This window comes from Corynebacterium sp. HMSC072D12, assembly GCF_001813925.1.
GTDB classification, from domain to species: Bacteria; Actinomycetota; Actinomycetes; order Mycobacteriales; family Mycobacteriaceae; genus Corynebacterium; species Corynebacterium aurimucosum.
Map to the genome: position 1 here is coordinate 1 of NZ_KV814392.1, position 53,833 is coordinate 53,833.

A 53,833-nucleotide genomic window follows, 5' to 3' on the forward strand; every position below is an offset into this window, starting at 1 on the left:
AAACAGCACTAGCAACCCCGCAACCGGAAGCAGAAACCGCCTGCTTACCGGTGGGCAAAACGCCAATCGCGGAGGCAAGAGAATGCGAGGTTAGTCGGTGCCGCAAGGCGCACGTAGGCCGTGAGTAAGCCCGCTCGCCGCGCGCGGCGGCCTAGACGGTAGCGTTGCGGACCTTCGTGAAGTGAACCTTGTACCGCGTATCCACATCCACGTCCGGGAAGGCCGCGCGGAAGTCGCGGTCATTGACCTCAATGGCATCCTTGATGCGCAGCAGCGGGGTATCGGGATCCGCTAGCACCTCATACTGCAACGTCGGCCGCGAGCGGTCGTAGGCTACCAGCCGCGATACTTTCTCCACGCCCTCAATGTCAGCGAGAGTATCCGCCACCGCTCCCGCAATCGCGGGCATCTCCGTCTTAATCGCACCCTCCTCATTCGATTCCTCCGAGGGCATCGAATTAAAGCGATGATGGCGCAGGTTGCTTATCACCAGCCACAGGCCGGTGAGGGCACAGATGATCGTCGCCAAGCCCAGCGCAAAAGGCCACCAAGACTGCCCAGGCAGACCCGCCCACGTGTCGTGGTCCACCCACGAGGCCAAGTACGTAGCGAAAGGCACGTCGAAGTGGATGAGGATCGGCCACACCCCCAAGGCAATAAGCAGGATTCCCAGTATGGCCAAAAGCGCACGGTCCACACCGGCAAGCTTCTTAGACATTGGCGATGTCCTCCTGTTCATTCTCAATCACCACGGTAACCTCCGGGGTTGGCGTGATAGCCGCCAGCGCCGCCGTCACCGCTTCAGTCACGCGCTCCTTAAGCTGCGCATCATCGGCATCGCCCGTGGCCGTGACCGTGATACGGGAGCGCTCCTTGGTGATCTTGGCCCGACTCCGCGCCGCCGTCGTTCCCGGCACCCGACGCGCCGTTGCCGACGCCACCCGCGCAATATCCACCGCGCGCAGCCACATCGACGCATCCTCGGATCCAATCCGCACGTGCGTTGTCTTCCGCGGCGCACACGCCGCCCACAACAGAATCAACCCGACGAAGATCGCCACGCCCCCGGCCACAAGCATCCATGTATGGATCTCCGGCGAGGACATCACGTCGATGAAGGGCTGCAGCCACGAGGTTGCGCCCTCGTTGGCACCTGCCACCCAGGCCTCACGCCCCACGACGACGGCGGCCGCGAGCAGCAGGATGCCCACGATGATGGTCCACCCCCGCGCCGGTGGGGAGGCTTTCGGGCGTTGGCCAAAGCCAGCGGGCAGCGAGTTCTCACTCATGATGACCTCCTTCGCGGATGGTGATGGCGCGCAGCGGCACCGGACGTGGAACGTCTACCCGGCGTGTGAACTCGGCCGAGGGCCGAATCGCAATTGGGCGAAGCTGAAGCGGCTTGGCATGCGGGACGCGAAGCGGAGAAGTATGCGGAAGGTCCACGCCGCGCGGTTCAACCGGGCGGGGCACTTCGACGTGGCGCAGCGCGAACTCCCGTGGCGCAGGCACCGAGCGGACCTGTACCGGCGCAGGATCCGTGACTGCGCGCAGCGGCTGCGGTTCGGCCGTGTGGATGGGGCGCAGCTTGTCGTAGCGATTCTCGCCAGGGCCGAAACCTTCCGTGCGCACCGTAACGTCCGCAGGCTTGCCGACGCCCCTCACCCGCACCGCCTCCGGCACCCTCACCGTGCGTACAGGGACCGGCGCAGGGGCCGACACTTGGCGCACCGCGGCGCGCTGGCTTACGTCCACCGGCTTCAAAGCGCGCTCCGGAACAATCGCCGGAATCTGCGCCGACAGTGGCGCGCGTGTCTCGACCGCCAGCGCGGTTGTGCGCTCGCCTAGGACCGCACCGCCCACCGTTACGTTGACGCGAGTGGTGCGAAAACCTGTGAAATCGCGGACTGCCTCCCGGATTGCCGTGCGAACTGCCTTCGCCACCTCGGTGACGGGGGAGGGCCAGTACACAGCGATGTCGACATCCACCGCCACCATCTGCGTATCCGGGTCCATTTGCGCCATCACGCGCGGAAAGGCGCGGCCGGCGAGGCCGGCTAATTTGGCGTCGACAGCCGCGGTCCCCGGCACGCTCGCAATGGCGGCGTTAATGACCTTTTCCATCGCGCGCAGGGAAAAGCGGGTTCGCCCGAAGAGGGCGACCCCGGTAGTTTCGGTGCTCACTAGCCTCGGCCTCTATCCTGGCCGACCACGCCTTTCCACACCGCGGTGAGGTCAATGCGGCCGTCGAAATGCGCGCCGATGACGCCGCCGACCGCGGCAAGCAAGACCGCGAGCGCGACGTACCACACGCCGAGGTAGATGAAAAAGGCCAGAACCAAGCCGGCGATCACGCCGAGGGAGGTGTAGTTCTTCATGGTTTTCCTTTAGTTCTGTATGTCGGTTCCTTTTAGACCGCGTCGTCGAAGACCACGTCTACGCGGCGCACTGCGGGCCAGGTGGCGCGGACGGTGGTGCGGGTGACGTCGCCAAGCTCGGCGAGTGGTACGCCTGCGCTGACATCAACGACAATGTGCAGCTCCAGGTGCGTGTCATCCTGCGGGCTGGGGCGGCGAATGCCGTGCACGCGCTCACCGGGGAAGAGCAGCGCGACCTCCCCGAACCGGCCGGGCGAAAGCTTGGCGACGCCCCTCAGATCCGTCACCGCCTCCGCTATGGACGTGGCAAGGGGGAGGGTGAGCTCGGCAGAGGTCACGTTATGCCTGGCCCTGGGTAACTGCCGGAGTTGCCTCGGTGGACTCGTCTTCTTCGCGCGGCAGCTTGACGTCGTGGACGACGACGTCGACGCGATCGACGGACAGGCCGGTCATGCGCTCGACCGCATTCATGATGTTGCGGCGGATGGCTTCGGCGAGCTCGTGGATGGCCACGCCGTACTCGGCGATGATGGCGATATCGATGGAAGCGGTGCCGTTGTTCACCTCGACGCTCACGCCCTGGCGGACGTCCTCGGAAGCGCCGAAGGATTCGCGGATGGAGCCCATCATGCGGGCGCCACCGCCGCCGAGGGCGGCGACGCCGGAAACCTCGCGGGCGGCGATGCCGGCGATCTTGGACACAACGACATCATCGATGCGGGTGGTGCCGAAATCGGTCTCCAGGTTCTTGTTGCGCTCCGGGGCAGGGGCCGGGGTGGCGTCGTTCGCCGGGGCGGTCTGCTCGGCGACGTCCTTGGGGGTGGTGTTCTCAGCCATGGTGGATCCCTCTCATTGTGTAGTTGATGTAGGTATGTATCTACGTCACGAGCTTAACCGCGAACGCGGTCCGCGGGGCGGCGGAGAGTCAATCCTTGGCCAAAACGTGATGTTACCCACTGTTTCCGCAGGAGTTTGGAAAACGCGAGGTTACGTGCTTAAATACAGGGGTTGCTTTAACACAGCGACGTAACCACAGGCTTCAGCTTGTAGGGCGTTGTTGCTGGTAAGGCGAACATGACACCTTTGTTGTGGGGTTCTTTTAGAGCTACACGCGAAGGTCATCCGATCGGGCTAGGTCCGCGCTTGAGCAGAGACAATCCCGAGAAGATGGACCGGAGAAGGGGCATGGCAAATAAACAGCGGCAGTATATGAATAAGACTTTGGTTGCGGATCATTGAGATCTAACGCCCCAGTCTTCTTCCTATTTACTTTGACTACGGGTCTTGTACCCCGTCACGAGCACTGCACTCTGGGCTTTTGCCTTAAGTCACTCTCGTGGTCGTCATGACAGTCAGACAACTGGCGTTGAGCCATGGCTTCCAGCCCGGACAACGTTATAGAGAAATCGAGAAGCAATTTCCCACCGCTTCACGCCCCGGATACGCCGGGAATGTGAAAGTGGGGAAGCGAGGAAGAGGATAAGCGTGGCGGGACAAAAAATCCGCATTCGGCTGAAGGCCTACGACCACGAGGCCATCGACGCTTCTGCTAAGAAGATCGTCGAGACCGTTACCCGTACGGGTGCTCGTGTTGTCGGCCCGGTGCCGCTCCCAACCGAGAAGAACGTATACGCCGTTATTCGTTCTCCGCACAAGTACAAGGACTCTCGCGAGCACTTCGAGATGCGCACTCACAAGCGCCTCATCGACATTCTCGACCCGACCCCGAAGACCGTTGACGCCCTCATGCGCATCGACCTTCCGGCAAGCGTCGACGTGAATATCCAGTAAGCGATCGACACAACGTATTTGGTGGAGAACAAACAATGAGTGAAAACGAGATCAAGGGAATTCTGGGCACCAAGCTCGGCATGACCCAGGTCTTCGACGAGGAGAACCGCGTTGTGCCGGTGACCGTCGTCGAGGCTGGCCCGTGCGTGGTTACCCAGATCCGTACGAAAGAAACCGATGGCTACAACGCCATCCAGATTGCCTTCGGCGAGAAGGACCCGCGCAAGGTCAACAAGCCTGCAACCGGTCACTTCAAGAAGGCTGGCGTGACCCCGCGCCGTTACGTCGCTGAGATCCGCATGGACGACACCTCCGCATACGAGGTCGGCCAGGAGGTCAAGGTGGACATCTTCGAGGGCGTGTCCTTCGTTGACGTTACCGGCACCACCAAGGGTCACGGCTACGCTGGCGCCATGAAGCGCCACGGCTTCGCAGGCCAGGGCGCTGCCCACGGTAACCAGGCTGCTCACCGCCGCGTTGGTGGCATTGGTGGCGCTTCGTTCCCGGGCCGCGTCTTCAAGGGTAAGCGCATGGCTGGCCGCATGGGCCAGGACCGCGTGACCACCCAGAACCTGAAGATTCAGAAGATTGATGCCGAGTCCAACCTGCTGCTCATCAAGGGTGCTATCCCGGGTGCGCGCGGTGGCCTCGTCACCGTTAAGACCGCAGTGAAGGGCGGTGCACACGCATGAGCAACCTCAAGCTAGACGTCCAGACCGCTGACGGTAAGACCAACGGCACCGTTGAGTTGCCGGCCGAGCTCTTTGACACCGAGGCATCCATTGCTTTGATGCACCAGGTTGTCAACGCACAGCTCGCTGCTGCTCGTCAGGGTACCCACAAGACCAAGACTCGCGGCGAGGTCCGCGGCGGTGGTCGCAAGCCGTTCCGTCAGAAGGGCACCGGCCGCGCCCGCCAGGGCTCCATCCGTGCGCCTCACTACACCGGTGGTGGCACCGTGCACGGCCCGGTCCCGCGTGACTACTCCCAGCGCACCCCGAAGCGCATGATCAAGGCTGCTCTCTACGGCGCACTGTCTGACCGTGCACGTAACGAGCGCATCCACGTCATCGAGGAGCTCGTCCCGGGCCAGACCCCGTCCACCAAGCAGGCCAAGGCTTTCATCGAGCGCCTCACCGACCGCAAGAATGTTCTTCTGGTCATCGGCCGCGAGGACATCAATGCTCGCCGCAGCGCCAACAACCTGCCGAACGTCCAGATCCTGGACGCCGGCCAGCTGAACACCTACGACGTCCTCTACTCGGACGACGTTGTGTTCTCCGTTGAGGCTCTGCACACCTTCGTCGAGCGCGCTACCGGCGCCGCCGAGGAAGCTAAGGAGGAGAAGTAATGGCTAAGCTCGCTAACCCGCGCGACGTCATCATCGCACCGGTTGTGTCCGAGAAGTCCTACGGCCTGATGGAACAGAACGTCTACACGTTCTACGTCTCCACGGACTCCAACAAGACCCAGATTAAAGATGCCGTCGAGCAGATCTTCGGCGTGAAGGTTGCTTCCGTGAACACCGTGAACCGTGCAGGCAAGCGCAAGCGCACCCGCACCGGCTACGGTCAGCGTAAGTCCACCAAGCGCGCCTACGTGACGCTCCGTGAAGGCAGCGACTCCATCGACGTCTTCGGCGCAGGCGCTTAAGCCCCACCGAAGAGCCGAAAGGAAAAGGAAGAATTATGGCTATTCGTAAGTACAAGCCGACAACTCCGGGTCGCCGCGCATCCTCCGTGTCCGAGTTCGAGGAAATCACTCGCTCGACCCCGGAGAAGTCCCTGCTGCGCCCGCTGAGCAAGACTGGTGGTCGTAACAACTACGGCCGCATCACCACCCGCCACATCGGCGGTGGCCACAAGCGCCGTTACCGTCTGATCGACTTCCGTCGTACCGACAAGGACGGCATCCCTGCAAAGGTCGCACACATCGAGTACGACCCGAACCGTACCGCCAACATCGCCCTCCTGCACTACGCAGATGGCGAGAAGCGCTACATCATCGCCCCGAAGGGCCTGAAGCAGGGCACCATCGTCGAGGCTGGTCCGAACGCGGATATCAAGGTTGGCAACAACCTGCCGCTGCGCAACATCCCGACCGGTACCACCATCCACGCTGTGGAGCTCAAGCCGGGCGCTGGCGCTAAGCTGGCCCGCTCCGCTGGTGCCTCCATCCAGCTGCTGGGTAAGGAAGGCAAGTACGCCATCCTGCGTATGCCGTCCTCCGAGATCCGTCGCGTCGACATCCGTTGCCGCGCCACCGTCGGTGAGGTTGGCAACGCTGACCAGATGAACATCCGTTGGGGCAAGGCCGGCCGTATGCGCTGGAAGGGCGTCCGCCCGACCGTCCGCGGTGTCGTTATGAACCCGGTCGACCACCCGCACGGTGGTGGTGAGGGTAAGACCTCGGGTGGTCGCCACCCGGTGTCGCCGTGGGGCCACAAGGAAGGCCGCACCCGCAACCCGAACCGTTACTCGAACAACATGATCGTGCGCCGTCGTCGCCCGAACAAGAAGCGCTAAGAGGAGGTAAACAATGCCACGCAGCCTTAAGAAGGGCCCGTTCGTCGATGAGCACCTCCTCAACAAGGTTGATGCTCAGAACGAGGCCGGCACCAAGCAGGTCATCAAGACCTGGTCTCGCCGCTCCACCATCCTGCCCGACTTCATCGGTCACACCTTCGCCGTCCATGACGGCCGCAAGCATGTGCCGGTGTTCGTCGAGGACTCCATGGTTGGTCACAAGCTCGGTGAGTTCGCACCCACCAAGACCTTTAAGGGTCACGTCAAGGACGACAAGAAGGGACGTCGATAAGCGATGAGTGACACCATCACCTCCGCATCCGCAACGGCTCGCTACGTCCGCGTTACCCCGATGAAGGCACGCCGCGTCATCGACTTGGTCCGCGGTAAGTCCGTAGCCGAGGCACTTGCAATCCTGAAGTACGCTCCGCAGGGCGCCGCTGAGCCGGTTGCCAAGGTTGTTGCATCCGCAGCTGCCAACGCTGAGAACAACTTCGGCCTGGATCCGCGCACCCTGGTCATCTCCGAGGCATACGCCAACGAGGGTCCGACCATGCGTCGTTTCCAGCCGCGCGCACAGGGCCGCGCATTCATGATTCGTAAGCGCACCAGCCACATCACCGTGGTTGTCGAGAGCCAGAAGGAAGGGGCCAAGTAATGGGCCAGAAGATCCATCCTCACGGCCTACGTTTGGGCATCACTTCCGACTGGAAGACCCACTGGTACGCCGATAAGGACTACGCAAACTACGTAGCCGAAGACATCAAGATCCGCGAGTACCTGGAGAAGGGCCTCGACCGCGCCGGCATCGCCGACGTCGTCATCGAGCGCACCCGCGACCGCGTCCGCGTGGACATTCACACCGCCCGCCCGGGCATCGTGATTGGCCGCCGCGGCGCTGAGGCTGACCGCATCCGTCGTGAGCTGGAGAAGCTCACCGGCAAGATGGTTGCCCTCAACATCCTCGAGGTCAAGCAGGTCGACGCCAACGCAACCCTGGTTGCACAGTCCATCGCGGAGCAGCTGGTTAACCGCGTCGCATTCCGTCGTGCAATGCGCAAGGCTATCCAGTCCGCTATGCGCCAGCCGCAGGTCAAGGGCATCAAGATTCTGCTGTCCGGCCGCCTGGGCGGTGCAGAAATGTCTCGCGTTGAGCGCTACCACGAGGGTCGCGTTCCGCTGCACACCCTTCGCGCCGAAATCGACTACGGCACCGCAGAGGCCCACACCACCTTCGGCCGCATCGGCATCAAGGTGTGGATCTACAAGGGTGACGTTGTCGGTGGCGTCCGCGAGTCCGAACTGAACGCTCCGGCGCAGGGCCGCGGCCGCGGTGACCGTAACGGTCGCTCGCGCCGTGGTGGCCAGCGTCGCCAGCGCGCACAGCAGAAGCAGGAGGGCTAATCCATGCTGATTCCTAAGCGCGTCAAGTACCGTCGCCAGCACCGCCCGACCCGCTCGGGTGTGTCCAAGGGCGGTAACCGCATCAACTTCGGTGACTACGCCATCCAGGCTCTTGAGCCGGCGTACATCACCAACCGCCAGATTGAGGCCGCACGTATTGCCATCAACCGCCACGTCAAGCGTGGTGGCAAGGTGTGGATCAACATCTTCCCGGACCGTCCGCTGACCCAGAAGCCGCTCGGCGTGCGTATGGGTTCCGGTAAGGGTCCCGTCGAGAAGTGGGTTGCCAACGTTAAGCCGGGCCGCATCCTCTTCGAGATGACCTACCCGAACGAAGCTACCGCCATCGAGGCTCTGCGCCGCGCCGGCCAGAAGCTTCCGTGCAAGGTCCGCATCATCAAGAAGGAGGACCAGTTCTAATGGCTACCGGTACCCCCGCCCACGAGTTCCGTGAGCTCGACAACGCTGAGCTGGAGAACCGCCTGAAGGATGCGAAGGAAGAGCTTTTCAACCTTCGTTTCCAGAAGGCCACTGGCCAGCTGACCAACAACCGCCGCATCGGCACGGTTAAGCGCGACATCGCCCGCATCTACACCGTTCTGCGCGAGCGCGAGCTGGGCCTGTCCGTTGCTCCGGGAGCTGAGGCTTAATCATGAGTGAGGCAAACGTGAACACTAAGAAGGAAAAGGGCGCTCGCAAGACCCGCACCGGCATCGTTGTCTCCGACAAGATGAATAAGACCATCGTTGTCGAGCTCGAGGACCGCAAGCAGCACGCCCTCTACGGCAAGATTATGCGCACTAACAAGAAGGTTAAGGCGCACGACGAGAACGAGACCGCCGGCATCGGCGACCGCGTTCTCATCGCCGAGACTCGCCCGCTGTCCAAGGACAAGCACTTCCGTCTCGTCGAGATCGTGGAGAAGGCTAAGTAATATCTAGCCCTCTTCGAGATCAATGACCCCCACGTTCACCGTGGGGGTCATTTTTTCTGCCCCCTACCGGGCTGAATCGGCGCAACACAGCACAGGCTGGCTAGGGGAATGCTCTCCGATTTTATCCGGCTGCGCTGCAGGAACGTGCTAGGGTTAGGCCGTTCATCTCCTGAAAGGTTTAACGCCGTATGTCCGCGTTCTCTCGCTCTCTGCTTACCCTTGTCTGCGCTTCCTCCGTAGCGGCCCTCGTCGGTTGCGCCGCAGAGGAGCCGGCCCCCGTTGCTGCCGACGCCCCGGCTGTGGACTCCGCCGCGGACGTTTCACCTACGCAAGCTAAACCGGAGTCGGAGGCGCAGCCCCAGCCCAGCACCGAAGCTGCCGGACCCAAACCGACGCTTCCGGCGGGCTACTCGCCTGGTGCCGGTAATTCTGGCACCGCCGAGGTCACGAAGACACCTGCACCCAACGATGGAAACAATGCCGAGGCGGACACCTCCGTCACCAGTGGCATCGAAAAGTGCGAGTACCGGAAGGATCGCGTTGCCAGTGAGGGCAATCCTGCCGATGCTCCCACCACGGTCTCAGGCACTGTGCACAAGGTCAAAGCAGGCGACCTCGATGGTGGCGTGCCAGGCATTGTCGTGTCCGATTACGCCTCGACAGAGGTCTGGTTCTTGGCCTTGGATGCGCCCACCACCTTGAGCGGATACAAGAGTGGCAGCCCGTCACGGAAATCGTTGACCTTTTCCGGCAAGAGTTGCATTGGGCTCGTCGAGAAAAGCGCGTGGGCAGGCTACGAGGGCAAGCACGTCACCTTGCCCTTTGAACCCGACCGCGGCTGGTGGCAAAGCGATACGAGCGTTCCTATGGGTGCGCTGTACGTGGACTACACCCCAGACGAAGTCCTCTAGGGAACGCGTGCTCTGAATCGGGCGGCGAACCCGGGGCGGAAGCCTCCAAGAGTCTAGCGTGTGCCCCGGTGCGTGAGTGCAATGGCGAGACAGAACGCGCTCAACACCGCGCCTACCGCGAGAAGGAACGTGCCGACACGGTAGGGCGTGGCGCTCACCAGGTCAATGGTGTTATAAATCCGCAGCCACACCAACCAGCCAGCGATGAGCGCAGCGCTGCCTACCGCCGACAGGGCTCGTAAACCGCGGGTGGGGCGCTGGGAGGGGGAGAAGGCGTGGTAGGAGGCGTCGACAAGCGCGAGTGCGGCGAGCACCACCGACGCCCACGCCGCAAGCGGCACCGGTAGAAGCGCTGCGGCACCGAAGACCACCGGCAGGATAAAAGCCACGGCTACAAGCACAAAGAGCAGGCCGTGCACTACGCTGGCACGCACTGGGTAGTTCATAGGCGCTCCTCCACCTCAGAACACGTGGGCGGTTGCGCGCCCGTGCGGGACACCGTAATGGCTGCGGCCGTCGCCGCGAAGTGGAGGATCTCCTGCCACTCTTCGGCGCTTAATGCGCTGATATCCCGCGTTAGCAACTGGCTCAGCAGCGCGGCCATGACCGTGTCACCGGCGCCAATGGTGTCTGCCACCTCGACCTTAACCGGTGGGACCTGCGCCGATACCGAGTCCGTGCGTACGCTCAGCCCTTCTGCGCCGCGCGTGGTTACCACTACAGGTACGTGGGCCAGTGCGTCTTCGCCCAGGAATTTCACTTCTTCCTCGCTCAACTTCAACAACGTGACGTGTGGCAAAAGTGACAACAAGAAATCGCGGTGCTCCGGGGTGGCGAAGAAGGAGCGAATATTAGGGTCCAGCGCGACCTTCGTGCCCTTCGCGGCAAGGTCCTTCAGCAACGCGGCATAACGGGAGGCACCAGGTTCCAGGGCGAGGGAGACGGTGCCGAAACAGGCCCAGGGGACGTCGACAAGCACAGGCTCTATTAGGCGGTCCGCCGTGCCCTCCGTGTAGAAGGAATAGGTGGCCGATCCGTCCTCACCGATGGTGCAGACCGCTAGTGTCGTGGGTTCCTCACCCCGCTGCACGAGCGAGGTATCCACTCCTTCTTTATGCAGACGCTCCATGAGCGCTTGCCCGAAGGCATCGTGCGAGAGCCGCGACTGAAATCCCACGCTAGCGCCCAAACGGCTCGCCGCGACCGCCACGTTGAAGGGACCGCCGCCCAACGCCGGTGTTAAATCCGCCAGCTGCCCGCGTCCGCGCGGAACGAGGTCAACAAGGCCTTCGCCACACACCATAATGTCCATGGAACCCATACTATCGAGAGCATGAACTACCGTCCGCTTTTCCATCTCTCCCCGCCCTCCGGCCGCCTCAATGACCCGAATGGGGTCTTCATCGATGGCAACAACCTGCATGTTTATTATCAGCACGACCCCTACTTCCCGCACGCGGCGAAGCAGACAGGCTGGGGTCATGCCGTGGCCTCCTTAAGCGAGGCGAAGCCATGGCGGCACTACCCGGACGCGCTGTATCCCATCCGTGAGCACGACGCCCACGGCTGCTACTCGGGCGGCGCAGTGGTCGACGGTGAGGACGTCTGGCTGTTTTATACCGGCAATCTCAAGCGCGATGGCGTGCGGATTCCCTCGCAGAATCGCGTCCGTGCCGTCGATGCCGGCGGTCCAGAAGGCGGTTTCTATGAGCACGACCCCGCCAACCCGCTCATCGATGGCCCCGCGGAGGGCTTCACGGGGCACTACCGCGATCCCCAGATCACCCGCGATGACGCCGGCTGGCGCATGGTGCTCGGCGCCCAAGCAGAAGACGAAAGCGGGCACGCCGTGCTCTACCGTTCTACGGACTTGGCGCAGTGGTCCTTTGAAGGCACGATCACCTTTGATACCTCGAGTGCTCAGCCGGGCCTGAGCCCGGATCTCGTGCCGGGCGGCTACATGTGGGAGTGCCCCAACCTTCTCACGCTCCGGGACCGCGCGACGGGAGAGGACAAGGACGTCTTGGTCATCTGCCCGCAAGGACTCGAGCCGGTGGTTGCTGACGGCACCACGCACTACGCCTCCTCCGATCAGTGCGGTTACCTCGTGGGCCGGTTGGAGGGCACCGTCTTCCACGTGGAGCGGGGCTTTAGCGAGCTGGATTATGGCCACCAGTTTTATGCGCCGCAGCTGGTGGAAAAGGAGGGCGAGGCCATCATGCTGGGGTGGATGGGGCTGCCCGTGCAGGATGACACCTCGACGGTTGCCCAGGGCTGGGTCCACACGCTCACCTTGCCGCGGCGCGTGTGGCTGGAGGAAGGCTGGTTGCGCCAGGCGCCGTTGTGGTCGCTGCCGGCTGTGCCGGCGGAGGCAGCACGCGTTGGGTTCGGTTCGGTAGCCACGCTGATGGCCGGCGAGGGAACGTACGTGCTTGTCGACGACTCCGAGGCCGACGCCTTCCGCGTCACCTACGGCGGGGGAGAACTCCGTTTGGCAGTTGGGGACGATGAGCGCGTCGTTCCCTGCCCGGCTGGCTCCGTGGAGCTCATCGCGGATGGATGTGCCGTGGAGGTCTTCGCGGGTGATGGGCGGATTGCGGGCGCGTCGGCGATTTTTGGTGCCAGCGACGCTCGCTGGCACGGCTGGGAAGCCCGTTAGGGTGTGAATTTTCCTATATTTATGCCCGAATGCTTGGCTTTGTGTTGGGTAACGTGTCTAATAGGAGGTGACGCTATTTAATTCATCTCACTCTCCGAGGAGGCACGCCGGAATGGATCACTCACAGGTCGCGGCGCGAATACTCTCAGCCATCGGCGGCGAAGACAACATCGTGGCGCTGGCGCACTGCGCCACCCGCCTGCGGATGGTGCTCAAGGACAGCAAGAAGGTCGACAAGGCCGCGCTGGAAAATGATCCGGACCTCAAGGGCATCTTTGAGGCCGGGGGCATGTTCCAGGTCATCGTCGGACCGGGCGATGTCAACATCGTCTTCGACCAGCTCAACAAGATAACCACCAAGGACATCGCGGTGTCCACGGACAAGCTCAAGGACATTGCCGCCGACTCCGGCAACTGGTTCTCCCGCGCGGTAAAGGTCCTCGCGGATATCTTCGTACCGCTCATCCCGATTCTGGTCGGCGGCGGTCTGCTCATGGCGCTCAACAACGTGCTGACAGCCAATGGCCTGTTCGGCGAGCAGTCCGTCATTGAGATGTTCCCTGCCATGGCGGATGTCGCCGGGCTCATCAACCTCCTGGCGTCCGCGCCGTTTGCCTTCCTGCCCATCCTGGTGGGCTTCACCGCCACCAAGCGCTTCGGCGGCAATGAGTTCCTCGGCGCCGGCATGGCCATGGCGATGGTGATGCCGGACCTGGTCAATGGTTACCAGGTGGCCGCGACCATCGAGGCAGGGGAGATGGCCTACTGGAATATCTTCGGTCTCGACGTTGCCCAAGCGGGCTACCAAGGCTCCATCCTGCCCATCCTGGTCATCGCGTGGATTCTGGCCACGATTGAGAAATTCCTGCACAAGCACCTTAAGGGAACGGTGGACTTCCTGCTCACCCCGCTGCTCACGCTGCTGGTAACGGGCTTTATTACCTTCATCGCAGTGGGGCCGGTGCTGCGCACTGCGGGCGACATGCTCGGCGCGGGTCTTAATGACCTGTACACCTTCGCCGGCCCGGTGGGCGGCTTCATCTTCGGTCTGTTCTACTCGCCGATTGTCATCACGGGCCTGCACCAATCCTTCCCGCCGATCGAGACCATGCTGTGGAACGAGGGCGGCTCCTTCATCTTTGCGGTCGCTTCCGTGGCCAACATTGCCCAGGGTGGCGTGGCCCTGGCGGTCTACTTCCTGACCCGTTCTGAGAAGCTCAAGGGTCTGTCCGGCGCTTCGGGTGTGTCCGCGCTCTTCGGTATTACCGAGCCTGCCATCTTCGGTGTGAACCTGCGACTGCGCTGGCCTTTCTACATCGGCATGGGTGCCTCCGCGATTGCCGCGACGCTCATTGCGCTTTTCGACGTCAAAGCAACCGCCCTCGGCGCCGCCGGCTTCATCGGCTTCGTCTCCATGCGTCCCGAGGATTACACGCAGTTCTTCGTCTGCGCCTTTACCTCTTTGATCCTCGCTTTCGGCGTGGCCTTTGCCTATGGCCGCTACCTCATTTCCAAGCATGGTTCCATCGACCCCGATGAGACCGGTGCTGCCACCGGTGTCGGCGGCGCGGTGCCTGCTGCCACCGCCGACCCGAATGCCTATCGCGTGGCCTCCCCGCTGGCTGGAAAAGCTATCGCCTTGGCGTCGGTCTCGGACCCGATGTTTGCCGCTGGCAAGCTGGGTGCGGGTGCGGCCGTCGAGCCGACCGAGGGGCGCCTCGTATCCCCGATTGACGGCAAGGTTACCGTCACCTTCCCCTCCAAGCACGCGTATGCCGTGCGTGGCAAGGATGCTGACGGCAACAACGTGGACATTCTCATGCACATCGGCTTCGACACCGTGAACCTGAAGGGCGAGCACTTCACCTCGCACGTGTCCAAGGGCGATGAGGTGAAGGCTGGTGACCTGCTGTGCGAGTTCGACATCGCAGCCATCAAGGCCGCCGACTACCCGGTGACCACGCCGGTCGTCGTGTCCAACTCGAAGAAGACAGGCCCGGTCCTGCCGGCCTTCGTCACGGGCGAGGAGATTTCCTTCGGCGATGCATTCCTTACCGTGGACCCGAAACCAGAACCTGCTGATGCGACAACCACCGCATCAGCCTCCAAGGCCTAGGAGTGCAGACGCGAGCGAGGGGGTATGCCGCATGGGAGCCCCGTCATGCAGCCGGGCTGTGGGAAGCAGCGGGGCGTGCAATTTGGGGAAACAGTCTAAGGCATGCTTGAATGTATGGGTTGCATATGGCCGGTCGGTGCAGCGCGATGCGTTTCCGAATCGCCGCACCGAGACCCTTCGACCGCTGTGAACAGCGAGTTCGTCGCACAGCCTGTGCCACATAAGCAAGTAGACCAGGTGTGTCAAGGACGGAAATCTTGACGCACGTTAATCCAGGTCAGGAGACCCATAGTGATTCAGAAAGAATCGCGTCTGCGCGTCGCCGATAACTCTGGTGCACGAGAGATCCTCGTCATCCGCGTTCTCGGCGGCTCCGTTCGACGTTTCGCTGGCATTGGTGACATCGTCGTCGCCACTGTCAAGGAAGCCATCCCGGGTGGCAACGTAAAGGAAGGCGACATCGTCAAGGCCGTCATCGTACGCGCCAAGAAGGAGACCCGTCGCCCGGACGGCTCCTACATCGCATTCGATGAAAACGCCGCAGTTATTCTCAAGGGTGACAACGAGCCGCGCGGTACCCGCATCTTCGGCCCGGTTGCTCGCGAACTTCGTGACAAGCGCTTCATGAAGATCGTTTCTCTCGCACCGGAGGTGATCTAGTCTTATGAAGATTCATAAGGGCGATATGGTGATCGTTATTTCGGGCCCGGACAAGGGCGCGAAGGGCAAGGTCATCGAGGCATACCCGAAGCGTGACAAGGTCCTCGTTGAGGGCGTTAACCGCGTCAAGAAGCACGTTGCTAACTCCGCTACCGAGCGTGGCGCCGAGTCCGGCGGAATCGTTACCCAGGAAGCTCCGATCCACGTGTCCAACGTTGCGATCGTTGACTCCGAGGGCAACCCGACCCGCGTGGGCTACCGTTTCGACGAGAACGGCAAGAAGGTCCGCATCGCACGTAGCAACGGGAAGGACATCTAAAATGAGCGAGAACTACACTCCGCGTCTGAAGACCCGCTACCGCGAGGAAATCAAGAAGGCTCTGAACGAAGAGTTCAAGTACGAGAACGTGATGCAGATTCCGGGCGTCACCAAGGTTGTCGTCAACATGGGTGTGGGCGACGCTGCCCGCGACTCCAAGATGATCAACGGCGCTCTCGAGGACCTTACCGCTATCACCGGCCAGAAGCCGCAGGTGCGTCGCGCTAAGAAGTCCATCGCTAACTTCAAGCTCCGTGAGGGCATGCCCATCGGCGCACGCGTTACCCTGCGTGGCGACCGCATGTGGGAGTTCCTGGACCGCCTGCTGACCATCGCGCTGCCGCGTATTCGCGACTTCCGCGGTCTCTCCGACCAGCAGTTCGACGGCCACGGCAACTACACCTTCGGCCTCAGCGAGCAGACCATGTTCTACGAGATCGACATCGACAAGGTGGACCGCCCGCGCGGTATGGACATCACCGTCGTCACCTCCGCTACCAACGACGAGGAAGGCCGCAAGCTCCTGCGCGAGCTCGGCTTCCCGTTCAAGTAAGCGGCGACACTTTCTCTTTGAGATAGAGAACGACCCCCGGTACTCCCTGCAAGGAGGCCGGGGGTTTCGCGCGTCCTGACACGGAGTACGATATCGGGTGCCTTAACGTTTCTCGAGCCAGTGAGGTACTGGATGTCTCTCAACGAAGCCGCCGCCGTTGCGGTGAAGAAGAAGCTCACGCTTCTCGACGAATCCCTCGCCCGTTTCGCCGTGCGAGCTACCCTGGCGGGCGCGTACCTAGCCATCGGCACGGCATTCGCTGGCGTAGTGGGGATGGGTGTCGAAAAGCACGCGGCTGGCTTGGGCTCCTTGGTTTTCGCTGCGCTTTTCGGGCTCGGCCTGTTCGCCATTGTCATCTTGGGTGCTGATTTGGCCACCAGCAACATGATGTACATGGTCTACGGCGCGGTGAAGAAGCAGGTGGGGTGGGGAAAGGCGCTGTGGTTGCTCGTGGTGACCACGCTGTTTAACCTCGTCGGCGTAGTGATTTTTGCCGCCGCCATGTCGGTGTCCGCGAAGCTGGGAAACATGGACCCGGGTCACCTTATCGCCACGATGTCGGCGGGGAAGCTGGAGAAGACCCCGGGCGGTCTTTTCGTCGAGGCCATCGTTGCCAACTTCGTGGTGAACATGGCGATCATCGGGGCGATCTCGGCCAAGGAGCTGGTGTCCAAATTCTTCGTCATCGTTCCCATCATCGCGTGCTTTGTGGGCTTAAGCCTTGAGCACGTCATCGCGAACTTCTGTCTGATGATGCTGACGGTCTTCTGTGCTAGCCCGCTGCCCGATGCCTTTAGCCTGGGCGCGGTGCTCACCAACTGGTCCATCGCGTGGATGGGAAACCTCATCGGCGGTGGCTTCCTCATGGGTGGGGTCTACGCGTGGCTTAACTCCGGCCCGGAAGCGTATCGCGACTAAGTTGACCCGAATAAAGGTTGAATCGGTCGCCGCGGGCAAAGCCGACGAGCGCCATGCCCGTCTCCCGGGCGGTTGTGACGGCTAGGGAGGAGGCTGCGGAGACCGCGACAAGCATGCCGAAGCCGGCCATAGCGGCCTTGTTGACGAGTTCGAAGCTGGCGCGCGAGCTCATGACCAGAATGAGGTCACTGGCGGGCAGCTTTCCTTCCATGAGCAGGTTGCCGATGACCTTGTCGGCGGCGTTGTGCCGCCCGACGTCCTCGCGCACCACGACGGGAGCGCCGTCGAGAGTAAAGGCCCCGGCAGCGTGAATACCTCCGGTTTTACGGAACTGCTTCTGCTCCCGCTTGAGGGCCTCGGGCAGCTTGGCGACGACCCCCGGATCCACCGGCACCTGTGGAATCTCGTAGCGTGACTGCTTCATGAGTGCCTCGATGGAGGAGGTGCCACACACGCCGCAGGCGGACGTGGTGGTGGTCAGACGCAGATCGGCGAGCGTGAGCGCGTGGGGGTTAGCCAGCTCCACGTCGAGCAGATTATAGGGATTGCGCCCATCCACCGAGGCGCCGGCGCAGTAGCGGGCCCCCCGGACGTCACTGACCTTCTCAATGTGTCCTTCGGAGTGGAGGAAACCATGTGCCAGCTCGACGTCGTGTCCCGGGGTGCGCATCGTCGTCGTTAGTGTTTGCCCGCCGACGCGGATCTCCAGCGGCTCCTCGCCGGCGACGGAATCGCCACGGGTATCGACTTGGGTGACGTGGCCGTTCTCATCGAGGCGCACCTTGGTCACAGCGAATGTGGCGTTGACGCGCCCGCTCATCGGTTGAGGGCCTCCTTCAAGGTGGCAATGTGTGCACGGGCCTCATCGGTGTTCTTGGACGCGAGCCCCACCAGGTAAGCGGTTAGGGGAGCGGCGGGCCGGGGCTGGGTATGCGCAACGTCTTTGGTCAGATCGAGAAGTTCTTTGATCAAAGCGGTGGCCTCCTCGGGAGAGGCGCCGATCAGCTCGGCAGCCTCCTTCAGCCACTGATGGGCGGTGCGGATCGGATCAGGTGTTTCGCTCATGGCTTCCTATGCTAACGCGTTTTGGAAAACTGCATGTCAGCGGGTAGAGTAATCCGACGGACTTGCATTTTTCCACTCCTGTGCCGCGAAAACAGTGCAGGAGGTGCGGAAACGTGCCAAGCCGGAAGAATTGAACACATCTACTTTGTTGTAGGCCCCTCGCCGTAGATAGCGGACCGTTGTCTGTATCAAAGGGTGGCGAGCGCCTCGTGGTATTGACCGCGGGGAGCGTGAGTAGCCCGAAATCACACGGAAAACGCTTTGGTGAGCTTTTGTGGGAACCGCAACGAGAAAGGTTAAAGGTCACTCATATGACTATGACTGATCCTATTGCCGACATGCTGTCGCGCGTGCGCAACGCATCTAATGCGCACCACGACGTCGTGTCGATGCCGACCTCCAAGCTCAAGGCGAACATCGCTGAGATCTTGAAGCAGGAAGGCTACATCGCTGACTACTCCGTCGAGGGCCACGAGCTGTCCCTCGAGCTTAAGTACAACAACCGTGAGCGTTCCCTCTCGGGTCTGCGTCGCGTGTCTAAGCCGGGTCTGCGTGTGTACGCAAAGTCCACCGAACTGCCGCAGGTTCTGGGCGGCCTGGGCGTGGCTATCATTTCCACGTCTCAGGGTCTGCTTACCGACCGTCAGGCTCAGGAGAAGGGTGTAGGCGGAGAAGTTCTCGCCTACGTCTGGTAAGGGAGGATTGACACATGTCTCGTATCGGTCTAGCACCTATCGCCGTCCCGAAGGGCGTCGACATCACCATCAATGGCCAGGTTGTCAACGTTAAGGGTGCCAAGGGCACCCTCGAGGTTGAGCTGCCGGAGCCGATCACCGCAGCCGTCGAGGATGACGAGATCAAGGTCTCCCGTCCGGATGACGACCGCAAGAACCGCGCCCTGCACGGTCTGGCCCGCTCCCTGGTCAACAACGCCGTTGTTGGCGTGACCGAGGGCTACACCAAGAAGATGGAAATCTTCGGTGTTGGTTACCGTGTCCAGCAGAAGGGTAAGGACCTGGAGTTCTCTCTGGGCTACTCCCACCCGATCCTCATCGAGGCTCCGGAGGGCATCACCTTCGCTGTGGATGGCGCAACCAAGCTCTCCGTATCTGGTATTGACAAGCAACTGGTTGGACAGGTCGCCGCGTACATCCGCCGCCTGCGTAAGGACGATCCTTACAAGGGCAAGGGTATTCGCTACGACGGCGAGCAGGTCCGCCGCAAGGTCGGAAAGACGGGTAAGTAAGCAATGGCTAACACTGAAAACGCAAAGCGCACCCCGGTTGGCAAGGACATTTCCTCGCGTCGTCGTGAAGCACGCGCGCGCCGCCACTTCCGCATCCGTAAGACCCTCCGCGGCACCCCTGAGGCACCGCGTCTGGTCGTTCACCGCTCCTCCCGCCACATGCACGTTCAGGTCATCGACGACCTGGCCGGCCACACCCTGGCTGCCGCTTCCTCCATGGAAGCCGACGTGCGTGCACTCGAGGGCGATAAGAAGGCCAAGGCTGCCAAGGTAGGCCAGCTCATCGCTGAGCGCGCCAAGGCCGCTGGCATCGAGCAGGTCGTCTTCGACCGTGCAGGCTACAAGTACCACGGCCGCGTTGCTGCGCTGGCCGACGCCGCTCGCGAAGGTGGTCTGCAGTTCTAATGATTAAGGCATACGGAAACATCAACGGAAGGAACGCCTAATGTCGGACCGTGAACAGCGTGACGGCGGACGCTCCGCCGAGAACAACAACGACCGCAAGGGTCGCAACAACGGCCGTCGTAACGACCGCCGCAACCACCAGGACAACGAGCGCGATAAGTACATCGAGCGCGTTGTGACCATCAACCGCGTCGCTAAGACCGTCAAGGGTGGCCGCAACATGTCCTTCACCGCTCTCGTCGTCGTCGGCGACGGCCAGGGCATGGTGGGCGTCGGCTACGGCAAGGCCAAGGAAGTCCCGGCCGCAATCCAGAAGGGTGCAGAAGAGGCTCGCAAGAACTTCTTCCGCGTCCCGATGATTGCTGGCACCATTACCCACCCGGTTGAGGGTCGCGACGCAGCTGGCATCGTGATGATGAAGCCGGCCGCTCCGGGTACCGGTGTCATCGCCGGCGGTGCTGCTCGTCCGGTGCTTGAGTGCGCTGGCGTGCAGGACATTCTGTCGAAGTCCCTGGGCTCCGACAACGCTCTCAACGTCGTCCGCGCTACCGTGGACGGCCTCAAGCAGCTGGTTCGCCCTGAGGAAGTTGCCGCACGTCGTGGCAAGTCCCTCGAGGAGGTCGCACCGGCCCAGATGCTGCGCAAGCGCGCAGGTCAGGAGGCATAAGCAATGGCTCTGAAGATTACTCAGGTAAAGGGCCTTGTGGGCACCAAGCCGAACCACCGCGCAAACATGGAGTCGCTTGGTCTCAAGCGCATCGGTCACTCTGTTGTGAAGCAGGACACCCCGATCATCCGCGGTATGGTTCACAAGGTGCGTCACCTGGTCACCGTCGAAGAAGTGGCAGGGGAGTAAACCATGGCTGATATCATCAAGCTCCACGACCTGCGCCCGGCCGCAGGATCCAACAAGCCCAAGACCCGCGTCGGCCGCGGTGAGGCATCCAAGGGTAAGACCGCTGGTCGCGGTACCAAGGGCACCGGAGCTCGTAAGCAGGTACCAGCTGCTTTCGAGGGTGGCCAGATGCCGATCCACATGCGTCTGCCGAAGCTTAAGGGCTTCAAGAACCCGAACCACGTTGAGTACCAGGTAGTCAACGTTGCTGACCTCGCAGAGGCTTTCGCTAACGGTGGCGACGTCACCGTTGCGGACATCGTTGCTGCTGGCCTGGTTCGCAAGAACCAGCCGGTCAAGGTTCTGGGCAACGGTGAGATCAACGTTAAGTTGAACGTCACCGCTGACAAGTTCTCCAAGTCTGCTGTTGAGAAGATCGAGGCTGCTGGCGGCACCGCCACCGCAACCAAGTAATTCCCTTACAGGCTCTGTGAGAGCCATCGCCCTCCCGCGGCGCCACCTTTCGGTGGCCTGCGGGAGGGCTTCTGGTGTTTTCGGGGCAGCCCCTGGGCGCAGAAGGCATGAGTACCTTTTGAGGGGTACCTTATGGCTTGTGCGTTATGTATTGACCTGGGGGTTTACGTGGAGAGGCCCGCAAAAGGCATCTCTCAAAAGGTATTAATGCCTTTTGAGAGAAACCTTATGGCATGAAAATTATGCGTCGCCGTTAGGCCTCGTTGACCGTCTTCTCGTAGAGGCCGGGGAAGCGGCCATCCGGATCGGTGACGGCCTTGATGCGCTCCGGGAGGTTTCCGCCGTAGAGCTTGGCAAATTCTTCGGGGGAGTAGAATGCCTCCGAATACAACGATTTATGCCCGCCGAGTTCGCTGACTTTAGCTTCGATGACGCGATTGAAGGCGCCATTGCCCGGAGCAGAGGGGTCGACGTGATTGCCCTCCACGCCTGACCAAAAGCCCACGTTGATCCACGTCTGGCCCGGGCGCAGGGGGTACAGCGGCCACGGAGCTGGGGAATCAGCGGCCAGCGTGCCCGCGTCAACGAGGTCTTCGACGCCCTCGCGCAGCCGAATCGGGCACAGCCACACTGGTTGGATGTCGGAGGCTTGGAAAAACCAATCCAAGAACTCCGGCAAATTGTCCGGTGTGACCTCGATGTCCTGCACCACGCGCTCGGCGCGGGGTAGGCCCTTCGGCTTCTTGATGAAGTTGTACTCCAGCTCGTATTTGCGGTCTAGGCGCACGAGCTTCCAGTAGAAGGAACTGCGGCGCAGCTGCCGCGGCCACACCTTGCGCACGCGCGGATTCTGCGCCCCGAAAGCGCGCGAGCACCAGAACCAGTCCGTGTCCCAGCGCCAGATATAGTCGCGCACCGTGAGGCGGTCGCGGCGGATGCCGCGGGCGTGCTGAAGGCTGCGGTAGAAGATCTTGTCGCGCGTGTAGTCGGAGGTCGGCCCCGCCTCATCCGTAAAACGGGCCATGACGAGGTATGACTCCTCCGGCGAGAAGACCACGCCATCCAGGCCGTGCACTTCGACATCGTCATAGGTGTGGGTGCGGGAGACGTCGTCAAGCGTGCGTGCCAAAGACTCGAAGTCGTGAAAGCGTACCTCCCGCAGCTCCACATAGGGTTTGACCGCGCGCAGCTCAATCTTCAGGCGCACCGCATAGCCCAAGGAGCCATAGGAGTTGGGGAAGAGGCGGAAGAGATCGACGTTCTCCTCGCGCGAGCACGTGACAATATCCCCCGTGCCGGTCAGGATGTCCATCTCCAGGACGGATTCATGCGGCAGTCCATCGCGGAAGCTCGTGGACTCCACTCCCATCCCCGTCACGGCGCCGCCCAGGGTAATGGTCTTGAGCTGCGGCACCACAAAGGGCATAAGCCCATGCGGCAGGGTGGCGTCGACGAGGTCCTCGTAGGTGCACATGCCCTGGACCTCGGCGGTCTGTGCGATCGGATCGACCTCAATCACCCCATCCAGACCGGAGACGTCCAGCCCGGCTTGCTCACCGCTGCGCCCGCGGAACAGGTTCGAGGTTTTCTTGGCCAAACGCACACGCTTATCCTTCGGCACCGCGTGGAAGCTACGCAGGAGCTTATCGACGCCCTCCCGGTGCGCCTTCCAGTCCACCGGCGGAATCTCTACTGCGTCAACGCTGCGGTGATTACGGATGAGATCGGTCAACATAAAACTCCCTTAAGTCTTTAGAAGCGCGAATCTTCCCACCAGCGGCGCTCTGGCACGCCGGCGCGGGAGCCGGCTTCGCCCAGTTTGACGCCCACGAAGTGGTACAGGTTGATGATGTTGTGCTCAAAGCCCCACTCGGAGCCGGCCATATAGATGGCCCACAGGCGCGCGGTGGGCAGACCCACCAGCGAGCAGGCTTCCTCCCAATTCTCCTTGAGGTTCTCGCACCAATCATGCAGCGTGCGCATGTAGTCGAAGCGGAGGGATTCCGTGTGGACAACTTCGAATCCGGCATCCTGCATGCACTTGGTGATAGTGCCGGAGCCGGAGAGCTCGCCGTCGGGGAAGATATAGCGGTCGATGAACCCACCCTTCGGCGTTTTATGGTTATCCGGGTAGGTGATGCAGTGGTTGAGCATCACACCACCTGGCTTGAGCTTGCCGTGAAGGAAGCTGAAGAAGCTGGGATAGTTCTTGACACCGATATGCTCGAGTAGCCCGATGGCGGAGATGGCATCGAAGCCTTCCTCGGTGACGTCGCGGTAATCCAGGAAGCGGATTTCCGCCAGGTCCTCGAGGCCCTCCTCCTTAATCTTGGCTTGGCCCCATTCAGCCTGTTCCTTGGACAAGGTCACACCGACTGACTTCACGCCGCGCTTAGCGGCGTAGCGCACCATCCCGCCCCAGCCACAGCCGACGTCCAGGTGGCGGTCGCCCTCCTTGAGGCGCAGCTTGTCGAAGATGAGCCGGTACTTGTTTTCCTGAGCCTCATCCAGCATGGCGTCGGGGGAGGGGTAGTAGGCGCAGGTATATGTCATCGAATCGCCGAGGAAGAGTTCGTAGAAGTCATTGCCCACGTCGTAGTGATCGGAGATGACGTCTGCATCGCGCTCCTTGGAATGCTTGGACAGGCCTTCGTGCAGCTTGCGGCGCAGCCAGGAAGCGCGCTCAACCTCTGGGACCGGCTGGATTTGGAAGGCACCCAGCGAGGCTAAGGAGCGGACTACCCGGGCCAGCGTCTTGGCGTCCGGGCGGGAGAACTTGTCATACATCGCATGCAAAGCGTCGAAGATGCCATAGGGATGCGCCGGGTGTTCGCCTTCGACCGTGATGCCATCAGTGACATAGGCGCGGGCGAACCCGACGTCCCCTGGGTGAGTAGCGATATAGGCCAAGCCCTGGAGGTTGTTAATCCTGACGGTGAACTGCGCATCGGCCGGGCCGGTAGAGGAACCGTCGAATGCCTCCCAGCGGAAGGGGTTGGGGCTGGGAACGAAGGTATCGATGATCTCAGCCACGGTCATTGGGGTGAATCGCTTACTCATAAAATTACATACTTCTTTCGGTTCAGTGTCTGGCAGATCAAGAACGGCCATACTCCGAGACACTCCAGGCGTCGCCGGAAAGGTCGAAAAGACGTAAAAACCTTGTAAGGACATTGCCTTAAAGCAACGGGGTCCATGGTAGGCCCGATCTGTAGAAGGCGCTAAGGGGGAAAACCATAGGGAGCCCAGCGGCGTGGCATGGGCGGGCTCAATGTGGCGAATGAGGCCGAGGCTGGTAGGGTGATGGGGTCAAAAGTGTTCAACCGTTCCTATGAGAGACCTTAAAAAGACTCTTAAAGTTTGGGAACAGATGAGATCCACCCCCGTGCGCGGCGAATTCGAACCGCATAGCAAGCGCGGTAGGCCAGGAGGATTTAGTAGTGTCCGCCATTCTGCAGGCTTTCAAAGATGCCGACCTGCGTAAGAAGATCATCTTCACGCTCGTGTTGATTATCCTCTACCGCGTTGGCGCACAGATCCCGTCGCCGGGCGTTGATTACGCCACCATCGCCGGCCGGCTTCGTGACCTCACGGAGGAAGCAGGCAACCTCTATTCGGTGATCAACCTGTTCTCCGGTGGTGCGCTCCTGCAGCTGTCCATCTTCGCCATCGGCATCATGCCGTACATTACGGCGTCGATTATCGTGCAGCTGCTGACCGTGGTCATTCCCCACTTCGAGCAGTTGAAGAAGGAGGGACAGTCCGGTCAGGCCAAAATGACGCAGTACACGCGCTACCTCACCCTGGCGTTGGCGCTGCTGCAGTCTTCGGGCATCGTGGCTCTGGCGGACCGCGAGCAGCTTCTAGGACAAGGTGTGCGCGTCCTGGCGGAGGACCGCAACTTCTTCACCCTCATCGTGCTCGTTATCACCATGACCTCCGGCGCCATCCTTGTGATGTGGATGGGTGAGCTGATTACTGAGAAGGGCATCGGCAACGGTATGTCGCTGATGATTTTCGCCGGTATTGCTACCCGCCTTCCTACCGACGGCGTTAACATCCTCCAGAACAATGGCGGCCTGGTCTTCGCCATGGTTCTTGCCGGGCTCATCTTCCTCGTCGTGGGCATTACCTTCATCGAGCAGGGCCAGCGCCGGATTCCGGTGCAATACGCCAAGCGCATGGTGGGCCGCCGCCAGTACGGTGGTTCCTCCACCTACCTGCCGCTTAAGGTCAACCAGGCCGGCGTTATCCCGGTCATCTTCGCTTCCTCGCTGATCTACATGCCGGTGCTCATCACCCAGATCGTTAACTCCGGTTCCGCGGGCGTGTCTGATAACTGGTGGCAGCGCAATGTCATCGCGCACTTGCAGTCGCCGAGCTCCTGGCAGTACATCGTCCTGTACTTCGTGCTCACCATCTTCTTCTCCTACTTCTACGTTTCGGTTCAATATGACCCGGCCGAGCAGGCTGAGAACATGAAGAAGTATGGTGGATTTATCCCGGGCATTCGCCCGGGCCGACCGACCGCCGAGTACCTAGGCTTTGTCATGAACCGTCTGTTGTTCGTCGGCTCGATCTACCTCGCGGTTATCGCCGTCTTGCCGAATATCCTCCTGGATCTTGGAATCGGCAGCGCTGGTGCCGCTGGTACCTCCGCTTTCGGTGGTACCGCCATCCTCATTATGGTCTCGGTGGCCCTGACCACGGTCAAGCAAATCGAGTCCCAGCTCCTACAATCCAACTACGAAGGACTGCTTAAGTAATGCGTTACGTACTCCTTGGCCCTCCCGGTGCCGGCAAGGGCACCCAAGCCGCTCTCCTCAGCGAGAAGCTCGGCGTTCCGCACATCTCCACCGGTGACCTCTTCCGCGCCAACATTGGTGAGGGCACCCCGCTCGGCGTAGAGGCCAAGTCCTACATTGATGCCGGCAAGCTGGTGCCGACCGACGTCACGGCTCGCATGGTGGAGGACCGCCTCAACCAGGATGACGCCAAGGACGGCTTCCTTCTCGACGGCTTCCCGCGCACCGTGGAGCAGGCCGACATCCTGGAGAAGCTACTCGCCGACAAGGGCCTGAAGCTCGATGGCGTCCTGAACTTTGAGGTATCCGAGGACGTCGTGGTCGAGCGCATGCTTGCTCGCGGCCGCGCGGACGACACAGAGGAAACCATTCGCACCCGCCTAGGTGTCTACCGCGAGGAGACCTTCCCGCTCATCGAGCACTACGGCGATGCCATCATCTCCATTAAGGCTGAAGGAAGCGTTGAGGAGATCAACGAGCGCACCCTTCAGGCTATGGGCAAGTAATCTGCCAACCTCGCCATGGCTTTTCGACGACGCACCAAGACCATTCCCGCCCGCACGCCGGGCGAGCTCGACGCCATGCAGGCGGCCGGAGAAGTTGTCGGCCGCGCTCTGCAAGCCGTGCGGGCCGCCGCGGCAGTGGGGGTGAGTACGCTCGAACTCGATGAAGTAGCCGAGCACACCATTCGGGATGCCGGCGCCGTGCCCACCTTCAAGGGCTATGGCGGCTTTCCGGGGTCTATTTGCGCCTCCGTCAATGACGTGATTGTCCATGGTATTCCTCACAAAGACCTTCTCCTGGCCGAGGGAGACCTCGTCTCCATCGACTGCGGTGCCACGCTAGACGGCTGGGTGGGGGATAGTGCGTGGACGTTTGGCGTCGGCAAGCTCAGCCCTGAGGCACAGGCGCTGAGCGACGCCACCGAATGGGTCCTACACGAAGGCCTCAAGGCCATGGTTCCCGGCAATCGGCTTACCGACGTCTCCGCAGCCCTCGAGCAGGCTACCTATCGCGCCGAGGATAAGTTCGGCGTGGAGCTATTCATCGTCGATGGCTACGGTGGCCACGGCATTGGCCGTGAAATGCACGAAGAGCCTTACCTGGCTAATGAAGGTAAGGCGGGACGTGGCCCGATTATTCAGGAGGGCTCCGTCCTCGCCATTGAGCCGATGCTGACCCTGGGTACCGAGGACAATGAAGTTCTCGACGATGATTGGACTGTCGTGACGCTCGACGGTTCACTATCTGCCCACTGGGAGCACACGGTGGCGGCCACGGAGAATGGTCCGCGCATCCTGACTCAGCGATATTAAAACTTGTGTCCTGGGTAGGCATTTTGCCTAAGGAAGGTTTATACTTTTTGCCATGTCTAAGATTCGCTCCCTAGTTGGCGCCCGTTCCCTACGTCGCGCCACCGCAATTGGCCTGGTAGCCGCCACTCTCTCGGTGGCTCCGGCCGCTAACGCACAGACGGTTCCTTCGATCGACACCCTGTCTTCCGACGTTCAGTCCCAGCTTGATGAGTTCGCTGGCCAGACCCGCGAGAACGCGTGGAATAGCCGCAACCAGATGCTGGAGACGCTCCAGAGCGTTAACCCGCAGGCGGCTGACGCCCTCCGCCCAGTTATCGATGGTGCCATCGAGCTGATCTTCCCGGGTCTGATTGACCAGAAGAATGCTGAGATCCGCGCCGCTCGCGAAGCTGAAGAGCGCGCCCACGCTGAGCAGATTGCCCGCGAGAAGGCTGCCGCTGAGGAAGCTGCCCGCAAGGCTGAGGCTGAGCGTCAGGCACAGCGCTTCGACGTTGGTCCTTGCCCGGCAGATGCACGCATCTGCGTGGATCGTGGTGGGAGCCGTACCTGGCTGCAGGATGGCAACGGCAACGTCACCTACGTCGCTCAGGGCATGTCTGTCGGCAAGCCGGGTGAGGAAACCCCGGCTGGTACCTTCTACATCAACCGCAAGATCAAGGACGAGATCTCCTGGGAGTTCGGCAACGCCCCGATGCCCTACGCCATGTACTTCACCAACAATGGCCACGCCTTCCATGAGGGTTCCCCGGCATACCAGTCCAATGGCTGCGTGCGCCTGACCCATCAGGATGCGGTGCGCTACTGGAATGATGTGCCGATGGGCTCGAAGGTCTTCATCTACTAAGACGTTGCGGTGAGCGAGTCACCGCTACATGGCATCAGCCTCCCGCACCATGTGGTGACGGGAGGTTTCTGTATTTGGAAAACCCGTTCTCGCAGCGTATGCTTTAGTGCTGGTGTCTGTATGCGGCCAAAGTGGTTGCTGGAGGCACCAGGCAGTAGACATCAAACATGCAGGTGGGGGCGTCGCCAAGCGTGGCACGCACTTCACCAGAAAAGTAGAGGTTATGGCTAAGGAAGGCGCAATCGAGGTTGAGGGTCGCATCGTCGAACCCCTGCCCAACGCAATGTTCCGCGTCGAACTCGACAACGGACACAAGGTACTCGCCCATATCTCGGGCAAGATGCGTCAGCACTACATCCGCATCCTCCCGGAGGACCGCGTTGTTGTGGAGCTGTCTCCTTATGACCTGACCCGCGGACGCATCGTCTACCGCTACAAGTAAAGACTGTAAGCCTCCTCACCCACGGGACGCACTAGCTGCGTCCTTTTTCACCTCAGGCTGCGATGGCCTGAGCCCACGCTGCTAAGCATGCCCACAGTACCCCGGCACGGTCCGGGGCGAAGCGTATGCGTGGCGGGGGACGGATGAGGAGAAAACCATCGTAACAACCCGAAAGGACTAGCCATATGGCACGTCTAGCTGGTGTTGACCTCCCGCGCAACAAGCGTATGGAGGTTGCTCTCACCTACATCTACGGCATCGGGCCTTCCCGTGCCAAGGAACTGCTGGAAAAGACCGGCATTTCTCCCGACCTGCGCACCGACAACCTCGACGACGATCAGCTGTCGGCGCTGCGTGACGTCATTGAAGCTACCTGGAAGGTAGAGGGTGACCTCCGCCGCCAGGTTCAGGCTGACATCCGTCGCAAGATTGAAATCGGTTGCTACCAGGGCATCCGCCACCGTCGTGGCCTGCCCGTTCGTGGTCAGCGCACCAAGACCAACGCTCGTACGCGCAAGGGCCCGAAGAAGACGATCGCAGGAAAGAAGAAGTAAAATATGCCACCCAAGACTCGTTCCGGCGCGCGCCGTGGTGGTCGTCGCGTCGTAAAGAAGAACGTGGCCGCTGGCCACGCATACATCAAGTCCACCTTCAACAACACCATCGTGTCCATCACGGACCCGCACGGTGCTGTCATCTCCTGGGCATCCTCCGGCCACGTCGGCTTCAAGGGTTCCCGTAAGTCCACCCCGTTCGCTGCGCAGATGGCTGCAGAGAACGCGGCCCGCAAGGCCATGGACCACGGTATGAAGAAGGTTGACGTTTTCGTCAAGGGTCCGGGCTCCGGCCGCGAGACCGCCATCCGTTCCCTGCAGGCTGCAGGCCTCGAGGTTTCCTCGATCACGGATGCCACCCCACAGCCGCACAACGGCTGCCGTCCGACCAAGCGCCGCAAGGTTTAAGGGAAAGGAAGAGGTAAGAAAATGGCTCGTTATACTGGCCCCGCTACCCGCGTATCCCGCCGTCTGCGCGTCGACCTGGTCGGCGGCGACATGGCATTTGAGCGTCGCCCGTACCCTCCGGGACAGGCTGGCCGCAACCGCATCAAGGAATCTGAGTACCTGCTGCAGCTCCAGGAGAAGCAGAAGGCGAAGTACACCTACGGTGTGCTGGAGCGTCAGTTCCGCCGCTACTACGCCGAGGCTAACCGTCTCCCGGGCAAGACCGGTGACAACCTCGTCGTTCTGCTCGAGTCCCGTCTCGACAACGTGATCTACCGCGCCGGTCTGGCCAACACCCGCCGCCAGGCTCGCCAGCTTGTCTCTCACGGTCACTTCACCGTGAACGGCAAGAAGATCAACGTTCCTTCCTTCCGCGTTACGCAGTACGACATCATTGATGTTCGTGAGCGTTCCCAGAAGATGGAATGGTTCGAAGAGGCTCAGGACCGCCTGGTCGACGCCAACGTTCCGGCGTGGCTGCAGGTCGTTCCGGACACCCTGCGCATCCTCGTGCACCAGCTGCCCGAGCGCGCTCAGATCGACGTCCCGCTGCAGGAGCAGCTCATCGTCGAGCTTTACTCGAAGTAATCCTTCGACACTTTCATCTTTACCCCTTCTACCGGCGTCATATAGCGGGCGCCGACAAGGAGAAACTCCATGCTTATTTCCCAGCGTCCTCAGCTCACCGAGGAATTCATCGACTCGTCCCGCTCTAAGTTCGTCATCGAGCCGCTCGAGCCGGGCTTCGGTTACACCCTTGGCAACTCGCTTCGTCGCACGCTGCTTTCGTCCATCCCGGGCGCGGCAGTAACCTCCATCAAGATTGACGGTGTGCTCCACGAGTTCACCACCATCAACGGTGTGAAGGAAGACGTTTCCGAGATCATCCTGAACGTCAAGGGCTTGGTTCTGTCCTCCGACTCCGACGAGCCGGTTGTGATGTACCTGAGCAAGGAAGGCCCGGGTGAGGTCACTGCAGGCGATATCCAGCCGCCGGCTGGCGTGGAGATCCACAACTCGGATCTGCACATTGCATCGCTGAATGAGTCCGCCAAGCTGGAGATGGAACTCGTCGTCGAGCGCGGCCGTGGCTACGTCCCGGCTGCTGCTACCTCGGGAGAAATCGGCCGCATTCCGGTTGACCAGATTTACTCCCCGGTGCTGAAGGTCTCTTACAAGGTCGAAGCTACTCGTGTTGAGCAGCGCACTGACTTTGACAAGCTGATCATCGACGTCGAGACCAAGAACTCGATTTCCGCACGCGACGCCCTGGCTTCCGCCGGCGGCACTCTGGTCGAGCTCTTCGGCCTGGCTCGCGAGCTGAACACCGCTGCTGAGGGCATCGAGATTGGCCCGTCCCCGCAGGAGACGGAGTACATCGCCGCCTACAGCATGCCGATCGAGGATCTGAACTTCTCCGTCCGCTCCTACAACTGCCTGAAGCGTCAGGAGATCCACACCGTTGGTGAGCTCGCTGAGTGCACCGAGTCGGACCTGCTGGATATCCGCAACTTCGGTCAGAAGTCGATAAACGAGGTAAAGATCAAGCTGGCTAACCTGGGCCTGGCCCTCAAGGACACTCCCGAGGACTTCGACCCGACCCAGCTGGAAGGCTACGACGCAGAAACCGGTGACTTCAAAGACCCGGCTTCCGACGATTCCGAGTAAAGAATTCCACTGAATCGTGACGGCGCGACTTTTGCGCCCCGTCGCGCGCTCAATTAATCCGCACACGAGGAGTACATCATGCCTACCCCCAAGAAGGGTCCGCGTCTCGGCGGCTCCGCCAGCCAGCAGAAGCACCTGCTGAGCAACATGGCTGCGAGCCTGATCGAGCACGGCGCAATCAAGACCACCGATGCCAAGGCGAAGGTTCTTCGTCCGTACATCGAGAAGATCATCACCAAGGCGAAGGCCGGCACCGTTGCTGACCGACGCGCAGTTCTCAAGCTCATCCCGCACAAGGATGTCGTTGCTTACCTCTTTGATGAGCTGGCACCGAAGTTCGAGAACCGTGAGGGTGGCTACACCCGCATCATCAAGCTGGAGAACCGCTCCGGCGATAACGCCCCGATGTCCCAGATCTCCCTCGTTCTCGAGGAGACCGTGACCTCCGAGGCAAACCGCGCTACCCGCGCTGCTGCCTCCAAGCAGGCCGAGGAAGCTAAGGCTGAAGAGGCTGAGGCTGAGTCCGCTAAGGCTGACGAGACTGAGGCAGAGGAGACCACCGAGGAGAAGTAATTCTTCTTTAGGTCTTATAGGGCCCGCGCTCACCACTGTGGTGGGACGCGGGCCTTTGTCGTCTTTTACGGGCCCCGGCGCAGGTGCTCTGGATGAAGTACCGTTTTAACAAATAAGGGTCCAAAAATTGCAGTTTTTAGGCCACTATTTGTTAAAACGGGCCACCGACGCAGTCTGCACGGCGCTTCGGGCGCACGGTATCATCAACCCCCATGAGTGAAAGCGTTCGCCTGCGACTGGACTTGGCCTATGACGGCACCGACTTCCATGGTTGGGCTCGGCAGAAAGGTGGGCTTCGCACGGTGCAGCAGACCGTGGAGGAGAAGCTGAGCATGGTGCTGCGCCACCCCGTGGAGCTCACCGTGGCCGGGCGCACCGACGCGGGCGTTCATGCCAGCGGTCAGGTGGCTCACTTCGACACCACCCGTGAGGCGCTGAGCCAACGGAGCATCGATGGTGACCCTGCCAAACTGGTCAGGCGCCTGGCCAAGCTGCTGCCCGTCGACGTCCGTGTACACGCCTGCACCGAAGTATCGCCCGATTTTGATGCGCGCTTTTCGGCGCTATGCCGCCACTATGTCTACCGCATTACGACGCATCCGCGCGGGGCACTGCCGACCCGCGCGCGCGATACCGCGACCTGGTTCAAGCCGGTGGACCTGGATCTGATGCAGGCAGCCGCCGACAGGCTGGTGGGCCTCAACGATTTCGTGGCCTTCTGCAAAGCCAAGCCGCACGCAACCACCATTCGCGAGCTGCTGGCCTTTGAGTGGAAGGATGTCTCCACGCCGGCCGAGCCCCAGCTTTATGAGGCGCACGTGAGCGCCGATGCTTTTTGCTGGTCCATGGTGCGCTGTCTCGTAGGCTGCTGCCTGCGGGTGGGCGAAGGCTCCCGTGACGTGGATTTCGCAGACCAGATGCTCAAAGAGACCAGCAGGTCTTCCCAGATTCCCCTCGCCCCGGCAGCGGGTTTGAGCCTCGTCGGCGTGGACTATCCCGATGCGGAACAGTTAGCCGCGCGCGCGGAGATGACCCGCAGCCGTCGCGCTGCAGAGGATACCGAGTTGGGTTAATCTAGAACTCACTGCGCCGTGGGAGGGTGGCGCACTGATTCGGGGAGGATTCTCATGGCACGCGCGTTGCCTACTACCAAGGCCCAAGTATCCGGGCACAAGTTTCTACTGCGTCGCCTCGAGCACGGCTTGGTCTTCGGGGATATCCGCATGATTCATGATCCGCTAAAGCGACGGCGTCGCGCCTTGCTTGGCGGGGTGGCCGCCGTGGCCTTTTTGAGTCTCGGATCGGGGCTCATCGCGTGGATGCAGCCGGACCCGCAGCCAGGGGATGCGCCCGTGGTGCGTTCTTCTGAGGGACAGCTCTTAGCGCTAGTGAATGGCACCTATCATCCGGTGACCAACCTGGCTTCGGCCCGACTCATCGCCAACGAACCGGTCGAAGCGCAGGCCGCCGGCGAAAGCTTCCTGGAGCAGGTGAACCTGGGCACACCGCTGGGAATTGCGGATGCGCCTAACCTCCTGGGCACGGCGATGGGGGAGGAGTCAGGCTGGTCGGCCTGTTTGGAAGAATCTACGCAGGGCGAGAACTGGCAGTCCAGCAGCCACGTCGGCATCGTCACCGTGGTGGCGCACCATGCCGTTCCTACCTTCGATGCGGAGCACGCCGCCGTGGTGGAATCCGCTGGGACGCAGTGGCTGCTGACGGGGCAGGGGCGCGTCGTGTTGCCTGAGGCTACGAGCACGCAGGGCAGGGTTCTGCGCCGCGCGTTAGGGATGACTGCAGAAACCGCTGTGTGGACCATGCCCGAGGAATTGCTCAACGCCTTCACAGAGCTGGAGCCGCTGAGCTTTCCAGCCGCGCCGCCTGAGATCCTCGACACCGGCGAGCAGTTGTGGGCGCGCACGGAGCACGGTGTTTTCTCCATCACCCCCACCCAGGCGGAGATGCTCGTCGGCGTGGGTGCTCAGCGCCTGCCCGCACAGGCGCAAGAGGTGGCCGCGCTGGGCGATGTCCCACCGACCTTCAACCTGCCCACCACCCGCGTGGACTTCCTGTCTCCTGAGCAAGGCTGGTTGTGTGCGACACACGAACAGGGTGCTGGCATGCTGCGGCCGGTGGCGGCCACGGTGGACCTACCGGGAGATTCGCCCGCGCACCGTTTCGCCGGACTCCAAGCTGGCGTGGGCGTGGATAGCGGGCACGGTTATCACGTGGTGTCCGCCACTGGCAGACGCCACGAGCTGGCTGGTGCCGCGGAGCTGAGCGCGCTGGGCGTGGAGGAACCGGAGCAGGTGCCGTGGGAGATCCTGCGCCTGTTGCCGGAAGGCTCTACCTTAAGCCGCGCGGAGGCCTTAAAGGCTGAGCACTGAAAACCGCCACGAGGATGAGCAAGCCTAAGGCCCCGAGGAGCAAACGCACCTGTGGCCAGGACGTGTCTTTCGATGCCGCCGCTGGTGCGACCGCAATCGAGCGATCCTTACGGGAATCGCTCGGGGGCCGATAGGTTACCGCAGTAAGAGGATCCACCACCCCGTGCCCGGGTTCGGCCGAATCAATAATGCGCTGGCGCAGCTGTGCCGGGGAGTCCCCGGGGTATCGCTGCACCAGCAAAGCGAGAGTACCGCTGACCAGCGGCGCAGCAAAGGAAGTGCCTTGAAAGGTAGCGTCGCCTTTTCCCGTGGCCCAGCCGCCGCCGGGTTCAAGCGCAAGAGGGACGCTTCCTTCCGCGCTGAGGGGCGCGGCGATGGAGTACTCCGCGAGTTCATGCGGCGTAGCTAAGGCGCCGACCGCGAGGACGGTTTCGGCTTCCGCGGGAAAGACCACGTCATCCTTTTCGCAGCCGCCAGCCGTGGCGTTTCCCGACGCCGCCACGACCACCGCCCCAGCCTCTTCTGCACGGCGAAGCGCCGCATCCACACCAGCGCGGTCCACCCTTGCCGCGGCATCCTGCGGAACGCAGGAGACCACGGAGACGTTGATGACCTTTGCGTCTGCGTTAACAGCATCCTCGATGGCGGCAGCCAGGCTGGCCAGTGTGCCGGAGCCAGCTCGTTCCGCTTCACTGCTCTCTGCTGCTGGAGCCCGGTAATGCGAACTGGTCTGCCGGATGGAGTAGATTTCCGCATCCGGAGCCATGCCGAGTTCCTTACCTGCGATGACGCCGGCCACCACCGTTCCGTGCAGGTCACAATCTCGCAGCGGGTCTGGTTCCTCCGGGGTTACGAAGTCCGCTCCTGGTGATACGTGCAGCTGTGGGTGGGCGGCCACCCCAGTGTCGATGACCGCGACCTTCACCCCGGCACCCGTGGCAAAGGAATGCAGTCGCGCACGATACTCCGAGTACTGCGCCGAAGGCTGTGGTCCTGCTGGAGCCCGCGTGGCTACTGCACAGGCGGTATCCGGTTCACGGGCAGCAGCTATCGGCCCAGGCAACACGCAGGAACCCCAAGCCAGGACTGCGCCAAGGGCTGCGCTGGCAGCGCTGATTCTGCTTAGAGCTGTCATGCGCCCAACCCCCGAATGAACTCGAAGAGCCCGGCCAGGTGCGCGGCGAGCGGCAGGCAAGCGGCGAGCGCGAGTGCCTCGGCGCGCTCGAACCACACGATGGTAGTTGGCTCAATCTGCTGTAGTTTGCCTGCCCACACCGGTACTGAAAGCATGGCCACCACGATGAGACCCACGATCACGCTGAGCACCCACGTTCCCATAGTCGGGGCACTAAGCAGCTGCCACTCGCGCAGAGGTACCGCCACCGCGGCACTAGCCGCGGCCAGGCCATAAATACCCAGTGCCCACGCCGCAATGAGCCGGGCATGGCGTGCCGCATGCACGATGACCGCTCCGGCGATGCTCACGCATAATGCCTGGGAAGCAACCACGGTTGCGTCCGCGTGAGCGTTGAGCGCGACGAGAAAGAGGGAAGGAATGCCCGCCAGCGTGCAGCCCACCGCTATACCTTCGTAGGCCTGCCCGGCGTGCCGGGCTTTGAGTGAGTTATCCGTGGGATCCTCATCCGAGATACTCAAGTCCTGCCCGGCGGTGGGCAGTTGCGGCACTCGGAGGCCAGCAAGCCGCGTGGTCAGCAGGGGAGAGGCCGCTAGCAGGACCACAGTGGAGGCAAGTAACGGGCCGGGGCCAAGCACACCGACGAGCGCGAGCAGGCACCACGTGGCGGCACTTGCCCGAGCACGTAATCCGCCAATACGCACCACGTGGGAGAGCACCGCCACAGCACCCACGGCCGCCGCAGCACCCACGAGTGGTGCGGCCGGAATCACGGTTCCGGCTGGGCCAGTAGCCACAGGCGAACCAGTGGACAGCGCCCCCGCCAGACCAGCAGCAACGTGGGCGGTTGCAAGCAGAGAACCGCGCCGGGTCCACGCCGCGAGCACGAGGCCGAGGAGTGCAGCGGCGGCGCAGCCAATCGAGGGAGATAGGGCGGCGGCGAGCAAGGCGCCGACGGCGATAAGCCCTGCCACGCCCCAGACCCCGGCTAGACCAGACAGCTGCGTGGTCGAGGCTTCGGCAGCGAGTGCCTCCGCGGCATCCCGCACGATGGGCGCCGGTGTCGGCGCATCTGGGCTGAGCACCAGGATGGAGCCGTCTTCCAAACTGGTGCGGTCGAGTGGCGTGGTCATCGATATGGTCTTGCCCGCCGCGGTAGTGGCGCGCCAGAGGATGGGGGCCGGGGGGACGTCGACAAGCACGAGCAATTCTCCCAGCACCTCCCCGACGCTGGAAGAAAGCGGTAGCGATACATCTGCTTCTTTGCGGGTCTGGCCTGCATGGATGCGGACGGTGACGTGAATGGAATGCGCAAGTGCGCGAGTCATGGAAAGTACCTCCCCCGAAAAATTTTTCTGGGCAACCCCTTGCCCATTGCCTCACATTGTGGCTTACTTGTGGCACGCTGTCCACCGCTTAAGGAGGCGGTGGAGTACTTCGGGGGGAAGGACTTTGACATGCGCGTACCTACACGCGTCGTTGGCACTGGGGTGGCGGCCTATCGGGAGCCAGCACCACCGTTGCCGCAGGGCAACATTGATGCCGAGGCGGTGCCGGAGGCAGCCCGCGCACAACCGGTGCCGCTCGTGCGCTTACTCATGCCGCTGGTGATGATCGCGGCCATGCTGGGCATGGTGGCGCTCATGGTTCTCGGAGCGGGGGATGCACGACGGATCAGTCCCATGAGCCTCATGTTCCCGCTCATGATGCTGGCCAGCATGGCCATGATGTTTAACCCACAGGCAGGCGGGCACGATCCGGATGAGACCCGCCGGACCTACTTGCGCCACCTCAAGGCACTGCGGGAGGAAGCACTAGAGCGTGGGGCGGCTCAGCGCGCGCACGAGGAACACCGCAACCCTGACCCCGAACAGCTTGGCGCGCTGATTCCCACCCCGCGGCTGTGGGAACGGACGGCGGATGCCCCGGATGCCTTGGAAGTGCGGGTGGGGACGGGGCCGATGGCCCTGTGCACTCCCATTAATGTGCCGGATTCGGGTGCGGCGGAAGACCTCGACCCGGTGTGCGCGGTGAGCCTGCGCCAGACCGTGCGTGCGGTGGGAACCCTCGCGGATATGCCGGTGGTCATCCAGTTGCAGGCCTTTCGCGTCGTCGGCCTGGCCGGTGAAGACGCCGCTGGGGTGGCCCGCGCGCTGCTGTTACACCTGGCGGTGCTGCATGACCCGGAGACCGTGGGCATTGAGTATCACGGTGCGGAATGGGGATGGTTGAAGTGGCTGCCGCATTCCAGGGAGCCTGACCAGGCGCAGTTTCGCATCTGCGTCATGACGGAGGAACAAGGGCATAGCGTTGGTGTGCTGCGCAGTGACGCGCCGGGGGATAGCCCCACAACCACCATCGCCGTGGGGGTGACACCCCATTCGCCGCTGGGACGGCGCGCCGAGGAAGAGGGCATCTACCTGCGGGCGGAAAGCACGCTCTCCGTGGTTACTGCCGCGGGCGAGGAGGAGCTAGGAAGCTGCGCGTTTGTCGACGTCCCCACGGCCCTCCTCCTTGCCCGCACCCTCGCGCCCTATCACCGCCCCTTCGGTGGCGATGTCGCGTCCACGCCTCGGCATGGCCGCAATGCGGATGTGCCCTCGTTGCTGGGCTTTCGGGATGTAGATGCGCTCCAAGCCTCCGGCATGTGGCAGGGGCGCAGCCCTGCTGAGCGGCTGTGTGTGCCCATCGGTGTCGACGAGTCCGGGCACGCTCTGATGCTTGACTTAAAGGAGTCCGCGCAGGGCGGGATGGGGCCGCATGGGTTATGCATTGGTGCCACAGGCAGCGGAAAATCGGAATTACTTCGAACGCTTGTCGTAGCGCTGGCCGCCACGCACAGTCCGGAGGAACTCAATCTTGTGCTCGTTGACTTCAAAGGTGGCGCCACCTTCTTGGGCTGTGAGGAACTGCCGCACACCTCCGCCGTGATTACCAACCTGGAAGAAGAATCCACCCTGGTGGAGCGAATGTACGATGCCATCTCCGGCGAGATGAATCGCCGCCAGGAGCTGCTGCGCAAGGCAGGAAATTTTGCCAACGTGGGCGAATTCAACGCCTCCGCTGCCGCGGTGGCGGAGCACGGGCCGCTGCCAGCGTTGGTCATTGTGGTGGATGAGTTTTCGGAGCTGCTGGGGCAGCACCCGGACTTCGCTGAACTCTTCGTCGCGGTGGGAAGGCTCGGCCGCTCGCTGCACGTGCACCTGTTGCTGGCCTCCCAGCGCTTGGAGGAAGGGCGCTTGCGGGGATTGGACTCGCACCTGTCTTATCGCATTGGGTTGAAGACTTTCTCCGCCGGGGAATCCCGCCAGGTCCTCGGCGTGCCCGATGCTTATCACCTCCCCGCCCAGCCGGGAGCCGGCTACCTCAAAACGGATGCCGATGCCCCCACGCGCTTTCAGGCTTCTTATGTTTCTGGCCCGGTCACGCGCCGGGTAGTGCGTGATGAGGTGGCCGAACATACGCGGCATTCGGCACGCGTGGAGCTTTTTAGTGGGCATCGTACGGCGGAGGAGAACGCGGACTATACGGAGCTCGTGGATTCTTCGAGCACACTCTTGGACACAGTGGTGGCTGCCGCCCGGGAGGAAGCCTCCAAGCGCGGCCAGTCAGCGAGGCGAATCTGGTTGCCACCCTTGCCGCCCGTGGTAGAGCTATCCAGCGTTGCCGCTCTGCGCACGGATTCACTCAGCGCAGGTGGCGGGCTACGCGCGGAGGTGGGGCTTATTGATCGTCCTTATCACCAGCGTCAAGACCCGCTGCTCGTGGATTTCACGACGGGCGGTGGGCACCTTGCACTGTGCGGCGGACCGCAGTCAGGAAAGTCGATGGCGCTGCGCAGCATCGCCTCCGGTATGGCCCTGTGGCATTCGCCGGACCAGGTGCGCTTTTATGTCATCGACCTAGGAGGCGGGCAGCTGCGGGTGTTGGACCGTCTGCCTCATGTAGCTGGGGTAGCCGGACGTGAGGAACCGGAAAAGGTGCGGCGCATCGTCGATGAAGTCGCCGGCCTCGTGCGCCGCCCGGAACCTCGCCACACCTTTTTGATCGTGGACGGCTGGCACCACATCGGCACCTCCGGGGCAGACTTTGAGGACTTAGCTGAGCCGATTACCCAGTTGGTTGCTGACGGTGCCTCCGCCCGCGTTCACGTCTTGATTGCAGCGGCGCGGTGGACCAGTTTGCGGCCGTCGATTCGGGATCTCATCGCGGCCCGCCTTGAGCTGCGCTTGGGCGAAGCCATGGATTCCCTCATCGACCGCAAGGCGCAGCAGAAGTTGCCGGCAGCACCTGGGCGAGGGATCACTTTAGCAGGGGAAAACCTCCTTTTTGCAGCGACCTCACCGCAGGATATCGCTCATATCTGTGGCGTGCATGCGGATGCTGTTCCGGTTCCACCGCTGAAAATGTTGCCCACTGTGCTCACCGAATTGCCTGAGCCGGAAGATGGTTCGTCATCAGACGGGGTGGCCTGGGGCATTGGTGGTCCGGACCTAGAGGTCCTCGACTGGGATCCGGGCGTCCAGCCTCACCTCGTGTGCATTGGCTCTCAAGGCTCCGGCAAATCGCATTTTCTCAGCGTGATTCTCGCCGGAATCAGCCAGCTGAGTCGGGAGGAGGCCCGCCTGGTAGTCATCGATGAGCGCCGCGCGCATTTGGGGACGCTGGATGAGGAGATGGTGGCGGCCTATGGGGCGTCGGCAAGCGCGGCCACCCAAGCCATTCTCGATACAGTGCGCACCCTAGAGCAGCGCCTCCCTGGCGCCGACGTCACCCCTGCCCAGCTCGCCGCGCGGAGCTGGTGGCAAGGCCCAGATATTTACCTTGTCATCGATGACCTCGACCTCGTCAGCGAGATAGCGCTAGCACCTCTGCTGGAGCTCCTCCCGCACGCCCGCGATGTGGGGCTGCACCTGGTGTTCGCGCGCAAAGCAGGTGGCATTGGGCGCGCGATGTTTGGGCAGTTCCTCTCGGCGGTGCGGGACTTGCAGCCGGCGCTGCTGCTTCTCGACGCCGACCGTGACGAAGGCGCCATCTTCGGCATCAAACCGACGGCATTGCCGCCCGGCCGCGGCCAATGGGTCGTCCGCGGCGTATCCCAAGGCTTGGCGCAGGTCTATGTGCCAAGCGCCGATAGTTCACATACCTCACCACAGACCACAAGCAACAAGGGAGAGAACCAATGACCACGACGCATGCACTGCGAACCCCGACAACCGCGCCCGAGACCACGCTAGTTATTACGGTGCTCGATGCCGCCACGATTTATGAAGGCCCAGAGACGATCTATCGCTATGACCTGCCCGGCACTGGAATCGCCGAAGGCTGGGCACTGGAGGCAGTCCTCGACCAAGCCGAAAAGGTCTGCGGGGCGGAATGGCCGGACATCAGCGTTGATGTGGTGGCGGATCCCTCTGGAACGGAGGTCAGCGTCGAAGCCGTGAGTATTCTGCGCCGTCAGCTCGCTGGCGCGGGTGCGACCGTGCAGGAACCAGAACCATCGCCGCCGTCCGTGTCTGTTGCGGCTAGTGCTGCACCGTCTTCTTCCCGTTCGGTCGTGGGCACGCAGCACGAGGACCTTGGGGATGAGGACGCGGCGACTGCCGAGCTGTCCCGGCCTGTCCGCCGCGGGCGCTCGCACCGTGCAGCGGAATCCCGCTGGTCCGCGTTGTTGGGAGGTATCGATCTTTTCTACATCGCTATCGCGGTCATGGTGCTCGTGGTGGCCGGGGTGTCGTGGTGGGCGGTGGGTCGCAAGGATGCGGCTGTGGCAGCGTCGACTCCCGATCAGACAGCTGAAGGAGCATCTGCCGCCTCCGGCACTTCGGGCATGGCCTCGAATCCCAGCACGGAAGCACATCCCGAGGGCCCGGCCGAGGGGGCCGGAGCTGAGGAATCCGGAAGTAGGCAGCTGCGACCCGGTCAGCAGGCCATCGACGTGGAGGGAATGTCCCTGGTGCTTCCTCAAGGATTCCGCACCAGCGTGGAGGATGGTCTGGTCACCGCTGCCGGTGAAGACCCTAACCTGCGCATCCTCCTGGCTGCTGATCCGCTTTTCAATGTGCCTGTCGACGTGTTGTTCACAGAGATTAAAGAGCAGATCGAATCCGATCCTGCCCTCCGTGATCCGGTAGAGGACGCTGGACGGCTGACGTATACCGAGGACCCCGGCGACGGCTCCCGGGTGACGTGGATGATGTGGGAAGACAAGGGCCATCAGATGTCCGTGGGCTGCCACACCAAGTTTGAGCCCAATGTAGTGCAGAAGGCTGCCTGCCGAATGGCGGCAGAATCGCTGGTCAAGAAGGACTAAGCGGGAAAGTTCTGCGAATCTCAAAGAATCTGGAAATTAGCGGGAACCGATGAGCTACTAGCTCAGTCCAATAAGGGTGAGAAGGACACAGGGTGCTTCTCGGGGGAAGAAACACACACCAATCCCTAGGAATAAGGGATACGCCCCAAGGTAGGGAACAAGACAGAAAGAGAAGGACATGACTCAAACGTTCCGCACAGAAGCCGACGTAATGGTGGCCACCGCTGGCCGCGTCGACTCCACCAACGACGAGGTACAGGGGGAGCTCACCCGCCTGCAGGGTGTTGTGGACTCCGTCCGTGGCAGCTGGGCAGGCCGCGCGCAGGTTTCCTTTGACAACCTAATGCAGCGCTACAACTCCTCCGCGCAGCAGCTGCGTGAGGCGCTGACCGCCATCAGCGAGAACATCAGGGACAATGCCCGCAACTTTGATTCGGTCGAGGCTGATAACGCCCAGTCTTTCGAGAACGTTGGCGGCGCGGGCCTGGCCCTCTAAACACGAGCTGCTTTCACTGACTACTGCACACGCTGAACCACGCACGAACACAGAAGATAAGGAACACGCAATGTCTGGAATCAAGTATCAGTTTGGCGCCATCGCCGGTGCCGCCGCCGACATCAACTCCACCTCGGGCCGCATCAACGGGCTCCTCGGTGACCTCAAATCCACCCTGCAGCCGATGGTATCGACGTGGGAGGGAGATTCCGCTGCCGCATATAACGCGGCGCAGGCGAAATGGGACAAGGCAGCCGCCGAGCTCAACACGGTGCTAGCGACCATCTCCACCACGGTTTCCCAGGGCAATGACAATATGAGCGACGTCAACCGTCGCGCTGCCGCTAGCTGGGGCTAAACCACTCCTACTGTGAGTCTTGAGCTGGGTGCGCGGACACTTTCTGCCTGACCATTCACCACCATGAGCAGTGAGCGGGAGGGAGGAAGGCGCGGAGGCTAGGGGAGTGGCGCAGAGAATGGAAGGGCTGGACGCGCCACCTTGACCCACACCACCCTCCGCTCACTCAGCAAAAGGCGCCGGTATCGCTTCTCATCAACGTTTCTGTCTCGAACCCCCACCCCGAATTAGCAGGGATGGAGGCGTTGGTGAGGGGCGATATCGGCGTTTTGGGTTTTTGATCCGCTGCGTACTAAAGTGAAGCACCTATGTGTCCGCACCCTTGTTGACTTGGGTGCGCGCGTGCTGCAGGTCTCCACCGGCCGCTGTATGTACCGCGTAGGGGCTTACATAGCGATGGCCGGCAGTTCCGAGACAGACTTTCAAGGAGTCATTTTGTCTACTTTCCACCCGAAGAGCGGTGACATCACCCGCAAGTGGTACGTCATCGACGCTACCGACGTGGTTCTGGGCAAGCTCGCTTCCACCGTGGCTGACATGCTGCGCGGCAAGCACAAGCCCCAGTACGCACCGAACGTTGATTGCGGCGACCACATCATCATCCTGAATGCGGACAAGATCCACATTTCCTCCAACAAGCGCGAGCGCGAGATGCGCTACCGCCACTCCGGTTACCCGGGCGGCCTGAAGTCCATGACCCTTGGTCAGTCCCTGGACGCCAACCCGGTCCGCGTTATCGAGGAAGCTGTAAAGGGCATGATGCCGCACAACAAGCTTTCCAACGCCTCCATCAAGAAGCTGCACGTTTTCGTGGGCGAGGAGCACCCGTACGCCGGCCAGAAGCCGGAAACCTTTGAGTTTAAGCAGGTGGCACAGTAATGACCGAGCAGAACATCGACAACAATGTAGCCGACGCTGCCGACATCGCTGCAGCAACCGCCGCTACCGAGGAGTTCACCAACACCATCGGTGATTCCCTGGCAACCGATACCGAGGCTGAGGTTGAGACCGCTGCCCCGGCTATCCACGAGGGCCCGATCCAGACCGTTGGTCGCCGTAAGCGCGCCATCGCTCGTGTTCGCCTCGTTGCTGGTTCCGGCAACATCTCCGTCAACGGCCGCGCCTTTGACGAGTACTTCCCGAACAAGCTGCACCAGCAGGACATCCTGCTGCCGCTGACCATCCTCGAGCGCGAGGGTCAGTTCGACATCAAGGTCACCGTCAACGGTGGTGGCCCGACCGGTCAGGCAGGCGCCCTGCGCCTGGCTATCGCCCGCGCACTGAACATCTACAACCCGGCTGACCGCCAGGCCCTGAAGAAGGCTGGCCTGCTCACCCGTGATGCTCGTGCCGTGGAGCGCAAGAAGGCTGGTCTGCACAAGGCACGTCGTGCCCCGCAGTACTCCAAGCGTTAATCTTCGCTTACTGCATTTTCCGAAAGCCGCTGCTTCCCTTTCGTGGAGGCGGCGGCTTTCGCCGTGTATGGCAGGGGTGGGGCGAGTTTCCTGCTATGTTGCGGGGTATAACCAAGCCCCAAAGGTGGACCGATCTGCGCCACACAACGGGGAGCGGGCATAATGAACAACTATGACTCGACTTTTTGGAACCGATGGAGTTCGCGGCCTCGCGAACAAGAAGCTCACACCGATTCTCGCGCTGCGCTTGGGCCAGGCGGCAGCGGAAGTTCTTACTTCAGACCGTGAATCTTATGAGCGTCGCCCGCTCGCGATTATCGGGCGCGACCCGCGTGTGTCGGGTGAGATGCTGGATGCGGCGATTGCCTCGGGTCTGGCATCGCGAGGCGTTGACGTCGTGCGCGTCGGCGTGCTGCCTACCCCGGCAATCGCGTTCCTTACCGATGACTTTGGGGCAGATCTCGGCGTGATGATCTCCGCTTCCCATAACCCGATGCCAGACAATGGCATCAAGTTCTTCTCCGCGGGCGGCAAGAAGTTGCCGGATGAGGTGGAAGACCGCATCCAGGCTGCTATGGACAATCTCACTGAAGATGGCCCGACTGCGACCAAGATTGGCCGCATTATTTCGGAGGCTCCCGACGGCCGCGAGCGCTACCTGAAGCACTTGGCTGAGGTTGTTACCACGGATCTGAACGGCATCAAGGTTGTCGTCGATACTGCAAATGGCGCTGCCTCCAAGGTTGCACCGCAGGCCTATGAGGCTGCGGGTGCTGAGGTCGTTGCCATTCACAACAAGCCTAATGCCTTCAACATCAATGAGGATTGCGGCTCGACGCACATTGAGAAGACCCAGGAGGCCGTCGTCGAGCACGGCGCCGATCTGGGCCTAGCGCACGATGGTGACGCTGACCGTTGCCTAGCCGTGGATGCCGAAGGCAACGTCGTTGACGGTGACCAGATCATGGCGATCCTCGCCGTGGGTATGAAGGAAGAAAACGATCTCCGCTTCAACACCTTGGTGGCCACCGTGATGTCGAACCTGGGCCTGAAGCTGGCCATGCAGGAGCAGGGCATCGAGGTCAAGGAAACCGCCGTGGGTGACCGCTACGTGCTGGAAGAGCTCAATCGCGGTGACTTCTCCTTGGGCGGTGAACAGTCCGGCCACGTGGTGCTGCCGGATGATTGCACCACTGGTGATGGCACGCTAACCGGTTTGTCCATCATGGCGCGCATGGCCAAGTCCGGGAAGACCCTCAAGGAGCTGGCCTCCGTGATGACGGTGCTGCCGCAGGTGCTCATTAACGTTCCGGTGTCCGACAAGGCTGTCATCCTTAACGCCCCTGAGGTTAAGGAAGCTATCGCTGCTGCCGAGGCAGAGCTCGGTGATACGGGCCGCGTTCTGCTGCGCCCGTCCGGCACGGAGGAGCTCTTCCGCGTCATGGTGGAGGCTGCTGAAAAGGAGCAGGCGCGCAAGGTCGCAGGCAAGCTTGCGGCCGTCGTTGCTGCAGTGTAGCTCTACTCATTCCACCACAACCCCAGGCTGCTGGCCTGGGGTTTCGTGTTTTGTGGGGTGGTGTGGGAACCAAAGAGGATGTTTCTCAGTCCAATAAAAGCAGGAATCACTGTTTGTTGTGGACGAGAAGGAGGGCGCATATGCCCGACGTATTTTTTGATGAGGATGAAGCCACGCGGCTTCTCGACGCCGTCGTGGACCAAACCCGTGCCCAAAGTGACGCGCACCGCGGGGATAGACCGAATTTTCCCCAATCCTCCGCGGGGCGTGATTTCGGCGGGCACGGCGCACAGATTCAGGCCCTGTTGAACCGGCTCCATGAACGCGGTGCGTGGCGGTTAGAGAACATATCGGCCACAGCGGATGCCGCGCGCGAACAACTGCGTGCTTTCGGGGACGTGGACCGCGGCCTCGCCGGGCAACTCGGTGACCAGGAAGCAGGGGTGAATTGATGTCCACGATGGTCAAGTCACTCTTGGGTGATTATTCACAAGCGGTGTCCCAGTTCCAGGCGGCAAGCCGAGGAGGCTATTCCGGGCCCAGCACGCCCATTGGCTTGTTGGGGGACATGGTGGGGTCGGTCGATGGGATTAACCCAGGCGACTTGGTTACGAACACTGCGTCGGCGATGGGTGCTCGCCGCCCAGGGCGCGGTGGTAACGGGTTGCGGGAATTCCTTCTCGGTACGGTTCTATCGCTGGCCGGGGGAGCGATCATGGATCATTTGCGCGGCGTGCAAGACGATTTCGACAAGGAAAGGGACGAAGCCGATGATTTGGTGGAATCCGCGCAGCAGTGTTCGGATGCCATCGAAGACGTCGTTGATGTTTCTGATTCCGCGGTGGCAGAGCTTATCTCTGCTGTGATTCCACTGATTAACATCTTGACCATGCTGTTGCAGCGGCACCCTCTGGGAAAGGTCATCATCCCGGTGATATCGCGCATTGGTGGGGAGCTTATCGATCAGACGAATGACACCATCACGCAAACGTGCCGGGACCGCGATACCGCCATTGAGAATTGCTATGACGAGTTTGAACGGCGCTGCACCGAGGTGTGCGAGCGAGAGCTGCCGGAAACCCCGCCAGAGCCCGAATGCGGCTGTGAGGAGAAGCGGAAAGAGTGCCCGCAACCTGAGCCTGAACCTTGTGCACCGGCCCAGCCGTCACCAGCTCCGGCCCCGTCCACACCGTCTCAGCCCACACAGCCAGCTCAGCCTTCGGCGCCAGCTGCACCGCAGCAACCTGTAGAGCCGAAACCAGAAACACCGGTGGCACCACCAGAAAAGCCGGAGCCCACCCAGCCCGCCACGGTGCCTGAAAAAGACTGCCCACCGGTTGAAGAGAAGCCACAGCCGGCGACGCCGACTGAGCCGAGCCATGTGCCGACTGAGCCCGCGTCAACGGCACCAGAAGAGGAGCACACACCGTGCCGCTGCAATGCCGAAAAGGAAGCACAGTCGTGCGGGTGTGGTGCACATCAACGTGAACTAGGAACCACGAAGCCCGCCGATGCAGGGGTTGAGGTTCCCACTGAACCTGTGCCGCAGAAGGTGGTGGACTGTCCTGAGAACGTGGAGCCGGCAGCCGAAGACATCGAGTGCCCTGAAGAACCTGTAGGAGACGAGGACTGCGAAGAAGCAGAGCAGCCACCCGGTGCGGAAGCAGGTGAGTGCAAGCCTGAAGAAGCCTGCTGTGGAAGCTTAGGCCTGCTTGGCGTGGGCGTTGCCATTCTGGGGCTGGGTCTGTTGGCTGAGGCAGCTATGGACTTCGTGGAGAATCTGCCGGAGCCGGAGCCCGTACCGGAGCCTGTACCCGAGCCAGAACCGCAGCCAGAGCCCGAACCCTGCCCACCGCCTGCACCAGAGCCTGCTCCTGACAACGGTGTTACGCCGCCGCCTCCGGAGCTGAACAACGTTCCTGAGCCAGAGGCACCGCCAGAGAAACTTGCGCACATGCAGGCAGCGGAGGCACCGGCGCCGCAGCCAGCCCCGGCGCCAGCACCTGCACCTGAGCCAGTACCAGGTCCGGCCGCTGGGGCTGAGGCCACGCCAGAAATGCCCCCGCAAGAAAGTTCAGAAACCTCCTCCGTACACGCACGAAAGGCAGGGCAGTGGTAATGCCGCACAATGATTTTGATGAGTTCGCGCGCGGATTCCGCGAGCGCACAGCCGCACGGCTGCTGGAATTTGAGAAAGCCATGGCTAAAGCACAAGACGAATTGGAAAAGTCTGCGCAGCGTGCCGCCCAAGCCCAATCGCCTACAGAGGCGCAGCGGCGCAACCCTGCTTCTAGGGGCGGAGCGCACAGCCAAAGCCAAGGGCAGGGGCGAGGCCGCCCGCGCGGCCAAGTGCAATCAGTGCTCAGGCGCGGGTGACACGGAAACCGGGAAACTCCTCTGTGCGCCAGCAGCTCCCGGTGTTACTGTGGCGTGAGTAGCCACTGCACGTATCAACCAAGGCTTGGGAGAAGACCGCATGACAGTTCCTTGTCTTTATGACGTCTTGTGGGGAGTTCTTCCCATGCTGTACCTCTTGGTGGCTTTTGTCGTGCTTGGCATTGAGATCAAATGCGACCGAGATATGGCCTACATAAAGCTGTGGACGGCCGCGCAGCTGCTTCTCCCAGGAATTGGCCTTATCGCCTGGCTTCTCCTTGAAGTTCCCCGCTTAAAAAGACTAAAGCAGGACGAATAAACGATCGTCCTGCTTTAGTCGGAGCACACGTGCGCCTTGCGGTGCTAGCTCGTCGAAACCTTTCCCGTCGCTAGAAACCCGCGTGCTTGGTGAGGTCCTCGCCGAGGAAGCTCTCGACGCCCTTGGCGGAGGCGTCGGCAGCCGCAAAGGCGTCATACTTGGACTCACCAGCCAGGGTGGACAGCAAGAAGCCGGTGACTAGGCCGCGGGCTGTCTCAACGGCGGATCCTTGAAAGAAGCCGGAACCAAGCGCCAACTTGAAGAGTTTATCCTCGCTGAAACCGGACTGCGTGCCCTTAGCAATCTCACGGTAGGCCACCGGGCCGCCCCAGGCGTTGGCTAGCTTCGCGGGATTACCGGCGCGGAAGATATCATCCTGGCCTGCGCCGATAACAAGGCCGCGGGCCTTAACAGCGTGGGCGGCCTGAACTGCAGAGGGGGAAGTATCGGCGGGGTAGAGGGCAGCAACGGCGCGGACCTTTGGGTTATCAACGGCGGCCAAGGTGGCTACGCCGCCGCCCATGCCGTGCCCAAAGACACCCAGTTTGGAGGGGGACACCGAAATCTTTCCGGCACCCAACCGGACACCAGCGGCAATCTGCAACGCCGATTCGAGGTCGGCAGCCAAGTTGCGGTGCTTGGCAAAGACACCTGTCTCCGTATCGGGAGCAACCACCACGATGCCCCAGCTGGCCAAATGGCGCAGGGTGGCGTGGTAGTCCTTAACGCTTTTCGTCCAGTCGTGGGCAAATGCCACGGCAGGCAGACCTTTACCCTCAGCTGGGGTGTAGACCTTGCCCTCCAGCCCTGCATAGGACAGGTCCCCGACGAGAACGCGGTGCGGGCCGCGCTTGGACAACGTACCGAGATGCTTCTTCAAATTCGCAGACACGCTTTACAGAATAGAGCAAAGAGTAGGTAAAGCGGTGGACACTATAAGGCAGTGGGGGGAGAATTAAACGCGATCCTTGAGATTCGGCATGATAAATCATGCTGTAAAATTTTTTCCCATGTGTGGAATCGTTGGATACATTGGCCGAAATACCGATGGCCGTGAGTACTTTGCGTTAGACGTTGTGCTGGAGGGCCTGCGCCGACTGGAGTATCGCGGCTATGACTCAGCAGGCGTCGCAATGTACGCCGATGGTGAGATCGGCTGGCGCAAGAAGGCCGGAAAAGTCGCTGCGCTGGAAGCCGAAATCGCTGCGCGTCCACTGAAGGATTCCGTCCTGGGCATCGGCCACACCCGCTGGGCTACTCACGGTGGCCCGACCGATCTGAACGCCCACCCGCACGTGGTGGATGGCGGCAAGCTCGCCGTCGTGCACAACGGCATCATCGAGAACTTTGCTGAGCTTAAAAGCGAGCTGGAGGGCAAGGGACATAACTTCGTCTCCGAGACCGACACCGAGGTAGCCGCCACCCTTCTGGCAGATGTGTTCCACAACGAAGCCAGCGGTGACCTCACCAAGGCTATGCAGCTGACCGGCAAACGTCTGGAAGGTGCGTTCACCCTCTTGGCTATTCACGCCGAGCAGGCGGATCGTATCGTGGCTGCACGCCGCGATTCGCCGCTGGTCATCGGCCTGGGTGAGGGGGAGAACTTCCTGGGTTCGGACGTCTCCGGCTTCATCGACTACACCAAGTCTGCCGTGGAGATGGACAACGACCAGGTCGTGACCATCACCGCGGATGACATCGAAATCACTGACTATGAGGGCAACCCCGCCCAGGGCAAGCCTTTCGAGATCAAGTGGGATGCCGCTGCTGCCGAAAAGGGTGGCTTCAACTCCTTCATGGAGAAGGAAATCCACGACCAGCCAGCAGCCGTGCGCGATACGTTGCTGGGCCGCCTCGACGAGACTGGCAACCTGATCCTCGATGAGATCCGCATCGAGGAGTCGGTGCTCAAGTCCATCGACAAGATCATCGTCATCGCCTGCGGCACCGCCGCCTACGCCGGCCACGTCGCGCGCTACGCCATCGAGCACTGGTGCCGCATCCCGTGCGAGGTGGAGCTGGCCCATGAGTTCCGCTACCGCGATCCGATCGTCAACGAAAAGACCCTGGTCGTGGCCCTGTCCCAGTCGGGCGAGACCATGGATACCCTCATGGCAGTACGCCACGCCCGCCAGCAGGGCGCCAAGGTGATTGCTATCTGCAACACCCAGGGCTCCTCCATTCCGCGCGAGTCCGACGCCGCCCTCTACACCCACGCCGGCCCGGAGATCGCCGTGGCCTCCACCAAGGCCTTCCTGGCGCAGATCACCGCGACCTACCTGCTGGGCCTCTACCTGGCGCGCCTGCGCGGCAACATGTTCTCCGATGAGGTCAACTCGGTCCTCGAAGACCTGCGTGGCATGCCGGAAAAGGTCCAGGCAATCATCGACAACGAGCAGCAGGTCTACGACCTAGCCAACGCTATGGAGAACGCCAAGTCGGTGCTTTTCCTAGGCCGCCACGTCGGCTTCCCTGTCGCGCTGGAGGGCGCGCTCAAGCTCAAGGAGATTGCCTACCTGCATGCGGAGGGCTTCGCCGCCGGTGAGCTCAAGCACGGCCCCATCGCGCTCATCGAGGAAGGGCAGCCGGTCTTCGTCATCGTGCCTTCCCCGCGTGGCCGCGATTCCCTGCATGCCAAGGTTGTCTCCAATATCCAGGAGATCCGCGCCCGTGGTGCTATCACCATCGTCATCGCGGAAGAGGGCGACGAGGCAGTCGAGGCCTACGCCAACCACATCATCCGCATCCCGCAGGCGCCGACGCTGATGCAGCCGCTGCTGGCTACCGTTCCGCTGCAGATTTTCGCCTGCGGTGTAGCCACCGCCAAGGGCTATGACGTGGACCAGCCGCGCAATCTGGCGAAGTCCGTGACCGTCGAATAGCGCTGAGCCCTCAAGTGGCACAATGGTGGGTATGTTAAAAACCACCGTTGACCTCAACGCTATTGCCCACAATGTTGCTCGCGTGAAGGAGGCGGTGGCCCCGGCCCGCCTCATGTGCGTGGTCAAGGCGGATGCCTATGGCCACGGCATCGAGCGCTGCGCACCGGTCATGGCGAAGGCTGGGGCAGACGCCTTCGGGGTGGCCACCTTGGCCGAGGCTGTCGCACTGCGGAAGGTCATTGACACCCTCCCCATCGCTGCTTGGCTGTGGGAGCCAACGGAGGACATCGCCCCGGCCCTCGCCGCTGGTATCCAGATCGGCATCCCTTCGCTGGCGCACGCCCAAGCACTCATTGCTGCTGAGACTCCCACCGAAGTCTTCGTGATGGTGGAAACGGGGATGCACCGATCGGGCGTCGACAAGCATGCGTGGGAGGAGACCTTCCGCCTGCTTGCCGACGCCCCCCACATCACCGTCCTAGGCCTCATGTCCCACTTCGCCTGCGCTGATGAGCCGGCGCACCCGCACAATGATCATCAGGAATCTGAGTTCCGGCAGGCCCTAACGCTTGCCCGTGAGGTGGGGCTGGAGTGCCCGCTGAACCACCTGGCTAACTCGCCCGCGGCCTTGACTCGCCCCTCGGCGCGTTTTGAACAGGTGCGCGTCGGTGTGGCCCTGTATGGGCTCGAACCGGTCGCCGGGCGCGACCATGGGCTGGAACCCGCCATGACGTGGGAGGCTTCCGTCGTCGCAGTGAAGCCGATTTCGGCGGGGGAGTCCACGTGTTATGGCCTGACCTGGACCGCGGATAGTGACCGCGAGCTCGCCACCGTCAGCGTGGGCTATGCCGATGGCCTACCGCGCGCCTTTCAGGGGGCGCTGCAGGTAGGTATTGGCGGCGAGCTCTACCCGCAGGTGGGGCGGGTCTGCATGGACCAGATCGTCGTCGACCTCGGCGCGAGCCCTCACGGCGTGCGCGCCGGAGACACTGCCGTTATCTTCGGGCGCGGCGGTATGAGCGCTACAGAATTGGCCGAGACAGCCGGGACCATCAACTATGAAGTGGTGTGCCGCCCCACCGGGCGCACCGAGCGTACATACCGCGAAGGAGCTAGCGATGCGCAGTGATTTTCCACACGAAGGACGCCGTGAGGCCGCCACGCCAGAGGATGCCCAGGCATTTGGTGAAGAGCTAGGCGCGGCGCTGGAAGCAGGAGACCTAGTTATCCTCGACGGCCCCTTAGGTGCCGGGAAAACCACCTTTACGCAGGGCATTGCCCGCGGGATGCAGGTGAAGGGGCGGGTGACCTCACCGACCTTCGTCATCGCCCGCGAGCACCCTTCCCGCGTGGGCGGGCCGACGTTGGTGCACGTGGATGCCTACCGCCTGCTCGATCATTCGGATGATCCGTTGGGGGAGCTGGACAGTCTAGACTTGGACACCGAAATAGAGGACGCCGTGGTCGTTGCCGAGTGGGGTGGGGGCTTCATGGAGCGCCTGTCTGATGCGTACCTCGCTATCACAATTAACCGCGACTCGGACGATGATGTCCGCGTATTTACATGGAAATGGGTGAATTAACGTGCTGGCTTTTCTTGCTGAACAGCCCTTGCTGACGCTCTTTCTCATCATGGCGGTGGGACTGGCCGTGGGCAAGATCAATGTCTTCGGCATCTCGCTCGGCGCCGCGGCTGCGATGTTCGTGGCCTTGGGCTTGTCCGCGGCGAACCCGGACATCGTGGTCCCGGCGTTCGTGTACCAATTTGGCCTGGCCATCTTCGTTTACGTCATCGGCCTGAACTTCGGCCGTAGCTTCTTCGAAGATTTCCGCCGGCGCGGCTGGAAGATGTCCATGGTGGTCATCGTCTTCTTCTTCATTCTGGCGGGGCTGACAACCCTGGCGATGCGCCTCTTTGATCTGGACCCCGCAATCAGCGTGGGCACCCTTGCAGGTTCGCTGAGCTCGACGCCCGGTATGGCCGCGGTCGTCGAGGCTTTGGGCGGTGACAGTACCCCGGTGGTGGGCTATTCCCTGGCCTACCCAGGCTGCATTATCGGCACCATTCTGGTGGCCGCCATTGGTGCGAAAGTCCTGCGTGTGAACCACGTTGAGGACGCCCGCGCCGAGGGCATGATTGCGGAGCCACTGGAGTGGCGGGCGGTGCGCCTGACCCGCGACTTTGACGCAACGGTAGGTCAGCTGCAGGAGGTGACTGGCGAGCGCGTCATCGCTACCCGCCACGTCAACAATCCCCACAACCACAACCTGGCCTACCCGGAGCTGCCGCTGCGCGCCGGCATGGAGCTTTTGCTCAACGGCACGGCCCCAGCGCTGGATAGCGCGATTTCCCAATTGGGTGAGGAGATCCACCTCAACCTCCACGAGGAAGATGGCCTGGTCTACCGCCGCCTGACCGTGTCCAGCCCACGTGTTGCGGGCTATCAGCTCAAGGACTTGGACACTGTGAAGGAAGGCTTCCTCATCGCGCGCGTGCGCCGCGGTGACTCGGACGTTGTACCGAACGAGGAAACCGTCCTGCATTACTCGGACCGCGTGCGCGTTATCACCGCGCCGGGCAGGCTTGACGACGTCCGCCGTTTCCTCGGCGACTCCGAAGCCAAACTCGGCAACGTTGATCTCTTCCCCTTTGCCCTCGGTCTCTTCATTGGTCTGCTCTTCGGCGCTATCCCGATTCCGTTGCCGGGTGGCACGACGCTCTCTTTCGGCTTCGGTGGCGGCCCCATCGTCGTCGGCCTCATCCTGGGCGCGCTGGGCCGCTCGGGCCCGATTA

65 protein-coding genes (1 of these 65 cut by a window edge) are annotated in these 53,833 nt (G+C 62.0%); 50 read left to right on the top strand and 15 right to left on the bottom strand.

The window, feature by feature from the left end; genetic code table 11:
• Positions 1-151: 151 nt before the first annotated feature.
• Genes HMPREF2943_RS03530 through HMPREF2943_RS03555 form a run of 6 tightly spaced genes read right to left on the bottom strand, consistent with a single transcriptional unit; the run spans position 152 to position 3,215 of the window.
• Entirely contained in the window at positions 152-718 is a 567-nt protein-coding gene (locus HMPREF2943_RS03530; RefSeq protein WP_070710816.1) for a hypothetical protein, read from the bottom strand.
• On the bottom strand, positions 711-1,289 hold the full coding sequence (locus HMPREF2943_RS03535; RefSeq protein WP_070710817.1) for a DUF6286 domain-containing protein: 579 nt from the start codon (positions 1,287-1,289) through the stop codon (positions 711-713). Before HMPREF2943_RS03535 ends, HMPREF2943_RS03530 begins: the two co-directional genes overlap by 8 nt.
• A complete protein-coding gene (locus tag HMPREF2943_RS03540) occupies positions 1,282-2,184 on the bottom strand; it encodes an Asp23/Gls24 family envelope stress response protein (RefSeq protein WP_070710818.1) in 903 nt (300 codons plus the stop codon). Before HMPREF2943_RS03540 ends, HMPREF2943_RS03535 begins: the two co-directional genes overlap by 8 nt.
• Positions 2,184-2,378: a hypothetical protein gene (locus HMPREF2943_RS03545; RefSeq protein ID WP_010189668.1), complete on the bottom strand. Its 195-nt coding sequence runs from the start codon at positions 2,376-2,378 to the stop codon at positions 2,184-2,186. Before HMPREF2943_RS03545 ends, HMPREF2943_RS03540 begins: the two co-directional genes overlap by 1 nt.
• Positions 2,379-2,410: 32 nt before the next feature.
• Complete coding sequence (locus HMPREF2943_RS03550; RefSeq protein ID WP_070710819.1) at positions 2,411-2,716, bottom strand: hypothetical protein; 306 nt, start codon at positions 2,714-2,716, stop codon at positions 2,411-2,413.
• Position 2,717: 1 nt separating this feature from the next.
• Positions 2,718-3,215 (bottom strand): Asp23/Gls24 family envelope stress response protein, encoded by a 498-nt coding sequence (locus tag HMPREF2943_RS03555; protein ID WP_070710820.1) that lies wholly within the window; start codon positions 3,213-3,215, stop codon positions 2,718-2,720.
• 648 nt (positions 3,216-3,863) lie between these two features.
• Between HMPREF2943_RS03555 and rpsJ the strand changes: the two genes are divergently transcribed.
• The 12 genes from rpsJ (at position 3,864) to HMPREF2943_RS03615 (ending at position 9,943) form a co-directional block, all read left to right on the top strand.
• A complete protein-coding gene (gene rpsJ / locus HMPREF2943_RS03560) occupies positions 3,864-4,169 on the top strand; it encodes a 30S ribosomal protein S10 (protein WP_003848085.1) in 306 nt (101 codons plus the stop codon).
• A gap of 35 nt (positions 4,170-4,204) precedes the next feature.
• Positions 4,205-4,861, top strand: a complete 657-nt coding sequence (gene rplC, locus HMPREF2943_RS03565; protein WP_010189651.1) for a 50S ribosomal protein L3 — start codon at positions 4,205-4,207, stop codon at positions 4,859-4,861.
• Entirely contained in the window at positions 4,858-5,520 is a 663-nt protein-coding gene (rplD, locus tag HMPREF2943_RS03570; RefSeq protein ID WP_010189650.1) for a 50S ribosomal protein L4, read from the top strand. The genes rplC and rplD overlap by 4 nt, the downstream gene beginning before the upstream one ends.
• Positions 5,520-5,822: a 50S ribosomal protein L23 gene (gene rplW / locus HMPREF2943_RS03575; RefSeq protein ID WP_010189649.1), complete on the top strand. Its 303-nt coding sequence runs from the start codon at positions 5,520-5,522 to the stop codon at positions 5,820-5,822. The genes rplD and rplW overlap by 1 nt, the downstream gene beginning before the upstream one ends.
• Before the next feature lie 35 nt (positions 5,823-5,857).
• A complete protein-coding gene (gene rplB / locus HMPREF2943_RS03580) occupies positions 5,858-6,694 on the top strand; it encodes a 50S ribosomal protein L2 (RefSeq protein WP_010189648.1) in 837 nt (278 codons plus the stop codon).
• A 13-nt stretch (positions 6,695-6,707) separates the two neighbouring features.
• Positions 6,708-6,986 carry a 30S ribosomal protein S19 gene (rpsS, locus tag HMPREF2943_RS03585; RefSeq protein WP_010189646.1) on the top strand — a complete coding sequence of 93 codons (279 nt, stop codon included), beginning with the start codon at positions 6,708-6,710 and terminating at the stop codon, positions 6,984-6,986.
• Between the two features lie 3 nt (positions 6,987-6,989).
• Positions 6,990-7,352: a 50S ribosomal protein L22 gene (gene rplV / locus HMPREF2943_RS03590; RefSeq protein WP_010189645.1), complete on the top strand. Its 363-nt coding sequence runs from the start codon at positions 6,990-6,992 to the stop codon at positions 7,350-7,352.
• The gene (gene rpsC, locus HMPREF2943_RS03595; RefSeq protein ID WP_070446580.1) at positions 7,352-8,098 is read left to right on the top strand and encodes a 30S ribosomal protein S3; all 747 of its coding nucleotides are present in this window, start codon (positions 7,352-7,354) and stop codon (positions 8,096-8,098) included. The genes rplV and rpsC overlap by 1 nt, the downstream gene beginning before the upstream one ends.
• Before the next feature lie 3 nt (positions 8,099-8,101).
• Complete coding sequence (rplP, locus tag HMPREF2943_RS03600) at positions 8,102-8,518, top strand: 50S ribosomal protein L16 (protein ID WP_010189643.1); 417 nt, start codon at positions 8,102-8,104, stop codon at positions 8,516-8,518.
• A complete protein-coding gene (gene rpmC / locus HMPREF2943_RS03605; RefSeq protein WP_010189642.1) occupies positions 8,518-8,748 on the top strand; it encodes a 50S ribosomal protein L29 in 231 nt (76 codons plus the stop codon). Before rplP ends, rpmC begins: the two co-directional genes overlap by 1 nt.
• A 2-nt stretch (positions 8,749-8,750) precedes the next feature.
• On the top strand, positions 8,751-9,032 hold the full coding sequence (gene rpsQ / locus HMPREF2943_RS03610; protein WP_010189641.1) for a 30S ribosomal protein S17: 282 nt from the start codon (positions 8,751-8,753) through the stop codon (positions 9,030-9,032).
• Positions 9,033-9,220: 188 nt separating this feature from the next.
• A complete protein-coding gene (locus HMPREF2943_RS03615) occupies positions 9,221-9,943 on the top strand; it encodes a hypothetical protein (RefSeq protein WP_070710821.1) in 723 nt (240 codons plus the stop codon).
• Positions 9,944-9,996: 53 nt separating this feature from the next.
• Here HMPREF2943_RS03615 and HMPREF2943_RS03620 read toward each other — a convergent pair whose 3' ends face one another.
• Positions 9,997-10,389 carry a hypothetical protein gene (locus tag HMPREF2943_RS03620; protein WP_070710822.1) on the bottom strand — a complete coding sequence of 131 codons (393 nt, stop codon included), beginning with the start codon at positions 10,387-10,389 and terminating at the stop codon, positions 9,997-9,999.
• A complete protein-coding gene (locus tag HMPREF2943_RS03625; protein WP_070710930.1) occupies positions 10,386-11,255 on the bottom strand; it encodes a carbohydrate kinase family protein in 870 nt (289 codons plus the stop codon). Before HMPREF2943_RS03625 ends, HMPREF2943_RS03620 begins: the two co-directional genes overlap by 4 nt.
• Before the next feature lie 21 nt (positions 11,256-11,276).
• Here HMPREF2943_RS03625 and HMPREF2943_RS03630 point away from each other — a divergent pair, with 21 nt between their 5' ends.
• The 6 genes from HMPREF2943_RS03630 to HMPREF2943_RS03655 all read left to right on the top strand — a co-directional run bounded on the left by HMPREF2943_RS03630 (position 11,277) and on the right by HMPREF2943_RS03655 (position 17,168).
• Positions 11,277-12,602: a glycoside hydrolase family 32 protein gene (locus HMPREF2943_RS03630; protein ID WP_070710823.1), complete on the top strand. Its 1,326-nt coding sequence runs from the start codon at positions 11,277-11,279 to the stop codon at positions 12,600-12,602.
• A 112-nt stretch (positions 12,603-12,714) separates the two neighbouring features.
• Positions 12,715-14,718 carry a sucrose-specific PTS transporter subunit IIBC gene (locus tag HMPREF2943_RS03635; RefSeq protein ID WP_070710824.1) on the top strand — a complete coding sequence of 668 codons (2,004 nt, stop codon included), beginning with the start codon at positions 12,715-12,717 and terminating at the stop codon, positions 14,716-14,718.
• Positions 14,719-15,009: 291 nt separating this feature from the next.
• On the top strand, positions 15,010-15,378 hold the full coding sequence (rplN, locus tag HMPREF2943_RS03640) for a 50S ribosomal protein L14 (protein ID WP_070446572.1): 369 nt from the start codon (positions 15,010-15,012) through the stop codon (positions 15,376-15,378).
• A gap of 4 nt (positions 15,379-15,382) precedes the next feature.
• The gene (rplX, locus tag HMPREF2943_RS03645; protein WP_005527724.1) at positions 15,383-15,697 is read left to right on the top strand and encodes a 50S ribosomal protein L24; all 315 of its coding nucleotides are present in this window, start codon (positions 15,383-15,385) and stop codon (positions 15,695-15,697) included.
• A gap of 1 nt (position 15,698) precedes the next feature.
• A complete protein-coding gene (gene rplE / locus HMPREF2943_RS03650; RefSeq protein WP_010189579.1) occupies positions 15,699-16,250 on the top strand; it encodes a 50S ribosomal protein L5 in 552 nt (183 codons plus the stop codon).
• Positions 16,251-16,382: 132 nt separating this feature from the next.
• Positions 16,383-17,168, top strand: a complete 786-nt coding sequence (locus HMPREF2943_RS03655; protein WP_070710825.1) for a formate/nitrite transporter family protein — start codon at positions 16,383-16,385, stop codon at positions 17,166-17,168.
• Here HMPREF2943_RS03655 and fdhD read toward each other — a convergent pair.
• A complete protein-coding gene (gene fdhD, locus HMPREF2943_RS03660) occupies positions 17,137-17,988 on the bottom strand; it encodes a formate dehydrogenase accessory sulfurtransferase FdhD (RefSeq protein WP_070710826.1) in 852 nt (283 codons plus the stop codon). The genes HMPREF2943_RS03655 and fdhD overlap by 32 nt on opposite strands.
• A complete protein-coding gene (locus HMPREF2943_RS03665; protein WP_070710827.1) occupies positions 17,985-18,233 on the bottom strand; it encodes a DUF6457 domain-containing protein in 249 nt (82 codons plus the stop codon). Before HMPREF2943_RS03665 ends, fdhD begins: the two co-directional genes overlap by 4 nt.
• Positions 18,234-18,544: 311 nt before the next feature.
• Between HMPREF2943_RS03665 and rpsH the strand changes: the two genes are divergently transcribed.
• The 6 genes from rpsH to rplO are packed head-to-tail and all read left to right on the top strand — an operon-like array spanning position 18,545 to position 21,193.
• Positions 18,545-18,928, top strand: a complete 384-nt coding sequence (gene rpsH, locus HMPREF2943_RS03670; RefSeq protein ID WP_010189573.1) for a 30S ribosomal protein S8 — start codon at positions 18,545-18,547, stop codon at positions 18,926-18,928.
• 14 nt (positions 18,929-18,942) lie between these two features.
• Positions 18,943-19,479, top strand: a complete 537-nt coding sequence (rplF, locus tag HMPREF2943_RS03675; RefSeq protein ID WP_010189572.1) for a 50S ribosomal protein L6 — start codon at positions 18,943-18,945, stop codon at positions 19,477-19,479.
• Positions 19,480-19,482: 3 nt separating this feature from the next.
• Entirely contained in the window at positions 19,483-19,884 is a 402-nt protein-coding gene (gene rplR / locus HMPREF2943_RS03680; RefSeq protein ID WP_046648465.1) for a 50S ribosomal protein L18, read from the top strand.
• Positions 19,885-19,924: 40 nt separating this feature from the next.
• Positions 19,925-20,551, top strand: coding sequence for a 30S ribosomal protein S5 (rpsE, locus tag HMPREF2943_RS03685; protein ID WP_010189568.1), 627 nt, complete (start codon positions 19,925-19,927; stop codon positions 20,549-20,551).
• Between the two features lie 3 nt (positions 20,552-20,554).
• Entirely contained in the window at positions 20,555-20,740 is a 186-nt protein-coding gene (gene rpmD, locus HMPREF2943_RS03690; protein WP_010189565.1) for a 50S ribosomal protein L30, read from the top strand.
• Between the two features lie 3 nt (positions 20,741-20,743).
• Positions 20,744-21,193 (top strand): 50S ribosomal protein L15, encoded by a 450-nt coding sequence (gene rplO, locus HMPREF2943_RS03695; RefSeq protein WP_010189563.1) that lies wholly within the window; start codon positions 20,744-20,746, stop codon positions 21,191-21,193.
• Positions 21,194-21,446: 253 nt separating this feature from the next.
• Here rplO and HMPREF2943_RS03700 read toward each other — a convergent pair whose 3' ends face one another.
• Together HMPREF2943_RS03700 and HMPREF2943_RS03705 are read right to left on the bottom strand one after the other, a co-directional pair.
• Positions 21,447-22,928, bottom strand: a complete 1,482-nt coding sequence (locus HMPREF2943_RS03700; RefSeq protein ID WP_070710828.1) for an FAD-binding oxidoreductase — start codon at positions 22,926-22,928, stop codon at positions 21,447-21,449.
• A 17-nt stretch (positions 22,929-22,945) separates the two neighbouring features.
• Positions 22,946-24,253 carry a class I SAM-dependent methyltransferase gene (locus HMPREF2943_RS03705; protein ID WP_070710829.1) on the bottom strand — a complete coding sequence of 436 codons (1,308 nt, stop codon included), beginning with the start codon at positions 24,251-24,253 and terminating at the stop codon, positions 22,946-22,948.
• 380 nt (positions 24,254-24,633) lie between these two features.
• Between HMPREF2943_RS03705 and secY the strand changes: the two genes are divergently transcribed.
• The 12 genes from secY to eccB all read left to right on the top strand — a co-directional run bounded on the left by secY (position 24,634) and on the right by eccB (position 34,229).
• The gene (gene secY, locus HMPREF2943_RS03710; protein ID WP_070446562.1) at positions 24,634-25,959 is read left to right on the top strand and encodes a preprotein translocase subunit SecY; all 1,326 of its coding nucleotides are present in this window, start codon (positions 24,634-24,636) and stop codon (positions 25,957-25,959) included.
• On the top strand, positions 25,959-26,504 hold the full coding sequence (locus HMPREF2943_RS03715; RefSeq protein WP_070446560.1) for an adenylate kinase: 546 nt from the start codon (positions 25,959-25,961) through the stop codon (positions 26,502-26,504). Before secY ends, HMPREF2943_RS03715 begins: the two co-directional genes overlap by 1 nt.
• A gap of 15 nt (positions 26,505-26,519) precedes the next feature.
• Entirely contained in the window at positions 26,520-27,314 is a 795-nt protein-coding gene (gene map / locus HMPREF2943_RS03720) for a type I methionyl aminopeptidase (RefSeq protein ID WP_070446558.1), read from the top strand.
• A gap of 52 nt (positions 27,315-27,366) precedes the next feature.
• Positions 27,367-28,158 carry a L,D-transpeptidase gene (locus HMPREF2943_RS03725; protein ID WP_070710830.1) on the top strand — a complete coding sequence of 264 codons (792 nt, stop codon included), beginning with the start codon at positions 27,367-27,369 and terminating at the stop codon, positions 28,156-28,158.
• Between the two features lie 223 nt (positions 28,159-28,381).
• Positions 28,382-28,600 (top strand): translation initiation factor IF-1, encoded by a 219-nt coding sequence (gene infA / locus HMPREF2943_RS03730; protein ID WP_003854422.1) that lies wholly within the window; start codon positions 28,382-28,384, stop codon positions 28,598-28,600.
• A 185-nt stretch (positions 28,601-28,785) separates the two neighbouring features.
• Positions 28,786-29,154, top strand: coding sequence for a 30S ribosomal protein S13 (rpsM, locus tag HMPREF2943_RS03735; protein ID WP_039673764.1), 369 nt, complete (start codon positions 28,786-28,788; stop codon positions 29,152-29,154).
• A gap of 3 nt (positions 29,155-29,157) precedes the next feature.
• Positions 29,158-29,562 carry a 30S ribosomal protein S11 gene (gene rpsK / locus HMPREF2943_RS03740; RefSeq protein WP_010189540.1) on the top strand — a complete coding sequence of 135 codons (405 nt, stop codon included), beginning with the start codon at positions 29,158-29,160 and terminating at the stop codon, positions 29,560-29,562.
• Between the two features lie 21 nt (positions 29,563-29,583).
• Entirely contained in the window at positions 29,584-30,189 is a 606-nt protein-coding gene (gene rpsD, locus HMPREF2943_RS03745) for a 30S ribosomal protein S4 (protein WP_010189536.1), read from the top strand.
• 69 nt (positions 30,190-30,258) lie between these two features.
• Positions 30,259-31,269, top strand: coding sequence for a DNA-directed RNA polymerase subunit alpha (locus HMPREF2943_RS03750; protein WP_010189530.1), 1,011 nt, complete (start codon positions 30,259-30,261; stop codon positions 31,267-31,269).
• A 78-nt stretch (positions 31,270-31,347) separates the two neighbouring features.
• Positions 31,348-31,842 carry a 50S ribosomal protein L17 gene (gene rplQ / locus HMPREF2943_RS03755; RefSeq protein ID WP_070446554.1) on the top strand — a complete coding sequence of 165 codons (495 nt, stop codon included), beginning with the start codon at positions 31,348-31,350 and terminating at the stop codon, positions 31,840-31,842.
• Between the two features lie 212 nt (positions 31,843-32,054).
• The gene (gene truA, locus HMPREF2943_RS03760) at positions 32,055-32,915 is read left to right on the top strand and encodes a tRNA pseudouridine(38-40) synthase TruA (RefSeq protein WP_070446552.1); all 861 of its coding nucleotides are present in this window, start codon (positions 32,055-32,057) and stop codon (positions 32,913-32,915) included.
• 54 nt (positions 32,916-32,969) lie between these two features.
• Entirely contained in the window at positions 32,970-34,229 is a 1,260-nt protein-coding gene (gene eccB, locus HMPREF2943_RS03765) for a type VII secretion protein EccB (protein WP_070446550.1), read from the top strand.
• Here eccB and HMPREF2943_RS03770 read toward each other — a convergent pair.
• Both HMPREF2943_RS03770 and eccD read right to left on the bottom strand, forming a co-directional pair.
• On the bottom strand, positions 34,189-35,364 hold the full coding sequence (locus tag HMPREF2943_RS03770; protein WP_070710831.1) for a S8 family serine peptidase: 1,176 nt from the start codon (positions 35,362-35,364) through the stop codon (positions 34,189-34,191). The genes eccB and HMPREF2943_RS03770 overlap by 41 nt on opposite strands.
• Positions 35,361-36,692 (bottom strand): type VII secretion integral membrane protein EccD, encoded by a 1,332-nt coding sequence (gene eccD / locus HMPREF2943_RS03775; RefSeq protein ID WP_070710832.1) that lies wholly within the window; start codon positions 36,690-36,692, stop codon positions 35,361-35,363. Before eccD ends, HMPREF2943_RS03770 begins: the two co-directional genes overlap by 4 nt.
• Before the next feature lie 129 nt (positions 36,693-36,821).
• Between eccD and eccCa the strand changes: the two genes are divergently transcribed.
• The 10 genes from eccCa (at position 36,822) to HMPREF2943_RS03830 (ending at position 48,157) form a co-directional block, all read left to right on the top strand.
• Entirely contained in the window at positions 36,822-40,550 is a 3,729-nt protein-coding gene (gene eccCa, locus HMPREF2943_RS03780; RefSeq protein ID WP_246817262.1) for a type VII secretion protein EccCa, read from the top strand.
• Entirely contained in the window at positions 40,547-41,677 is a 1,131-nt protein-coding gene (locus HMPREF2943_RS03785; protein WP_070710834.1) for a type VII secretion-associated protein, read from the top strand. The genes eccCa and HMPREF2943_RS03785 overlap by 4 nt, the downstream gene beginning before the upstream one ends.
• Positions 41,678-41,855: 178 nt before the next feature.
• A complete protein-coding gene (locus HMPREF2943_RS03790; RefSeq protein ID WP_010189512.1) occupies positions 41,856-42,173 on the top strand; it encodes a WXG100 family type VII secretion target in 318 nt (105 codons plus the stop codon).
• Between the two features lie 70 nt (positions 42,174-42,243).
• Entirely contained in the window at positions 42,244-42,531 is a 288-nt protein-coding gene (locus HMPREF2943_RS03795) for a WXG100 family type VII secretion target (protein WP_010189507.1), read from the top strand.
• 435 nt (positions 42,532-42,966) lie between these two features.
• Positions 42,967-43,410 (top strand): 50S ribosomal protein L13, encoded by a 444-nt coding sequence (rplM, locus tag HMPREF2943_RS03800; protein ID WP_010189505.1) that lies wholly within the window; start codon positions 42,967-42,969, stop codon positions 43,408-43,410.
• Positions 43,410-43,946, top strand: coding sequence for a 30S ribosomal protein S9 (gene rpsI / locus HMPREF2943_RS03805; protein WP_070644433.1), 537 nt, complete (start codon positions 43,410-43,412; stop codon positions 43,944-43,946). Before rplM ends, rpsI begins: the two co-directional genes overlap by 1 nt.
• A gap of 172 nt (positions 43,947-44,118) precedes the next feature.
• Complete coding sequence (glmM, locus tag HMPREF2943_RS03810; RefSeq protein WP_070710835.1) at positions 44,119-45,462, top strand: phosphoglucosamine mutase; 1,344 nt, start codon at positions 44,119-44,121, stop codon at positions 45,460-45,462.
• A gap of 140 nt (positions 45,463-45,602) precedes the next feature.
• Positions 45,603-45,914: a hypothetical protein gene (locus tag HMPREF2943_RS03815; protein WP_070446536.1), complete on the top strand. Its 312-nt coding sequence runs from the start codon at positions 45,603-45,605 to the stop codon at positions 45,912-45,914.
• Positions 45,914-47,581, top strand: a complete 1,668-nt coding sequence (locus tag HMPREF2943_RS03820; RefSeq protein ID WP_070710836.1) for a zinc metalloprotease — start codon at positions 45,914-45,916, stop codon at positions 47,579-47,581. Before HMPREF2943_RS03815 ends, HMPREF2943_RS03820 begins: the two co-directional genes overlap by 1 nt.
• A 357-nt stretch (positions 47,582-47,938) precedes the next feature.
• Positions 47,939-48,157 (top strand): hypothetical protein, encoded by a 219-nt coding sequence (locus tag HMPREF2943_RS03830; protein WP_070710838.1) that lies wholly within the window; start codon positions 47,939-47,941, stop codon positions 48,155-48,157.
• 70 nt (positions 48,158-48,227) lie between these two features.
• On the opposite strand, the gene HMPREF2943_RS03835 is transcribed toward HMPREF2943_RS03830, so the two are convergent.
• On the bottom strand, positions 48,228-49,049 hold the full coding sequence (locus HMPREF2943_RS03835; protein WP_070710839.1) for a dienelactone hydrolase family protein: 822 nt from the start codon (positions 49,047-49,049) through the stop codon (positions 48,228-48,230).
• 118 nt (positions 49,050-49,167) lie between these two features.
• On the opposite strand from HMPREF2943_RS03835, the gene glmS reads away from it, so the two are divergent.
• The 4 genes in view from glmS to HMPREF2943_RS03855 are tightly spaced (at most 31 nt apart) and all read left to right on the top strand, a layout consistent with a single transcriptional unit that may run on beyond the window.
• Positions 49,168-51,039 carry a glutamine--fructose-6-phosphate transaminase (isomerizing) gene (gene glmS / locus HMPREF2943_RS03840; RefSeq protein ID WP_070710840.1) on the top strand — a complete coding sequence of 624 codons (1,872 nt, stop codon included), beginning with the start codon at positions 49,168-49,170 and terminating at the stop codon, positions 51,037-51,039.
• Between the two features lie 31 nt (positions 51,040-51,070).
• The gene (gene alr / locus HMPREF2943_RS03845; RefSeq protein ID WP_210388732.1) at positions 51,071-52,168 is read left to right on the top strand and encodes an alanine racemase; all 1,098 of its coding nucleotides are present in this window, start codon (positions 51,071-51,073) and stop codon (positions 52,166-52,168) included.
• A complete protein-coding gene (gene tsaE, locus HMPREF2943_RS03850; RefSeq protein WP_070446525.1) occupies positions 52,158-52,622 on the top strand; it encodes a tRNA (adenosine(37)-N6)-threonylcarbamoyltransferase complex ATPase subunit type 1 TsaE in 465 nt (154 codons plus the stop codon). The genes alr and tsaE overlap by 11 nt, the downstream gene beginning before the upstream one ends.
• Position 52,623: 1 nt before the next feature.
• On the top strand, positions 52,624-53,833 hold the 5' portion of the coding sequence (locus HMPREF2943_RS03855; protein WP_070446522.1) for an aspartate:alanine exchanger family transporter. Its footprint extends 383 nt past the window's final position; only the first 1,210 of its 1,593 coding nucleotides appear in the window; its start codon is at positions 52,624-52,626; the stop codon falls past the right edge of the window.

Coding starts and splice junctions, on each gene's coding strand:
- rplR (WP_046648465.1), top strand. CDS start 19,483: ATGGCTAACACTGAAAACGCAAAGCGCACCCCGGTTGGCAAGGACATT.
- alr (WP_210388732.1), top strand. CDS start 51,071: ATGTTAAAAACCACCGTTGACCTCAACGCTATTGCCCACAATGTTGCT.
- rplE (WP_010189579.1), top strand. CDS start 15,699: ATGAGCGAGAACTACACTCCGCGTCTGAAGACCCGCTACCGCGAGGAA.
- eccB (WP_070446550.1), top strand. CDS start 32,970: ATGGCACGCGCGTTGCCTACTACCAAGGCCCAAGTATCCGGGCACAAG.
- HMPREF2943_RS03545 (WP_010189668.1), bottom strand. CDS start 2,378: ATGAAGAACTACACCTCCCTCGGCGTGATCGCCGGCTTGGTTCTGGCC.
- rplD (WP_010189650.1), top strand. CDS start 4,858: ATGAGCAACCTCAAGCTAGACGTCCAGACCGCTGACGGTAAGACCAAC.
- HMPREF2943_RS03535 (WP_070710817.1), bottom strand. CDS start 1,289: ATGAGTGAGAACTCGCTGCCCGCTGGCTTTGGCCAACGCCCGAAAGCC.
- HMPREF2943_RS03715 (WP_070446560.1), top strand. CDS start 25,959: ATGCGTTACGTACTCCTTGGCCCTCCCGGTGCCGGCAAGGGCACCCAA.
- rpsK (WP_010189540.1), top strand. CDS start 29,158: ATGCCACCCAAGACTCGTTCCGGCGCGCGCCGTGGTGGTCGTCGCGTC.
- glmM (WP_070710835.1), top strand. CDS start 44,119: ATGACTCGACTTTTTGGAACCGATGGAGTTCGCGGCCTCGCGAACAAG.
- rplW (WP_010189649.1), top strand. CDS start 5,520: ATGGCTAAGCTCGCTAACCCGCGCGACGTCATCATCGCACCGGTTGTG.
- HMPREF2943_RS03615 (WP_070710821.1), top strand. CDS start 9,221: ATGTCCGCGTTCTCTCGCTCTCTGCTTACCCTTGTCTGCGCTTCCTCC.
- rplF (WP_010189572.1), top strand. CDS start 18,943: ATGTCTCGTATCGGTCTAGCACCTATCGCCGTCCCGAAGGGCGTCGAC.
- rplP (WP_010189643.1), top strand. CDS start 8,102: ATGCTGATTCCTAAGCGCGTCAAGTACCGTCGCCAGCACCGCCCGACC.
- rpsH (WP_010189573.1), top strand. CDS start 18,545: ATGACTATGACTGATCCTATTGCCGACATGCTGTCGCGCGTGCGCAAC.
- HMPREF2943_RS03750 (WP_010189530.1), top strand. CDS start 30,259: ATGCTTATTTCCCAGCGTCCTCAGCTCACCGAGGAATTCATCGACTCG.
- truA (WP_070446552.1), top strand. CDS start 32,055: ATGAGTGAAAGCGTTCGCCTGCGACTGGACTTGGCCTATGACGGCACC.
- rplV (WP_010189645.1), top strand. CDS start 6,990: ATGAGTGACACCATCACCTCCGCATCCGCAACGGCTCGCTACGTCCGC.
- HMPREF2943_RS03620 (WP_070710822.1), bottom strand. CDS start 10,389: ATGAACTACCCAGTGCGTGCCAGCGTAGTGCACGGCCTGCTCTTTGTG.
- HMPREF2943_RS03665 (WP_070710827.1), bottom strand. CDS start 18,233: ATGAGCGAAACACCTGATCCGATCCGCACCGCCCATCAGTGGCTGAAG.
- tsaE (WP_070446525.1), top strand. CDS start 52,158: ATGCGCAGTGATTTTCCACACGAAGGACGCCGTGAGGCCGCCACGCCA.
- rpsQ (WP_010189641.1), top strand. CDS start 8,751: ATGAGTGAGGCAAACGTGAACACTAAGAAGGAAAAGGGCGCTCGCAAG.
- rplO (WP_010189563.1), top strand. CDS start 20,744: ATGGCTGATATCATCAAGCTCCACGACCTGCGCCCGGCCGCAGGATCC.
- HMPREF2943_RS03625 (WP_070710930.1), bottom strand. CDS start 11,255: ATGGACATTATGGTGTGTGGCGAAGGCCTTGTTGACCTCGTTCCGCGC.
- HMPREF2943_RS03785 (WP_070710834.1), top strand. CDS start 40,547: ATGACCACGACGCATGCACTGCGAACCCCGACAACCGCGCCCGAGACC.
- HMPREF2943_RS03830 (WP_070710838.1), top strand. CDS start 47,939: ATGACAGTTCCTTGTCTTTATGACGTCTTGTGGGGAGTTCTTCCCATG.
- rplC (WP_010189651.1), top strand. CDS start 4,205: ATGAGTGAAAACGAGATCAAGGGAATTCTGGGCACCAAGCTCGGCATG.
- rplB (WP_010189648.1), top strand. CDS start 5,858: ATGGCTATTCGTAAGTACAAGCCGACAACTCCGGGTCGCCGCGCATCC.
- rplQ (WP_070446554.1), top strand. CDS start 31,348: ATGCCTACCCCCAAGAAGGGTCCGCGTCTCGGCGGCTCCGCCAGCCAG.
- HMPREF2943_RS03790 (WP_010189512.1), top strand. CDS start 41,856: ATGACTCAAACGTTCCGCACAGAAGCCGACGTAATGGTGGCCACCGCT.
- rpmD (WP_010189565.1), top strand. CDS start 20,555: ATGGCTCTGAAGATTACTCAGGTAAAGGGCCTTGTGGGCACCAAGCCG.
- rpsE (WP_010189568.1), top strand. CDS start 19,925: ATGTCGGACCGTGAACAGCGTGACGGCGGACGCTCCGCCGAGAACAAC.
- infA (WP_003854422.1), top strand. CDS start 28,382: ATGGCTAAGGAAGGCGCAATCGAGGTTGAGGGTCGCATCGTCGAACCC.
- rpsS (WP_010189646.1), top strand. CDS start 6,708: ATGCCACGCAGCCTTAAGAAGGGCCCGTTCGTCGATGAGCACCTCCTC.
- map (WP_070446558.1), top strand. CDS start 26,520: ATGGCTTTTCGACGACGCACCAAGACCATTCCCGCCCGCACGCCGGGC.
- HMPREF2943_RS03725 (WP_070710830.1), top strand. CDS start 27,367: ATGTCTAAGATTCGCTCCCTAGTTGGCGCCCGTTCCCTACGTCGCGCC.
- HMPREF2943_RS03815 (WP_070446536.1), top strand. CDS start 45,603: ATGCCCGACGTATTTTTTGATGAGGATGAAGCCACGCGGCTTCTCGAC.
- rplX (WP_005527724.1), top strand. CDS start 15,383: ATGAAGATTCATAAGGGCGATATGGTGATCGTTATTTCGGGCCCGGAC.
- HMPREF2943_RS03700 (WP_070710828.1), bottom strand. CDS start 22,928: ATGTTGACCGATCTCATCCGTAATCACCGCAGCGTTGACGCAGTAGAG.
- HMPREF2943_RS03635 (WP_070710824.1), top strand. CDS start 12,715: ATGGATCACTCACAGGTCGCGGCGCGAATACTCTCAGCCATCGGCGGC.
- HMPREF2943_RS03795 (WP_010189507.1), top strand. CDS start 42,244: ATGTCTGGAATCAAGTATCAGTTTGGCGCCATCGCCGGTGCCGCCGCC.
- glmS (WP_070710840.1), top strand. CDS start 49,168: ATGTGTGGAATCGTTGGATACATTGGCCGAAATACCGATGGCCGTGAG.
- eccCa (WP_246817262.1), top strand. CDS start 36,822: ATGCGCGTACCTACACGCGTCGTTGGCACTGGGGTGGCGGCCTATCGG.
- HMPREF2943_RS03770 (WP_070710831.1), bottom strand. CDS start 35,364: ATGACAGCTCTAAGCAGAATCAGCGCTGCCAGCGCAGCCCTTGGCGCA.
- eccD (WP_070710832.1), bottom strand. CDS start 36,692: ATGACTCGCGCACTTGCGCATTCCATTCACGTCACCGTCCGCATCCAT.
- rpsM (WP_039673764.1), top strand. CDS start 28,786: ATGGCACGTCTAGCTGGTGTTGACCTCCCGCGCAACAAGCGTATGGAG.
- HMPREF2943_RS03705 (WP_070710829.1), bottom strand. CDS start 24,253: ATGAGTAAGCGATTCACCCCAATGACCGTGGCTGAGATCATCGATACC.
- HMPREF2943_RS03655 (WP_070710825.1), top strand. CDS start 16,383: ATGTCTCTCAACGAAGCCGCCGCCGTTGCGGTGAAGAAGAAGCTCACG.
- rpsC (WP_070446580.1), top strand. CDS start 7,352: ATGGGCCAGAAGATCCATCCTCACGGCCTACGTTTGGGCATCACTTCC.
- rpsD (WP_010189536.1), top strand. CDS start 29,584: ATGGCTCGTTATACTGGCCCCGCTACCCGCGTATCCCGCCGTCTGCGC.
- rpmC (WP_010189642.1), top strand. CDS start 8,518: ATGGCTACCGGTACCCCCGCCCACGAGTTCCGTGAGCTCGACAACGCT.
- HMPREF2943_RS03555 (WP_070710820.1), bottom strand. CDS start 3,215: ATGGCTGAGAACACCACCCCCAAGGACGTCGCCGAGCAGACCGCCCCG.
- HMPREF2943_RS03530 (WP_070710816.1), bottom strand. CDS start 718: ATGTCTAAGAAGCTTGCCGGTGTGGACCGTGCGCTTTTGGCCATACTG.
- fdhD (WP_070710826.1), bottom strand. CDS start 17,988: ATGAGCGGGCGCGTCAACGCCACATTCGCTGTGACCAAGGTGCGCCTC.
- rpsI (WP_070644433.1), top strand. CDS start 43,410: ATGACCGAGCAGAACATCGACAACAATGTAGCCGACGCTGCCGACATC.
- HMPREF2943_RS03630 (WP_070710823.1), top strand. CDS start 11,277: ATGAACTACCGTCCGCTTTTCCATCTCTCCCCGCCCTCCGGCCGCCTC.
- HMPREF2943_RS03820 (WP_070710836.1), top strand. CDS start 45,914: ATGTCCACGATGGTCAAGTCACTCTTGGGTGATTATTCACAAGCGGTG.